Annotated in this window: 39 protein-coding genes and 2 pseudogenes; 18 read left to right on the top strand and 23 right to left on the bottom strand. The window is 64.0% G+C overall.

Features of this window, described 5'->3' with window-relative positions:
- A pseudogene (locus tag J7U37_RS20145) lies at nt 1-112 on the top strand (IS630 family transposase); the annotation flags it as partial.
- Nucleotides 113-595 carry a helix-turn-helix domain-containing protein gene (locus J7U37_RS20140; RefSeq protein WP_247636866.1) on the top strand — a complete coding sequence of 161 codons (483 nt, stop codon included), beginning with the start codon at nt 113-115 and terminating at the stop codon, nt 593-595.
- A 78-nt stretch (nt 596-673) separates the two neighbouring features.
- Here J7U37_RS20140 and J7U37_RS20135 read toward each other — a convergent pair whose 3' ends face one another.
- Entirely contained in the window at nt 674-1195 is a 522-nt protein-coding gene (locus J7U37_RS20135; protein ID WP_056480977.1) for a DUF1993 domain-containing protein, read from the bottom strand.
- Between the two features lie 306 nt (nt 1196-1501).
- Here J7U37_RS20135 and J7U37_RS20130 point away from each other — a divergent pair, with 306 nt between their 5' ends.
- The gene (locus J7U37_RS20130; protein WP_247636865.1) at nt 1502-1933 is read left to right on the top strand and encodes a sigma factor; all 432 of its coding nucleotides are present in this window, start codon (nt 1502-1504) and stop codon (nt 1931-1933) included.
- A gap of 69 nt (nt 1934-2002) precedes the next feature.
- Here J7U37_RS20130 and J7U37_RS20125 read toward each other — a convergent pair whose 3' ends face one another.
- From J7U37_RS20125 to J7U37_RS20115, 3 genes are read right to left on the bottom strand one after another with little or no spacing between them, the layout of a single operon-like run.
- Nucleotides 2003-5308, bottom strand: a complete 3306-nt coding sequence (locus J7U37_RS20125; protein ID WP_247636864.1) for a hypothetical protein — start codon at nt 5306-5308, stop codon at nt 2003-2005.
- A 39-nt stretch (nt 5309-5347) separates the two neighbouring features.
- Nucleotides 5348-6694 carry an HlyD family type I secretion periplasmic adaptor subunit gene (locus J7U37_RS20120; RefSeq protein WP_247636863.1) on the bottom strand — a complete coding sequence of 449 codons (1347 nt, stop codon included), beginning with the start codon at nt 6692-6694 and terminating at the stop codon, nt 5348-5350.
- Between the two features lie 18 nt (nt 6695-6712).
- Nucleotides 6713-8479, bottom strand: a complete 1767-nt coding sequence (locus J7U37_RS20115; RefSeq protein WP_056184438.1) for a type I secretion system permease/ATPase — start codon at nt 8477-8479, stop codon at nt 6713-6715.
- Nucleotides 8480-8939: 460 nt separating this feature from the next.
- Between J7U37_RS20115 and J7U37_RS20110 the strand changes: the two genes are divergently transcribed.
- Nucleotides 8940-9263: a helix-turn-helix transcriptional regulator gene (locus J7U37_RS20110; RefSeq protein WP_056184440.1), complete on the top strand. Its 324-nt coding sequence runs from the start codon at nt 8940-8942 to the stop codon at nt 9261-9263.
- Nucleotides 9264-9348: 85 nt separating this feature from the next.
- On the opposite strand, the gene J7U37_RS20105 is transcribed toward J7U37_RS20110, so the two are convergent.
- A complete protein-coding gene (locus tag J7U37_RS20105; protein ID WP_247636862.1) occupies nt 9349-9603 on the bottom strand; it encodes a hypothetical protein in 255 nt (84 codons plus the stop codon).
- Nucleotides 9604-9857: 254 nt separating this feature from the next.
- On the opposite strand from J7U37_RS20105, the gene J7U37_RS20100 reads away from it, so the two are divergent.
- The 4 genes from J7U37_RS20100 (at nt 9858) to J7U37_RS20085 (ending at nt 12355) form a co-directional block, all read left to right on the top strand.
- Nucleotides 9858-10517 carry a sigma-70 family RNA polymerase sigma factor gene (locus J7U37_RS20100; RefSeq protein WP_338011504.1) on the top strand — a complete coding sequence of 220 codons (660 nt, stop codon included), beginning with the start codon at nt 9858-9860 and terminating at the stop codon, nt 10515-10517.
- Between the two features lie 157 nt (nt 10518-10674).
- Nucleotides 10675-11337: a nitrile hydratase subunit alpha gene (gene nthA / locus J7U37_RS20095; protein ID WP_056184444.1), complete on the top strand. Its 663-nt coding sequence runs from the start codon at nt 10675-10677 to the stop codon at nt 11335-11337.
- Nucleotides 11334-12011 carry a nitrile hydratase subunit beta gene (nthB, locus tag J7U37_RS20090; protein WP_247636861.1) on the top strand — a complete coding sequence of 226 codons (678 nt, stop codon included), beginning with the start codon at nt 11334-11336 and terminating at the stop codon, nt 12009-12011. Before nthA ends, nthB begins: the two co-directional genes overlap by 4 nt.
- Nucleotides 12008-12355 carry a nitrile hydratase accessory protein gene (locus J7U37_RS20085; RefSeq protein WP_247636860.1) on the top strand — a complete coding sequence of 116 codons (348 nt, stop codon included), beginning with the start codon at nt 12008-12010 and terminating at the stop codon, nt 12353-12355. Before nthB ends, J7U37_RS20085 begins: the two co-directional genes overlap by 4 nt.
- A 403-nt stretch (nt 12356-12758) precedes the next feature.
- Here the strand turns inward: J7U37_RS20085 and J7U37_RS20080 are convergent, their stop codons facing one another.
- Genes J7U37_RS20080 through J7U37_RS20065 form a run of 4 tightly spaced genes read right to left on the bottom strand, consistent with a single transcriptional unit; the run spans nt 12759 to nt 18410 of the window.
- On the bottom strand, nt 12759-13604 hold the full coding sequence (locus J7U37_RS20080) for a hypothetical protein (protein ID WP_247636859.1): 846 nt from the start codon (nt 13602-13604) through the stop codon (nt 12759-12761).
- 26 nt (nt 13605-13630) lie between these two features.
- Nucleotides 13631-15808 (bottom strand): glycosyltransferase, encoded by a 2178-nt coding sequence (locus J7U37_RS20075; RefSeq protein ID WP_247636858.1) that lies wholly within the window; start codon nt 15806-15808, stop codon nt 13631-13633.
- Nucleotides 15805-17691 (bottom strand): glycosyltransferase, encoded by a 1887-nt coding sequence (locus J7U37_RS20070; RefSeq protein ID WP_247636857.1) that lies wholly within the window; start codon nt 17689-17691, stop codon nt 15805-15807. Before J7U37_RS20070 ends, J7U37_RS20075 begins: the two co-directional genes overlap by 4 nt.
- On the bottom strand, nt 17688-18410 hold the full coding sequence (locus J7U37_RS20065; protein ID WP_247636856.1) for a hypothetical protein: 723 nt from the start codon (nt 18408-18410) through the stop codon (nt 17688-17690). Before J7U37_RS20065 ends, J7U37_RS20070 begins: the two co-directional genes overlap by 4 nt.
- A 361-nt stretch (nt 18411-18771) precedes the next feature.
- Here J7U37_RS20065 and J7U37_RS20060 point away from each other — a divergent pair, with 361 nt between their 5' ends.
- The 4 genes from J7U37_RS20060 (at nt 18772) to J7U37_RS20045 (ending at nt 23804) form a co-directional block, all read left to right on the top strand.
- Nucleotides 18772-20454: a GspE/PulE family protein gene (locus J7U37_RS20060; RefSeq protein WP_244476833.1), complete on the top strand. Its 1683-nt coding sequence runs from the start codon at nt 18772-18774 to the stop codon at nt 20452-20454.
- Nucleotides 20451-21518, top strand: coding sequence for a PilN domain-containing protein (locus J7U37_RS20055; protein ID WP_056480963.1), 1068 nt, complete (start codon nt 20451-20453; stop codon nt 21516-21518). Before J7U37_RS20060 ends, J7U37_RS20055 begins: the two co-directional genes overlap by 4 nt.
- Nucleotides 21515-22081 carry a type II secretion system protein GspM gene (gene gspM / locus J7U37_RS20050; protein ID WP_056480961.1) on the top strand — a complete coding sequence of 189 codons (567 nt, stop codon included), beginning with the start codon at nt 21515-21517 and terminating at the stop codon, nt 22079-22081. The genes J7U37_RS20055 and gspM overlap by 4 nt, the downstream gene beginning before the upstream one ends.
- Nucleotides 22082-22707: 626 nt before the next feature.
- Nucleotides 22708-23804, top strand: a protein-coding gene (locus J7U37_RS20045; protein WP_247636855.1) for an IS630 family transposase whose coding sequence is annotated in 2 segments (ribosomal slippage) — nt 22708-23239 and nt 23239-23804 — 1098 coding nt in all. Because the reading frame shifts where the segments join, the coding sequence is not laid out codon by codon here.
- Nucleotides 23805-24501: 697 nt separating this feature from the next.
- Here the strand turns inward: J7U37_RS20045 and J7U37_RS20040 are convergent.
- A complete protein-coding gene (locus J7U37_RS20040; RefSeq protein ID WP_247636854.1) occupies nt 24502-25458 on the bottom strand; it encodes a ferritin-like domain-containing protein in 957 nt (318 codons plus the stop codon).
- A gap of 356 nt (nt 25459-25814) precedes the next feature.
- Here J7U37_RS20040 and gspD point away from each other — a divergent pair, with 356 nt between their 5' ends.
- From gspD to J7U37_RS20015, 5 genes are all read left to right on the top strand, one after another.
- Nucleotides 25815-28061 (top strand): type II secretion system secretin GspD, encoded by a 2247-nt coding sequence (gspD, locus tag J7U37_RS20035; RefSeq protein ID WP_247636853.1) that lies wholly within the window; start codon nt 25815-25817, stop codon nt 28059-28061.
- Between the two features lie 10 nt (nt 28062-28071).
- The gene (locus J7U37_RS20030; RefSeq protein ID WP_247636852.1) at nt 28072-28680 is read left to right on the top strand and encodes an A24 family peptidase; all 609 of its coding nucleotides are present in this window, start codon (nt 28072-28074) and stop codon (nt 28678-28680) included.
- Nucleotides 28681-29901, top strand: a complete 1221-nt coding sequence (locus J7U37_RS20025; protein ID WP_247636851.1) for a type II secretion system F family protein — start codon at nt 28681-28683, stop codon at nt 29899-29901. It begins immediately after the preceding gene.
- A gap of 12 nt (nt 29902-29913) precedes the next feature.
- On the top strand, nt 29914-30363 hold the full coding sequence (gene gspG, locus J7U37_RS20020) for a type II secretion system major pseudopilin GspG (RefSeq protein WP_247636850.1): 450 nt from the start codon (nt 29914-29916) through the stop codon (nt 30361-30363).
- A 779-nt stretch (nt 30364-31142) separates the two neighbouring features.
- Nucleotides 31143-32051, top strand: a complete 909-nt coding sequence (locus J7U37_RS20015; protein WP_247636849.1) for a class I SAM-dependent methyltransferase — start codon at nt 31143-31145, stop codon at nt 32049-32051.
- Nucleotides 32052-32073: 22 nt separating this feature from the next.
- On the opposite strand, the gene J7U37_RS20010 is transcribed toward J7U37_RS20015, so the two are convergent.
- From J7U37_RS20010 to J7U37_RS19955, 12 genes are all read right to left on the bottom strand, one after another.
- A complete protein-coding gene (locus J7U37_RS20010; protein ID WP_056480942.1) occupies nt 32074-32943 on the bottom strand; it encodes a type II secretion system protein GspK in 870 nt (289 codons plus the stop codon).
- A 1-nt stretch (nt 32944) separates the two neighbouring features.
- The gene (locus J7U37_RS20005) at nt 32945-33628 is read right to left on the bottom strand and encodes a prepilin-type cleavage/methylation domain-containing protein (RefSeq protein WP_247636848.1); all 684 of its coding nucleotides are present in this window, start codon (nt 33626-33628) and stop codon (nt 32945-32947) included.
- 97 nt (nt 33629-33725) lie between these two features.
- On the bottom strand, nt 33726-34193 hold the full coding sequence (locus J7U37_RS20000; protein WP_247636847.1) for a GspH/FimT family pseudopilin: 468 nt from the start codon (nt 34191-34193) through the stop codon (nt 33726-33728).
- A gap of 1172 nt (nt 34194-35365) precedes the next feature.
- Nucleotides 35366-36457 carry a TRAP transporter substrate-binding protein gene (locus J7U37_RS19995; RefSeq protein ID WP_247636846.1) on the bottom strand — a complete coding sequence of 364 codons (1092 nt, stop codon included), beginning with the start codon at nt 36455-36457 and terminating at the stop codon, nt 35366-35368.
- A 78-nt stretch (nt 36458-36535) separates the two neighbouring features.
- Nucleotides 36536-38419, bottom strand: a complete 1884-nt coding sequence (locus J7U37_RS19990) for a TRAP transporter large permease subunit (RefSeq protein WP_247636845.1) — start codon at nt 38417-38419, stop codon at nt 36536-36538.
- Nucleotides 38420-38464: 45 nt separating this feature from the next.
- Nucleotides 38465-39127, bottom strand: a complete 663-nt coding sequence (locus tag J7U37_RS19985; RefSeq protein WP_247636844.1) for a TRAP transporter small permease subunit — start codon at nt 39125-39127, stop codon at nt 38465-38467.
- Nucleotides 39128-39245: 118 nt separating this feature from the next.
- Nucleotides 39246-40487, bottom strand: a complete 1242-nt coding sequence (gene nhaA, locus J7U37_RS19980) for a Na+/H+ antiporter NhaA (RefSeq protein WP_056184454.1) — start codon at nt 40485-40487, stop codon at nt 39246-39248.
- 275 nt (nt 40488-40762) lie between these two features.
- On the bottom strand, nt 40763-41755 hold the full coding sequence (locus tag J7U37_RS19975) for a catalase family peroxidase (protein WP_247636843.1): 993 nt from the start codon (nt 41753-41755) through the stop codon (nt 40763-40765).
- Nucleotides 41756-41862: 107 nt separating this feature from the next.
- Nucleotides 41863-42726 carry a porin family protein gene (locus J7U37_RS19970; protein WP_247636842.1) on the bottom strand — a complete coding sequence of 288 codons (864 nt, stop codon included), beginning with the start codon at nt 42724-42726 and terminating at the stop codon, nt 41863-41865.
- A 504-nt stretch (nt 42727-43230) separates the two neighbouring features.
- A complete protein-coding gene (locus J7U37_RS19965) occupies nt 43231-43479 on the bottom strand; it encodes a hypothetical protein (protein ID WP_247636841.1) in 249 nt (82 codons plus the stop codon).
- A gap of 336 nt (nt 43480-43815) precedes the next feature.
- The gene (locus J7U37_RS19960; protein WP_247636840.1) at nt 43816-44682 is read right to left on the bottom strand and encodes a carbohydrate-binding domain-containing protein; all 867 of its coding nucleotides are present in this window, start codon (nt 44680-44682) and stop codon (nt 43816-43818) included.
- A gap of 443 nt (nt 44683-45125) precedes the next feature.
- Nucleotides 45126-46223: a hypothetical protein gene (locus tag J7U37_RS19955; RefSeq protein WP_247636839.1), complete on the bottom strand. Its 1098-nt coding sequence runs from the start codon at nt 46221-46223 to the stop codon at nt 45126-45128.
- 430 nt (nt 46224-46653) lie between these two features.
- On the opposite strand from J7U37_RS19955, the gene J7U37_RS19950 reads away from it, so the two are divergent.
- Nucleotides 46654-50094: a glycosyltransferase gene (locus J7U37_RS19950; protein ID WP_247636838.1), complete on the top strand. Its 3441-nt coding sequence runs from the start codon at nt 46654-46656 to the stop codon at nt 50092-50094.
- 207 nt (nt 50095-50301) lie between these two features.
- Here J7U37_RS19950 and J7U37_RS19945 read toward each other — a convergent pair.
- Nucleotides 50302-50752 (bottom strand): annotated as a pseudogene (locus J7U37_RS19945) (hypothetical protein); the annotation flags it as partial.

Here is a 50752-nt window from a genome sequence, read left to right as displayed (position 1 = left end):
GGCCGAGCGCACGGTCGATCGGCTCTGGACTGTCGTCGGCAATCTGCTCGACGCCTTCACCCCAACCGAGTGCGCAAACTACTTCGCTGCCGCCGGTTACGATCCGGAGTAGGTGGAAACCGCTCTAGCCAGCTACCTGCGATCGTTCGCCGGTTCGATCGAGCGGATGTCCGAAGCCGAGACGGCCCATGGTTTCGGCGCCGTGCTGCATCTCCTGAGGGGCGTCATGGATCGGGAGACCGGATCCCCCGGCGACGCGCTCTCGACGGTCGGTCTTCGCTCGCTGGCAGGCGCCTACATCGAACGCCGCCTCCACGATCCGGCGCTGACGCCCGATGGGATCCGGGTGGCGCTGAAGGTCTCCCGGACCCGTCTATACAAGGCCTTCGCCACCAATGGCGGCCTCGCCGCCGCGATCCGGGACGCACGGCTCAACCGGGCTCGCCGCCGGCTGTCCTTTCGAGGCGCCCTCGAGAAGACCATCACGAACATCATGCTGTCCTGCGGCTACCGCGATGCTTCGGCCTTCAGCCGCGCCTTCAAGAACCGGTTCGGCCTCGCACCACGGGACTACCGCGAGGCAGTTCGACTCTAGCTGGCGCCCATCCTCTTGGAAACCGAGGAGGGGCACCCATCCTCCCGGGGACCGAGGGAAGGGCGGGACCTGACGCGCCTACGGCGCGGCCTTGATGTTGGGCGGCCCGAGATGCTGCAGAAAATCGGGCTTGCCGAGGCTCACCCCGGCGCTGCGGAGGATTCCGTAGGCGGTGGTGACGTGGAAGAAGAAGTTCGGAAGCGCGAACCCTGTGAGATAGGCCTGCCCCGTGAAGCGGTATCCCGTGCCGTTCGGGAATGTCAGCTCGACCGTGCGGTCCGCGCTCGACGCCAGCGCCGCCGGGTCGATGCTCTCGACGAAGGCGATGGTCCTGGCGCAGCGTGCCTTGAGTTCGGCGAAACTGGCCTCGGTGTCCGGCATCGCGGGCGCCGAAATCCCGGCCAGCCGCGCCACGGCGTTCTTCGCGCTGTCGGAGGCCATCTGATACTGCGCCGGCAAGGCCCGCATGTCGGGCGCGAGGCGCCCGAGGAGTAGCTCGGCCTCCGGCTTTTCCGAGGCGGCCTTGTCGAGCCACGCGCTCATGCTGCGAAGCGCATTGACGAAGATCGGGACGCTGACGTCGTGGATGCTGATGCTCATCCGGGATGGCTACGGCATCCGCTCCAACGGACGCGGTGAGCGCGCGCACATGCCGTGAGCGGCCGCACATGCCGTGAGCGGCCGCGTCGACCGTTGGAGAACCCGGAAGCGCCCGCATCGCCCGTCGACGGCGCACCTGTCGACGAAGCTCGGGCCGCAGCCTGAACCGAGCGCCGCACCGGAGACTTCCTGCCGTTCGGATGCCCCCGGACCGCCCAAGGCCTCGGGCCTTGATAGCCATACAGCGAACATCTATTACAAACTTACTGTACGATGGATCGGGAACGATGGAGTACCGGGTCGGCCATGGCGTCCCAATCGGATCCTTTGCCCGAATCCCCCGGTGAAGCCTCCGCGGCGCGCCGCCAGGACGAGCCGAACCGCCGGCCGCCCCTCCGTGCGGGTCTGCGCCTGGGTCTGGGCGCCGGTTTACGCCGGCTCTATGCGACCGATTTCGGCGTCCGGATGCCGGACGATCTCCAGGACCGCGTATCCCGGCTGAAGACCGCCCTGGACGCGTACGACCGGCAGCAGCCGGACACCTTCCGCCACGACCTTCTCGCACTCCTTCCGGATCTCCGGCGCTTCGCCCATGCGCTGGCGAGAGGGACCGGTGGGGCGGAAGCCCTCGTGCAGGAGACGCTCCTGAAGGCTTGGCAGGACCAGGACCGTTTTCCGCCCGGCACCGACCTGAAAGCCTGGGCCTTCACCCTCATGCGCGACCAGCATCGCAGCTGACACGGCGCGGAGCACGGCACCACGCCCCCTGTCGGAAGCGGCCGAGGCGACGGTGTCCCACCGTTCCGGTCAGGTATGGAAATCCAGGTGGTGCGCCCCGCCGTGATCCTGAATGCCCACCAGCCCGATCTTGGCGTGTCCGAGATCGTCCGGTGGCTTGTGGCCCAAGGCCGGCGACGGCGCATCCGGACTCGGAGCGGAAAACACCAGGTTGCCGCCGTCATCGACGCTGGCGGCGAGCGGCTTCGGGGGATTCGCGTCCTTGAGGTGAGACGCCTGATCCTGGGCCGCCGCGTCGCCGGGGCTGTGGGCCGCCGTGTTGCCGGTGTCGTGCCCCGGTGCCTTGCCGGTCTCTTGCGCCGGCACCTTGCCAGTGTCTTGCGCCAGCACCTTGCCGGTGTCTTGGGTCGCCGTATCGCCGGCGTCTTGTGGGGGCGCCCTGCCGGTGTCGTGCCCCGGTGCCTTGCCGGTGTCTTCTTGTGCCGATGACCTGGGGCCTGCAGGTTCGGGCGCGGGGTCCGCGGCGGGCGGCACGTCCGGAGCCGCCCCCGATGCGCCCTGGCCGTGTCCGTCGATCGCCGAAGACCTCGCCACGGGGGGCGGAGCGCCCCGGTCGGCGGCCGTGTCGCCGGTTCCCGTGAGGGTGGCATCCTGCGCCGCGCCGGCGCCCGAGCCCGAATCGTCGAGGTGACCGGGTGCCTTGGCGCTGGCGCCCGGCGCCTGACCCGCCGGAGCCGGCGGTGTGGGTCCCGTCTCCGAAGCGAGTTCTGCCTCCGGGGCGGGTCCTGCCTCCGGAGCGAAATGCGCGGACGCGGCCTCCGACGGCATCGTCCTCGGTGTGGCCGCGTGGCTGTGGCCGTGCCCAGCAAGGTCGCCTTGGGTCGAAGACGCCCCCTCGTCGGCGCCGTGCCCGGCGGCGGGTGACGCCGTGGCGAACGCCGGATCGGCCTTCGGAGCCTCGGCGCCTCTCGCTGCAGCCTCCGAATGGCCGGACGGACCGGCGGGGGCCGGGTGGTCGCCATCCGAGGCACGCGACGATTCCGCCGATGCGTGCGAAGCGCCTGCCGAAGCGTGAGAAGACCCCGCCGATGATTGCAAAGATGCTGCGGATGCGTGCGAAGACCCCGCCGGGGCGTGCGATGATGCCGAGCCGTCCGCCATCGTCCCGGTATGCCGCTCCTCCGGGTCGCCGGTCGCGGAACCGGCCGATGACGAGTCCGACCCAGCCGATTTGACCTTGGCGTGCGACGACGCTTCGGCAGCCATCGGTGCGGCGTGGCTGCCAGAGGGGTGTGCATCCGCTCGCTCGCCCTTGGCAGAATCGGCGGTCGCGGCGTCGGCGGCCGTTCCGGTCTCGGCCTGCGCGTGGGCCGCCCCAGCCGAACCGGGTGCACCGCGCGATGGCGCCTCGGACTCGGTGCTGGCGTGCGCCTCCGACCCGCGCAGCGTCACGCCGTCCGGGTCGCCATCGCCGGCACTGCCAGCCTGGGCCCGGCCAGCCTCGGCCCGGCCATTGCCGGAAGCGCCACGCTCGGACGCTCCGCCGCCCGCGCTGCGGGCGGACCCGGCTTGGCCTTCGCTTTGGCCTTGGCCCGCCTCGGCGGATGTCCGATCACCCGTGTCGGGTTGGGCGTGCGATCCGGTCTCCGACTCGGCTGCCGAGGCGGCCTGCGTGTGGCTTGGGTCCTGGGCAATGTGCTTGTCGGAGGCGGCGTTCCGCTCGGCGCTCGAACCCGCTTCGGCGGTCTTCGACAATGCGGCGTCGGGCGTATCTCGGTCGCCGGAGGATGAGGATGAGGACGAGGAGGGTGCCTTGGAACCCGCCTGCTGCGACGACCCGGACGAGCCGTTATCGCGGTCCGGCGAATGAGGGCTGTCGGCGGTCGGGGCGGACCGACCCGTGTCCGCGTTTTTCTGTCCCCGCCCCGCGGCGGCCGGGTCGGTCGCGTTGTCCGTCTCGGACGCGGCGCCCCGCTTGTCCGAGGCTTCGCCGCGATGCTCCGAGGCCGCGCCACGGCTGTCCGAGCCTTCGCCACGGCTGTCCGAGTCTTTGCCTCGGCTGTCCGAGCCGGAGCTTCGCTTCTCCGATGACCCATCGGAGCGGCCCGACTCGCCCCGTTCGGTCTGCGCGGCCACGGACTGGGAAGATACGGACTGGGAAGAAGCGGTCTCGGAGCGATCCGGGCCTCTGCCCGTCGCGGCCTTAGGCGCCGACGCGGCTTTGGCCGGAGCGTAGCCCTCGTGCGTCGCCGCCTCCAACGAGAAAACCGGCCCGGTTCCTGGTTCCGCTCCGGCGGCCGCCGCCGGGGCGCCGGCGGCCCCCTCCGAGGCCGGTCCCGGCGCGCCCGACGTCGCGGTGCGGTGCGCCGCATCCGCCTCGGTCGCACCGGAAGACGCCTTGGTCTCGGCCTGTAGCGACGTCCGCGACGCGTCGCCGGCCGGCGCGGCCTGTCGTCGGGCCAGGCCATCCGCCTCGCGGCCCAGATCCTGGCCAAGGTCCCGGCCGAACTGGGGGCCCGGGGCTTTCGCCAGCTCCGGCAGATCCTGGTGGCGCCCGGGGGCGCCGCCGGCCTCGACGGCCGCCACAGGGGAGCCGCTGCCCGAGGGTCCGCCCGCGCGCGCGGGAAGCGGTCCGCCCGAGGTCGCGGCCCGTCCGGCTTCGTCGGCCACGGGACCCTGAAGCGACTCGCCACGGCTTCCGAACCCGGGATCGCCGTCCGCCGACGCTCCGGAGAGGAGATCCGGGCCGGTGCGGGCCTCGGCGGAATCCGGAGTGAACGCGTTGGCGGCGAAGATCATGGCCGAGAGCAGGATGGCGTCGGCGTGCTTGCGATGGCCGTCCCGCTCCGCGGAAGTCCCGGTTCGCGTCACGTCCGGCGAGCCGAGATGCGCGTCGGGTCCCGCGCTCCCGGCCGGTGCGAGGCCCGGGAGGCGGGCTGGCCCCTCGCTCGCGAAGGCGTCGTCCGGCGACAGGCTCAAGGCCGCGGCCGCGACCAGCGCGGCGAGCAGGGCGGCCGGATGGACGGCGAGGCGGGTGCCATCGCCGGCCCTCGGGATCGGCAGAAGCTCGGGATGACGCTGGGCGACGTGATTGATGAGGGCGCGGAAATCCCGCCCGCGCGCGAGACCGTCGAGGGCCTCCGAGGCAATCAGGTAGCTGCCGTCGATCCGGGCGAAATGCATGATCTCGTCGCCGTCCGGGCGGCAGAAGACGAACCAGGGATCGCCCTCGTCGCTCAGGCCCTGCTCGCTGGCGATGGACAGGCCGGCCCGCAGGAGCGCCGCCTCGACCCGGTAGAATTCCGCGAGTTCCTGCTGCGACCAGCCGCCCCGGCGCGTCGAAGCCGGCGGGAACAACGAGATGATCGCACTCATCGGGACCTCACCTGCGCGCACGTCACCATCAACCCGATCCTATCGTTCATGGAAGGCGCGTCCCACTGCGTCGAAGAAGGGCGCGAGAAGGTAGTCGAGCGCGGTGCGCTCGCCCGCCGAGACGACGATCTCGGCGGGAAGGCCCGCGATCAGGCGCGGGCGCACGTCGTCCGGCAGCGCCCGGTCGTCGATCTCGATGGTGCCGGCGAAATAGGCCTGCTTCGTCCGGTCGTCGATCAGACGGTCGCGGGAGACGGTGGTCAGGCTTCCGAAGATCGCCGGCATCCGGCGGCTCTGGAAAGCCGGGAACTTGATCTCCGCCCGCATCCCCGCATGGACGGATTCGAGGTCGTTCGGCGCGAACTGGACGCTGACCACCAGTCGGTCGCTCGTGGGCACGATCTCCATCAGGGGCTCGCCCGAACGGATCACCTGCCCGATCGTATAGACCTTCAGGTCCTGGATCACACCGGGGGAGGGCGCGCGAACCTCGTGCCGGCGCAGGACATCCTGCGCCACGACCAGCTTCTCGCGCAGCTCGACGATCTTCTGGCGCGTCTCGAGCAGCTGGGCGGTCAGGTTCTCCTGGCGCTTCTGCCGAAGCTGCGCGGCCTGCATCCCGGCCTCGTTGATGCCGTTCCGGGCTTTCGCCGTCTCCGCGACCGAGCGCCCGATCACGCCTTCGAGACGCGTCCGCTCACGCTCCATCATCAGGACGCGCGAGAGCGGGATCAGGTCCTTCTCGCGCAGGCTGCGCAGGCCTTCCAATTCCTGCCGGATCAGGGCGACCTGCTGCTCGACAGCGGATTTCTCGACGGCGAGGCCTGAAATCTCCGTGTTCAGCTGCGTGACCTTGGCCTCGGTGAGCGAGAGCTGGAGCTGGAACGAGGCCTGCCGCTCCGCGAGCTGGCTGGCCTGGTCGGCGATCATGTGGGCGATGGGACCGTCCGTCCGCCGCTCCAGGATCTCGGGCGGCAGCGCCGGCTCGGCGGCCTGGTCCTGCTCGGCCCGAAGCCGGGCCTCCAGGATCAGGGCGGCATCGAGCTGGCTGCGGAACAGGTCCGCGCTGGCACGGGATTGCAGCGGGTCGACGCGCAGGAGGACATCGCCGGCCCGGACCGCCTGCCCGTCCTTCGCCAGAACCGCCTGGACGATCCCACCCTCGAAATGCTGGACGCTCTTACGGCTGCCCTCGGCGACGATCACCCCGGGGCTGATGACGGCACGGTCGAGCCGCACGAAGGCCGCCCAGGTCCCGACGACGCCGAAGGTCAGGAGGATGAGTGCGTAACCGGCCGCCGCGTACCAGCGCCAGTCGGTCATCCCGGCCGGATTGCGGGCGCGGGCCGGGGACACGAGCACGGGGTCTGCGAGCGGGGTCGTCATCCGGGCCTCGGCCATCGCTCACCCCGCATTCCGCTGCGCGTCGAGGGCGCGACACGGTTCGGGCAGCGCGGCACTGCCGGATGCCGGCACCCGGGTGGGCACCGCGCGCGGACCGGCGATCTGCCCGAGGACCTGTTCGGCCGGTCCGAAGGTCTGCACGGTGCCGCCATTCAGCACCAGCACCCGATCGGCGTTCGTCAGAAGGCTGAGCTTGTGGGTCACGATCACGATGGTGGTCCCGGCCGCCTTCAGGTCCGCCACGGCCCGCATCAGCGCGACCTCGCCCGACTGGTCGAGGCTCGCATTGGGCTCGTCGAGAACGATCAGGCTCGGGTCGCCGTACATCGCGCGGGCCAGGGCGATGCGCTGGCGCTGGCCGCCCGACAATCCGTGTCCCCCCTGTCCGATCACCGTGTTGTACCCGTCGGGAAGCGCCTGGATCAGCTCATGGCAACCGGCGCGCTGAGCCACCGCCAGGATCGCCGCATCGTCGCCGGCATCGAAGCGCGCGATGTTCTGCGCCACCGTTCCCTCGAACAACTCCACGTCCTGCGGCAGGTATCCGACGTGGCGGCCGAGTTCCTGCTGGTCCCAATGGCGCAGGTCCGAGCCGTCGATGCGCACGCTGCCGGCGAGGAGAGGCCAGAGGCCCGTGATCGCCCTGACGAGGGTGGATTTGCCCGCCGCGCTGGGGCCGATGATGCCGACGACGCTGCCGGCCTCGAAGGTGAAGGCCACCTCGCTCAGGATCGGCCGGGAGGCGCCCGGTGCCGCCACGGACAGGGCGGTGGCCTCGATGAATCCGCGCGGGCGCGGCAGGGCGAGGCGGCGCGGCTCGGGGCCGGCCACGGCGAGCAGGGCGGCGAGGCGGCGGTAGCTGGCCCGGGCGCCCGTGAAGCTCTTCCAGTTGCCGACCACCCCCTCGATCGGCGTGAGGGCGCGGCCGATGATGATTGAGGCGGCGATCATCGATCCCGCCGTGATCTCCCGGTGAATGGCGAGGTAGGCGCCGGCGCCGAGGACCAGCATCTGCAGAAGCAGGCGGATGAACTTCGTCGCCGCGATGATGATGCCGGCCCGGTCGCTCGCCCGCGCCTGGAGCCTCAGCACCTCGTCGTGGCGGGAGCGCCAGAGGGTGCGCATGGCGGCGAGCATGCCCATCGCCTGAAGCACCTCCCCGTTCCGGAAGGTCGCCCCGGCCTGCTGACCGGCGACGCGGGACACCTGGTTGGCGGATTGGAGGGGGCGTCGCGTGGCGACCTCGTTGAGCAGCGTCAGCGCCAGGATGGTGCCGCCGCCGACGAAGGCCATCCAGCCGAACCAGGGATGCAGGGCGAAGCAGGCGACGAGGAAGATCGGCGTCCAGGGCAGGTCGCAGAAGGCCAGGATGCCGCTCCCGGTCAGGAATTCGCGCAGGATGTCGACGTCCCGCAAGGCGGTCTCGTGCTGGGCGCCCGGCCTCAGCAAGGTCCCGCGATGGGCCGCATCGAAGATCTGGTTCGCGATCTGCTGATCGAAGATCATGCCGCCCCGCACGAGCAGGCGCGACCGCAGCATCTCCAACGCCGCGTAGACGGCCAGGCCGAAGGCGGCGATCAGCGTGATGCCGGCGAGCGTCGTCTCGTTGCGGCTGGGCAGCACGCGGTCGTAGATCTGAAGCATGTAGAGCGGGCTGACGAAGAGCAGCAGGTTGATGAAGAAGCCGAACAGCACGGCCGTCGCCAGCACCGGCCGCATCGCCCGGAGGCCGTTGCCCAGAATCGATCGCACCGCGTCATCGCTCATCGCGCGCGCTCACCGGGCGGGAAGCGACGACGGGAGCGGGCCGCCGAGAAATTTGGCGAAGACGTTTCGCAACGACAGCGACGGTGAACACTTCCGAGCCCGAGTTCTGCACAGGACGCTCCACACTCGGCCGACGTATCCCGCTCAGCAAAGCCGGCTCCTTCGTCAGCGCACCCTGGGACTGCATCCGGTGCATCGACTCCGTCTCTACGCCAGGTCCGAGTGCGAACGCTTGAGCGGACCATAGCGCAGACTGGAATCTTTCCAAGCACCTTGCCTGGAAACCGGTATTTTGCCCAGGAACCCGTTGCGCGTCCACGAACCCGCCCGGCGTACGGGCGGCGGCGGTTTTCGGCCAACAGCGTTAACGTCTGGACTTCGCGGCCGGTGTTCACCTATATGAACTTCACTGTACAAGCTGAGCGTCGCTCAGCCGTCGCATCCGGGAAGGCCGCCTCTCGTGTACGCTCATCACCAACGCCTGGATTCCGAGGGCGTGCTGGAACTGCGCCGGGAGGGTGGGCGCTATCTCAAGGAGCTGCGCGAGGCGCGCGGCCTGTCGCAGCGGCAGCTCGCGAACCTCGTCGGCGCCGAGTACTACACCTTCATCTCCCAGCTCGAGACGGGGCGTGGACGGATTCCGCCCGATCGCTACCGCGCCTGGGCCGAAGCGCTCGACGTCGATCCCAAGGACCTCGTCCAGAGCCTGATGCGGTTCTATGATCCGATTACCTACGGGATCCTGTTCCAGAGCGACGAGACGGCCGGGCCAGCGGACGCCTGAGGCATCCCGGCCTGCGGCCCTCCGGGGCGCACCGGACCTCGCGCCAGTTCGGCGCTTAAGACAGGGCCTCGCTTGAGCCAGCCCCTCAGCTGTCTCTATCGTTCGCCGGGTGGACGGCGTTCGAAACCACCCCGGGGGTCTCGATCGATGCGGTGTCGGCCGGTGAGACCGGGGCACCGATTGCCGCCATCAGCGCCCGGAGATCTTCGATCCATTGATCGATCTCGGCGCGTGAGGCACTGCCGGCACGCCGGAAGACCTTGCCCGAGTCGAGCGTGACGACGACATCGAACAGGCCGTCCAACCTGTCCTCGATCCGGTAGGACACACCGCGTGGCATGCGCGAGCCATAAGCCACGCGCCCTGAGGTGGAAAGGGGCGCATCGGCACAGGGGCAGCGGGACCGACCCAGGGCGCAGGCGGTTCCTCCTGGTCGATTCCGGACCAAGTCCGATCTTGAGAGTTGCCTGAGAGTGCCATATTGTATTCACTGTACACCCCGGGAGGGTGTCGCGGGCGGCAGAGGAGAAGGCCATGGTGCCAGGTGGTGAGAGGCCCTCGGGTCGGAAGGTCGTAGCGTGCCGGATGGATGCCGTGTCCGACACCCGGCCCGGCCTGCCCCCGGCCTTGCGCGACCACCTGAGCCGCGAGTTGCAGACCTTCTACGCTGCCAGCCTGGACGACGCGCCGCCCCAGCGCCTCCTCGACCTCATCGACCAGCTCCAGGCGACTCTGTCTCGGCAGAGTCCGGCCGCGACCTCCACCTTCCGCGACGACCTGATCGCCGCGCTTCCGGGCCTGCGCGCCTTCGCCAAGTCGCTGGCGGTGCAGCCATCCAGGGCCGACGATCTCGTGCAGGAGACGGTGCTGAAGGCGTGGACGCACCAGCACCGCTTTCAGCCCGGCACCAATTTCACGGCGTGGCTGTTCACCATCCTGCGCAACCAGTTCTACACCGAATGCCGCAAGGCCCGGCGCGAGGTCGAGGATGCCGATGGGGCCGCGGCCGCCCAGATGATCGCGCTGCCCTCCCAGGAGCACGGCATCGAGTTGCAGAAGGTCTGGTCCGTCCTCACCAAGCTGCCGCCCGTGCAGCGCGAGGCCCTGCTGCTCGTGGCAGGCCAGGGCCTGACCTACGAGGCGGCGGCCACCCTCGTGGGCACACAGACCGGAACCATGAAGAGCCGGGTCAGCCGCGCGCGCGCCTTCCTGGCCGGTTCGCTCGGCCTGTCGGAGGAGCGGCTCTCGGCCTGAGCGCCTCGGCGATCGTTGCCGGGCTCGCCACGGGCGGGACAGCGCGCGAACCCGGGAGGCGCCGATCGTGGAGTGCGCATGACGGGCGTGGATCATGACGGGCGCGGATCATGACGGTCGCGGATTCTGCCCGTAAGGTGCAACCCGGAGATTTGGCATGGCGCAAACCCACGATCACGATGCCCACCCGCATTCGGACCACTCTCAGGGAGACCACCCGCATGCGGCCCATCACGGAAGCGCGCTTTCGCCGATGGAACTGCGGGTGCGCGCTCTCGAATCCGTCCTCGTGGAAAAGGGCTACGTCGACCCGGCCGCCCTCGACGCGCTGATCGAGACCTACGAGACCCAGGTCGGCCCGCATAACGGCGCCCGCGTGGTGGCGCGGGCCTGGGTCGATCCCGACTTCCGGGCGCGCCTGCTCGCGGATGCCACCCCGGCGATGCGCGAACTCGGTGTCGGCGGGCGCGGCGGCGAGCACATGGTGGTGGTTGCCAACACGCCCGAGACGCACAACCTCGTCGTCTGCACCCTGTGCTCCTGCTATCCCTGGCCGGTGCTCGGCCTGCCGCCGGTCTGGTACAAGTCGCCGCCCTACCGCGCGCGGGCCGTGATCGAGCCTCGTGCGGTGCTCGCCGAGTTCGGCCTGACCCTGCCCGCCGGCCAGCGCATCCGGGTCTGGGATTCCACCGCCGAGCTTCGCTACATGGTGCTGCCGATGCGCCCTGCCGGGACGGAAGCCCTCGACGAGGCGGCGCTCGCGGCCCTCGTCACCCGGGATGCGATGATCGGCACCGGTCTGCCGGAGGTGGGCGCATGAACGGGGGCCAGGATCTCGGCGGCCTGCACGGGTTCGGTCCCGTGGCGCCGGAAGCGGACGAGCCGCGCTTCCATGCCCCCTGGGAGAAGCGGGTCTTCGGCCTCGCGATGGCCATGGGCTTCTGCCGCGCCTGGACCCTCGATGCGAGCCGGTCCGCCCGCGAGGCGCTGCCGCCGGGCGAATATCTCACCTCCAGCTATTACGCGATCTGGCTCAAGGCCCTGGAGCGCCAGGTCCAGGCCCACGGCCTCGCCACGGCGAAGGAACTGTCCACCGGCGCGGTCTCGACGCCGGCCGCCCCGGTCGAGCGCGTGCTTCGGGGGCCCGAGGTGGCGCCGCTCTTCGGGCGCGGCTTCCCGAGCGACCGGCTGGTTCCCGACCCCGCGCGCTTCTCGGTGGGCGACCGCGTCCGCGCCCGGAACATCCATCCGGTCGGACATACGCGCCTGCCACGCTACGTGCGGGGCCGACTCGGGACCGTCGAAACGGTGCATGGCAGCTTCGTCTTTCCCGACACGAACGCGCGGCTCGCTGGCGAGGCGCCGCAATGGCTCTACACCGTCCGGTTCTCCGGCCGCGAGCTGTGGGGAGAACAAGCCGAAGCCGGCCATGCTGTCTCGGTGAACGCGTTCGAGAGCTACCTGGAACCCGTCGCTCCGGAGCTGACCGCATGAAGGATGCCGACCGGATACCCCTGGACGACGCGGTCGCCCCGGTCTTCGCCGAGCCCTGGGAGGCTCAGGCCTTCGCCCTCGTGGTGGCGCTTCACGATGGCGGGCTGTTCGACTGGAAAGAATGGGCCGAAGCCTTGGGGGCAGAGACGCGGCGGACCGGGCAGGGGGCGGATTATGCCGCCTGGCTCGCTACACTCGAGGGCCTGCTCGCGGCGCGCGGGATCGCCGAACCCGAACGCCTCTCGGAGCGCCGGGCCGCTTTCGCGCGGGCCGCCGCCGCAACCCCACACGGCGAGCCGATCCGTCTAGCGAACGATCCCCGCGCCGTCGCGGCGCAAGAATAAGCGTCTCGGACACCCACCTTCAAACATCACAATTGTAGAAGCGCCGCACTAGCGACTACAAACTTCAGATTTTGTAATTATGAGTGATACTTTATCAGATTATAAAGAATTAATAGCCTTACACTGCACATTTGATCAAATCGGACGAGTTACGCTCACCAATCATCGCGCCGCGTGCAGCGACGCATGGGCTACCCTCGTCCAAACGGTCGAGGATACCCTTACACCCTTGCAGAAGCAGAGTGTAGAACCGTCCAGTAGCGTCGGCCTATCTCGAGTTGGCACAACCGCAATCGCGTGATCTTCTCAGACATTAGCCTACGAAGCTCCGACAGATCGCAGAGCTTCTGCGCTACAGTCTCAATATAATTTACTTCCTAAACCGGCAGCATCCTTAGGCTAATCAAATACGGATAATGCCGTCTGGCAAGATTGTGATTACGCGCGGCGGAGTTGGCCTAATATCCCAAATTATACCTTGTGCGTATTGGATAGTACGCGTTCCATCTACTGCGATGGCCTGAACGTAGCAGTGTTCGAGAGCCAGGATTAAGCTTGCTACCCCGCCACCGCGTACGCCGCTTGCCGGTAAAGCAAGATGCATAACGTCCTGGACGCCTCTTGGGAACTGGGTCAGCACATCAACAACCCGATCTACTACATCAAAATCTAGGCCGACGGAGAGCCGTAACTGCTCTATCACCTCAATGGCAGCTTTTTCAGGAGCCTCCCGAAGTAGGGTGATATCTATCGTGTTTTTTCCGTGCCTCGGAAGTACCCAGTGATCGGATGAAGGAATACCAACTAAGGCAATGATCGACCGCGGCAAACGCGTCGAGGGATCAGCGATGCGGCCTTCCGGTCGACCATTTTCACGGAAATGCAATAAAGGATTGACTTTGCTTTCGCCGACATCTGGATAACGCCGGAGATATCCAAACGTACTGAAGTGCGGATGTGGGTCGAAACCCTCGGCTGCGCCGACGTTTATATAGTGCTTTAAAGGGTTATGGCCGGGCTTCACCTGCGTCCGATAAAAAGTCGTATCGAAATCGCTATTTGGATCGTCCCCTCGGCGACCGCCGATCAGGACGTAGTGCAGGTAAGGGTCAAGAGCCGAAACTGTCCAATACGAAGAATTACGCGTGTAATAGGTAGTGTCAAATAGTTTTGGAACTCGACCGAATAAAATACGGCGCAGCTTGCCGGTGAGCCAACGGCTGAAGCGAGAAGCGGAAGTATCGGTCATTTTGGCATCGACCCTGCGCAGGCTTCTCATGAGAAGGTCGAAGCTTCACAAATCCGGCGAAGGCGTTCCCGATAGGCCTCCGGCGCGCATTCAGAACTAATGCGCATCAACCCAGCGGCCTGGACACTATTCCAGAGGCTGGCAGTCTCATGAAGGCGGACAAGCCCTTCCGCGAAAGCGTCCGGCTCAAGCCAGTCGCAGCTCACGTATCCAACGCCTTCCTCCCAGCCGATCTGCTCCGCAAGGATTGGTGTAACAAAACAAGGTATTCCATGCCGCACTGCTTCGTGAACTTTGTGCGGGATGCCGGCGGCAAAGCGTGTCGGGGCTATGCAAACACGAGCAGCATCGAAGAATGGTTCAGCCTCAGTCACACGGCCCATCACCGAAACGCCAGGCCGTGTGTAGCGGGCGCGGATAGCCGGACCAATAGTACCAACGATATGGAGTGTCGCATCGGGCATTAACAGTCGCAGGCGGGGCCATACAGCATCGAAGAACCAGTCCAGCGAATCTACGTTCGGCTGGCCGTCCTGCGAGAGCGCACCTATAAACAGAAAGCCGCTTCGCTCGGAGAAAGGCGGTGCCGCAACCTCAGGCAATGCCATAGCGTGACCGAGGACCGTCGCGTTGACGTGGGAGTAGCTAGCAAGCAGTCGCGCTTCGGCATCTGAGACGCAGACGACCTGATCTGCAACTGCATAATGTTGTATTTCTGAGATTGCGTGCCGGGCAAGATCAGCAGCAATGCCGGAACCTCCCAATACCATGTCGGTAACAAAGGCACGAGAGGCAAAAAGAGCCTCAGAGTCGAAAATGATACGAGATTTGACAAAATCACGCAAGCTCAGTCCGGAATCACGAAAAATCTGAATGACAAGTCCAATATTATGGGGCCGACTGACCCACAGAACGTCAAAATAATCGGACCGCTCGCCAATTATCTTGGCGATCCCTTCACGCTCCTCTGAAGCTAAGATCTCAACTCTTTGATCAATATCGCGGTAACGCTGGGCCTGCTCGGCGTCCGCTCGATAGACAGGGTATAGCGTAACTCGGTAGCCGAGTTGTGCCATGGTATTGACGATGTGATTGGCGCGCGGATAGCCTGCGCCCATGTCGAGATGTGGTACGGTATCGTCGACAAACAGAACACGTAATCCCCACGGTTCATGATCGCGGATAGCAAAGCCGATGGGCCGCGGTCCCTGTTCGAACAGCCAGTTGCGATGTCGGTCGAGGAACAGCGCTCGATTACGATCGAGTAGAACCTCCACATCGGCGCGCTTGACGCTTGTGGCATTTTCAAAATGTATCGCAGTGGCACGAGCTTGGTAGATAACTCGGCGCCCGGCCTGATGACAGCGTACGCACAGATCTGTATCCTCGAAATAGGCTGGTGCGTATGCATTGTCGAAGCCACCGAGCGCCTTGAACAATGCTCCCTCGATCATTAGCACGGCGCCAGAGACGTAGCCTACCTCACGGGTGAAACTCGCCTCCGGGGTGAATGGGTCGGGTACACCTCTTAGATAAGGGTGAGTGACCTGTGCATCCGCTTGGAAGTTCGCGCCAGCCTCTTGGAGGATGCCGCCAGGAAACACGAGACGTGCGCCAACAATTCCGACATGGTCTTGGTCAGTGAAGGTTTGTGCCATCGCTCGCATCGCGCCTGGCATTAGATCAACGTCTGGGTTGAGGAAAAGTATAAAACGGCCACGTGCTTGTGCTGCGCCTTCGTTGCAGGCCGGTCCAAACCCGACGTTGGTCGATTGACGGATGATCGTCGAGCCATCGATGTAGTCGAGCAATGCATGCGTCTCAGCAGCCGACGCATTGTCAACAATGATGACTTCGAACGATACGCCAGCGAGACGCTGCTGAGCCGCCAAGCGCCATAGAGTAAGAGCCAAAATATATCGCGCATTTAGAGAAACAATGACAATTGATACTAGGGGCGTGTCCTCTATCAGAAATTCGATCCGCATTTCGTTGAGAAATATGGCGTCATAAATTAACTGCGCCTCGGCGATTACTACTCGGCGTCCAATACTAGCATCAACAGCGTCGAAGGGCTCCACCGGAAGGGCGTCGCTGCGGACCGCGCCCTTCATGGTCACCTCGCTCGATGACACGTCACCTTTGATGGCACCATTTTTTATAGCACTATGCTGCTTTATATCATTTTTTTGCATGGCGTTCATGGCCGAATATTTTCACGGATAGGCGGAGGCACGATTGTGATACGGCCGATAAGGTCATCGGTAAGGAACAAGACCGTGCCATTTGCGACGACAGAAGCTGGTCCCATGCAGGATATCTTAACAATTGCAGGCACTGGAGTAAGGTCCAGGCGCGATGCTTTGAAGGCGTAACCAGGCGACAACGAGAGCGGAGCTATCCCGTCGATTGCTAGTTCGTGCGCGTGCGCGCCATCGGCCGCGATTAGGAAGGCAGCAATTGCGGGGGTACCGGTGAGCAGGTGGCTTGGCATCGGGACTGCAAGGACGAAACCTTTGGAGCTTACGCCGACGCATCGGCACTGAGTGGTCCAGTCAGCTAAGATATCCCGAAACGCATAGGCAGCACTCTCACGAATCTCTCTTGTCAGACGCTTCCCGCGAACCCATTCAGGTGACAATGCCACGCTGACCGGACCGATCGACGATTGCTTCTCCAGCGGCGGCGTAGATCCGGCAAACCAGCGTCGGCGCTCCGGCGAGTACTGGGTCGCCAGCGCGGCGTCCTCCCCGAAGCGCTCGGTCGCCAGCAACTGCCCATGAGCCGGATCGTCTGAGAGTAAGGAGTTCGCCGAGCGCACGCAGATTGGCCATGACTGCCCTACCGATTCGACGGACGCAGCCGAAGACGCGAACGCTGCCGCGGGCACAACGGAAGCGGAGCGCCCACGTATTGAGGCTTTGATCACGCTAGCGAGCTCAGCTTCGGCTTGCTGCGACATCGCGTTAAAGCGCTCTAGAAGCTCGGCACAAGCCTCCGTTAAGGCCTTGAGTGCCACGGGGTTCGATTGCAGCTTCAGGATCGTCGCTTTAACTGCAGCTACTCCTGCGCATTTATGGGCGGGCGCTTCGGCGTCAAACCCTTCGAACCCGATCTCAGTTCCAACCACCGGTACGCCATACGATAACGCCTCGGCGACCTTCATTTTCAGGCCGCTACCCATTAGCATTGGGGCGACGATCAGGTCGGTATCTGCATAGAAAGCCGCGAGATCGTCGACGTAGCCGAGCAGACTCACCCCTGGCAGGTTGAGGCTACCTAGCGCGTTGCAGATCTCGCCCGCAATCCTCAGTTCAGGTCTGTCCGGCGTCCAGCCAGCTGCCCATTCGTGAGCGAACTTGCCGATTGAAAATAAGTTAGGGTCATTTCCGTGTCCGACAAAACCGATTTTTCGGATCCCGTACGGCGCCGAGAACTGTGAGCGGACAGGAAACATTGGCGGCAGCAGCAACACCTGGCGGTCGGTTAGTGCAGCGAAATGAGCTGCCTCCTCCGACTGGATCGCCAGCACAACATCGGCTCTATCGAGCGCCGCTGCCTCGCTGGCGCTGTCGGTGTAGTAGAAGTTTGGTTCGGCGCGGAATGGACGGTACTGCAACTGTCGGTCAGCAAAACGGTCGTGCGTATCGATGATCTTGAGCATGTTTGGCGCGTGATCAAGGCAGCGCGACAAGAATACGTAGTTGACGAGGATTGCTACGGTATCGGAGTATTCCTCCGCGTACCAAGACACGAACCTATCAAGCGCCGTTGAACCCCATTCGTCGATCCCAAACGCAGGTGAGCGGGTTTTTAACGGAATTATATCTTGAGTCTCAATCAGGAAGGTGCGTTGAAAAGTCGTCGACATCTTTGCGAGATCGGTCGGTGGGTGCTGACCGAAACGACGATAAACCTGATCTTCATGAGCGAAATAGGCAAAATCAACAGCAAAGCCCGCTCGTTGCAGTGCGGAACAAATCAGCGACAGACGTTTACGATTACCTGCACTGGCCGGCGCGGCGGGCATTGGCGCAACGACGAGGACTGTCGATGTCGGAGAACCAAGGGTATGTTCGATGCTCATGCTGTGCCCGTACGAAGGCGCGCCGTTGTGAAACGCCCGTGCCCAACAAGGAACGTGCGCTGCGGCAGCTCAATTTTTGCCCCCCAGAGTGGTTCGAGATCGAGATCCATTCGCGGGATCGGTGAGAAAATTAGCCGCGCAGTCGCAACGCGTGTAAGGCGCAGGCCGGCGTCGGCATCAAAGAGAATGTAGTTAGGTACATCCGTGCCCGACACAGTGCAGGCTTCGGTTGGCTCAGGCCCTAGCATAATTTCGGGTGCACTTTTCGGCAGGGGCACAGCACGGAGAGTTGGAGCTAACAGAGCGATTGGATCGGCCAGCGCCCTAGCATTCCGAGGCGTCACAGCTGACAGAACGGCCTCGGCCATTACTTTTTGATCGTTCAAGTCTATGCCGTCCGCTGGCTCGGTCGGTGTAGTCGCAACGGTGATTAGGTGAAAATGCGTGGCAACGACGAGCCGCATCTCACGAGCCAACGATGCTCTCGCTTCAGCGTCCTCCACCCGCAACAACATCAAACAAATCGGCCGATTTGCCCTCGACGTCATGCCGGTGAATGCCCAGGTCTCGAGCGAGATATTGGAAGGCGCAACCACCGCGAGCGGTATCGGCATCGAGGTTGGAAGACGGAAGCTACATAAGACCCAATCGGAACCAAAGTCGAAGAGACGTCCTTCGCAAGTATTGGAGGATCTTTTAGGCTTGACTGACGCCGTCATCCGTTGTCTCTCCGAACAATCCCATCGAAGCAACCGGTGTTGATCGGCAAATCCCGACCCTCTCGTCGCATTCAGACTTTTTCCCATGGGACATAGCGCGTTCGATTGCGCGCCGCCGAGCGGGGGTTTGGTATGGCAGGCCTCCTTCGCGTGCAACCCTTATCGAAATCGTTTTTTCAGCCGCGAAGTCACCTGGTCTACGATGACTGCCAAAATCGCACAGACCATATTATCTTCAGTGTCGCTAATCTGGCACAGTATATAGTATTGCTGGTAACCTTCAATTTTATTCGTTTCTTGCGTGAGCGAATCTCCTAGAATGATGCAGGTCTGAGTCGGCTGTGGGAGTGAAAGGCGACGTATGCAGACGAACGCCAACGTGGTTGCCATCCAAGGCGAGACGCTCGCGGAGTTCCTTCGGCGGCGTCGCGGTCTGACGACGGTGCCGACGCTGATGCGAGTGAATGGTGGAACAGCCGAGGCGATCTGGCGGGGCGGTACCGTGTCGGCGATTGATCTTGCTGATGCAGTCGCCACCTTCAACGGAATACCGCGGGCTGACCGTGACACAATCGCACTTCTTCCCCACGCTTTAAACAAATTTTCCCGCGACTTCCTGCGCGAAGCCTTTCTCTATCCGGTTATACGAGAAGGGCAAATTCTGCTGGTGACCGCAGACCCCGGACATCTCGAACCGATTCGCGCTGTTGCGCTTGCGCTCGGTGGACCAGTGCCACTCGAGGTGCTGTCGTTCGAGGAAATTGAGGACCTCTTCGAGCGTAGTCGCCCCATAGATGCGCCGCGCGAAGTGGCTGAAACTGAGACTCAGTCCGACTATGCCCTCTCCGACGACATCGAAACGCTGCAGGATCTCGCCCGCGGCGCACCGATTGTGCGCGTTATTGATGGGCTCCTGGAACGTGCGATTCAAGCAGGCGCCACCGACATCCACATTGAAACTGGCCGCGAGGAGCTGAAGGTACGTTTTCGGGTTGATGGTCACTTGCGGGCGCAGCAGACGATGCCACGCCACATGGCAGCCGCGGTGATCTCGCGAATGAAAATCCTTGCCGGCCTCGATATAGCCGAACGCCGCCTGCCGCAGGATGGGCGCACTAACATAAAAGTCGGCAACACCGAGGCGGATCTGCGCGTCGCGATCATGCCAACGCTCTACGGCGAGACGGCGGTGCTGCGCATTCTGCTGAAGGACACGCGGCTACTCGACTTCAAGCGCGTCGGCCTGTCCGATCGCGACCTCGACGTGGTAGTCAAGCTGCTCGCTGAGCCTCACGGCATCATCATCGTCACCGGCCCCACCGGCAGCGGCAAGACCACGACGCTCGCCACCGCAATCTCGCTGCTGAACGATCCGGCGCGCAAGATCGTCACAGTTGAGGACCCTGTAGAGTACCAGCTCCCCGGCATCCACCAGACCCAGATCAAGCCGGCGATCGGCTTGACCTTCGCCGCGGCGTTGCGCTCGTTCCTGCGCCACGACCCTGACGTGATAATGGTCGGCGAGATGCGCGACCGCGAGACTGCGGCGATCGGTATCCAGGCCGCGCTCACCGGCCACCTCGTGCTGACAACGCTGCACACCAATAGCGCAGTTGACGCAGTGGTACGCCTCGTCGACATGGGCGTTGAGCCGTACCTCATTGCTTCGAGCCTGCGAGGGGTGATCGGCCAGCGGCTGGTGCGTCGCCTATGTGAGCGCTGCCGGGTTCCCGATCCGAAGGGCTCCACCGTCGCGCGCGACTTACGCGCCCGGCGCGGCGGCCCCGAGGCGACGGGCCGCAACTTTCACACTGCGACCGGGTGCGCTTACTGCAACGACAGCGGCTATCGCGGGCGCATCGGAGTGTTCGAAGCGCTGGCCGTCGGCGACGATCTGCGCGACCTAATCCGCGGCCAGCCCGATCCCCGCATCCTGCTTCAGGCGGCGCGCGCGATCGGGATGACCACGATGCTCGACGATGGGATCGAGAAGGCCAGCCTCGGGCTCACCTCACTCGACGAGGTCATGCGGATTTCGGGATGACGTTTTCCAAGGGAACGATGCCGGCCCCGCTCCATCGCGCCGCGAACATTGTGCAAGCGATCGGCGCAGCTTTACTCGACGCCCTAGTCGCGACCATCCGGCCGCTTCTGGGCCGCTTCTCTACAGGCCTGAGCCACGTCGTAACGATTGCGCCGAACGGGCTCGTGCTCCACACCTCGCAGAAGGATCGCCTAGGCCCGCCGCAGCACTTAGACAGCAACGTGCGCGCGCCGGAAACTTTCCACAAGGGCGCGGTGGAGTTGCGACTGCCACCGGAGGTGTTCCTGACGCGCGCGCTGCGCCTCCCCGATGCCGGGCGGAGCTATCTCCAGCCGATCATCACACATCGCCTAGAACGCCTGACGCCATGGCGAGCAGATCAAGTCCTCTACGCTTACAGTGTCGTTGACGGCGTTTCCGAAGACGGTACAATCGGCGTCGATCTTCTCGCAACTTCCGTCGATCTCGTAGCGCCGTTCCTGGCACGCCTCGCCAATGCAGGGCTTACAGCGACGGCTCTAGGCAGTGCGGCCGAACCGCTCGACGCGCCACTGCGTTTCGACCTCTACAAGGGGCGTACGCAACCAGCTGACGACCGGCTCCGAGGCCGTATCGGCCGCGGCTTAGCGATCCTGCTCAGCGGGCTGACGGTCGCCTGCCTGCTTTCGGCGGTCGTCGCGGCTTCGGCCGCATCTAACGCGGAGGAAGTCCGGCAGCGGCTGACCGCACTGCGCACGAAGCTCACGCTACGCGGCGGCGTCGGCACGTCGCGCGAACGGATCCTAATCGAGGGCAAGCGCACTGAAAACGCGACAATCGTGCTCATCGACAAGCTGAGCCGTGCGTTGCCGGACGGCACGGTGCTGCGCGAACTTGATATCGGCCCAGCCCGGATCCGCCTCGTCGGCCGCTCCATTGATGCGCCAGCGCTGATCGCCCGCCTCGAAGCTGAGGCAGGCCTTAAAAACCCGCGTTTCGCCGCGCCGGTGATCCGCGATGCCGAGAAGCGCGACGCCTTCGATTTGGTGGCGACCCGTGGCGACGTGATGGACGTGGGGCAATGACGCTTGCAGAAGCTCGGGAGGCCCGCTGGTTCGGACCGCTGGCCGTCGCATTGTTTGTTGGGACACCGCTGCTGCTGCTCCTCGTAATGCTGACCAACCTTGCGCGCTGGTCGGAGGCTGGTGACGAGGCGACTGCCTCGGCCGGCTATCTTGCACAAGTCGAGTCGCGCATCCGGGCGGAAGCCGTTCGTTCAGTCCCGACCGAGGGCGACTTCTCGGCCCTTTATCTGACAGCAAGGACCGGGAGCCTCGCACGCGCCGAATTACAGCAGCGCCTCGCTAGTCTCGTCGAACGCGCCGGTGGCCGCCTTATCGAGGTTCGCAGCGACGACACGCCCGACCTAACGGTACAGCGCAGCATTCAGCTCCGCCTCAGCCTCGACATCGGTAACGATGGGTTGTTCGATCTGCTTAGAGCGGTGGAGACCGGACTGCCGCTACTGACAGTCGAGGCCGCGAACATCCGCCCAGTGTCTGGGCGACTCCCAGGGAGCGACGAAGCAAATCCGACCTTGCGCGTCGCTCTCGCGATCCGCGGCTACTGCCGTGAGAACACGCAATGATCCGCCCGCATCGTCATGCCGGATGGTCTGCTGCTGCCGGTTTGGTACTTGCCCTGCTCGTGTCAAAGATCGCGACCGCCTCAGCACAGGTTGCGGACATGCGCCCTCCATTGGGCCCAGCGCAAAACCTCAATCCTTTAAGTACGCTCGATCCGGCTGCTTTGGATGCCTTCCGCGGACGACCACTCTTCGCACCATCGCGGCGCCCGCCGCCGCCGCCGCCTCAGGCTTTCGTCGCTCCACCAGCGTCCACCGAGGTGGACACTCCACCGCCGGATCTGCGCCTCGTTGGAGTCGTCGCAGGGGTAGATAAGGCCGTCGCGATCCTACGCCGTCCGGCAGGCGGATCCTCGCTCAGCCTTAAGATCGGCGACGTCGTGGGAACGTGGCGCGTCCATGCTATCGGCCCCGATCGTGCGACGCTTCGAGAAGGGACACGCGAGGTCACCTACCGGTTGTTCACCGTCGGCCCATCAAGCCCGCAAGGTCTACGCGGCGGCGTTCCCCCACCCATCGGCATTCCAACAGCGCGATGAGCCCAAACGCTGTCGCCATGCACGTTGTGGGGTACTTATACCAAACCTCGCTGAGCAGGACTCACGCGGGGTAGCGTCGGCATCTCGGTCGTGATTTTTTCTTCGGATTTGAAGCCTGAGGAGGATGCGATGGCTGCTCCGGTGCCGCTGCGATCGGACTTCGATGCCGAGGCCTTGCGCGGTCTGGCTAAGGGTTCGCGAGACCCGGCGCAGACCCGCCGCCTGTTGGCGCTGTCGGTGATCGCCGCGGGTGGCTCGCGTTCGGAGGCGGCCGAGATCGGCGGGGTCGGGCTGCAAACGGTGCGCGACTGGGTCGTGGCCTTCAACGCCGATGGACCGGACGGACTGATCGACGGCAAAGCCCCCGGAGCCCGTCCGCGCCTGAACGCCGACCAGCGCGAGGTCCTCAAGGCGCTGGTCGACCAGGGACCGACGCCGGCCGCACACGGTTTGGTGCGGTGGCGCTTGTGCGATCTGGCCCAGATCCTATGCGAGGATCACGGCGTGTCGGTCTCCGAGCAGACCTTGAGCCGAGTCTTGCGGGCCATGGGCTACCGCAAGCTCTCAGCCCGCCCGCGCCATCACGCCCAGGATCCGGACGCCGCGGCTGTTTTCAAAAAGACTTCCCCGACCGTCTGGCGGACATCGCGCAGGCTGTCGGCGGCAAGCCGGTAGAAGTCTGGTTCTGCGACGAGGCTCGTGTCGGCCAGAAGAACACCCTGACCCGGCGCTGGGCCAAGCGCGGAACGCGACCCTCGGCCCCCAAGGACCAACGCACGGCCTCGGCCTACATCTTCGGGGCGATCTGCCCGGCCCGGGGCGTCGGTGCAGGCTTGGTCATGCCCCGCTGCACCACGTCAGCGATGGCCCATCATCTCGAAGAGATTTCGGCGACCGTGGCTCCTGGCGCCCACGCCGTCCTCCTGCTCGATCAAGCCCGCTGGCACACCACCAGGAAGCTGCCGGTTCCCAGCAACATCACTCTGTTGCCCCTGCCGGCGCGCTCACCCGAACTCAATCCGGTCGAGAACCTCTGGCAGTTCCTTCGCGACAACTGGCTCGGAAACCGGATCTTCCAATCCTACGACGACATCCTCCATCACTGCTGCGACGCCTGGAAAAAGCTCATCGCCCAGCCCTGGCGCATCATGTCCATCGGACTGCGCCGATGGGCCCAGGGGTTCTGATCAGTGAGGGTTGGTATTACAACCAAAAGCCGCAGAAAAATTCAGCAATAGGCAAAGCACTGGTCCGCCGGTCCTGCAACGACGTATTTAAGTGGATGTTCGATCAGCATTTATCTGAATGCGCAATGCTACAATCGTCCAGTGCGATCGCGCTGACGGGGCGACTTGTGGCCTGCCCACTATTCTTCGACAATGAATCAATCCCGTCGAGCTTGTTTGAGGCTGCTGCTTCCGCAAACATCTTGGCGAGATGTAGGATCTGGTCGTGTGCATCGCCTTCAATTTCGGAACCGGTTTTGCCCGTCGTCACTACGATGACTGACCCCGTGAGCCGCCCCCCTTCACTCATAAGTGTAAAGTTGAACCTGCCCGATCGGCTGCGCCGCACGACGTAGTGAACCTGTGACATCGCCTGCCTGCAACAAAAGTTTTCTGAAGGCGACTACGCTGCGAGACACGGGTTAGTTTCAGCGCGGAATCTCAAATCAGTCCAGCGACGCGAACGGTCGATCACGCTTTTTTGCAGAGGTCCGCGCGGCAGGCCGATCTAAGACGCAACACACGCATAGGCGGGGCTGCAGAGGCATTTGGATAGGCGTTTCGCCAGTCCTCCTTGTGATTGAATTTATAAATCGACTGTAATTCGTGTCGTCGGAGAGCGATGTCTCGCTCTCCGACGACGATCACTGCGTCGAGACTAGCGCAGGGTGCCGTTGAGACCGCCCGGGAAGAAGCCGCCCGGGCTCTGGGTGGTGTTGAGGTAGACGATGTTCAGTACCTGGCCGGGGGTACGGGCGAACACGAGGCCCTGAGCGTTGGTCGGGACTAAGTTGGCATCTGAGAACTGGAAGCCTGGGGTCGCCGACTGAGTTCCACTGATGCCCTGATCAAGATCCGCACTACCATCGAGTGAGTCGCGGGCATTGGAAATGGCATCAGCCTGATTGATCAGGCCCTTGGAGTAAAGCACTGCGCGGATGATGCCAGCGTGATAGGCCTCAACCGCGAGGATGCTCGCGGCGGCGCCGAGGAAAGTCTTATTCTGGATCGCACCGGCGGCGCCGTTATAGGCGGTGACGCCGACATCCTCGAAGATGAACGAGGCGAGCAAAAAGTTCGTGTCGTTGGCGTAGGCGTCAAAGCGGTCATTTGGGCCGATGAGGCCGGCTGCGCGGGCGGCGGCGGTGAAGGCGAAGTCGATATCAAGACGCGGCCGGCTGACGGCGGCGCTGCCCAGCGCTGCGCGCAGAAAGCGGACGTGAGCCTCCTCGTCGGCGGCGATCTCAAAAGCGTACTTGCGGACGTTCGGATCGGTGAACGGCACGGCACGGCCACCGCCATTGACAGCACCAATGGCGCCGACGCCCTGCAGATCCGCAGCCTTCAGACCGGAGCCGTTCACGGCGTTAAGATAAAACTCAGCCTCGAGATACTCGAGGTTCAGCGCGAAATTCAGGATGTCTGCATCGGTGATATCCGTCGGCAGCCCCTGGGCCTGGGACGGGGTTGTGGAGTTGCCGAGGATGGCGGCACCGGCAATGCCAAGGCCGAGCGTTTGGAGGAACGCACGGCGGCCTTTTTCGAGGTTGACGACGCAAGTGCCGGGCTCAAGGCCAGACATCTCACTCTCAGTGCTGATCAGTTTCTCAGTCATGGTGTGTTTTCTCCCGGCAAGTCGCACGCTGCTACTCTAGCGTCGAGGTCAACTTAGCTGCAGATGGATTCACGACAATGACGGAGATGCTAAAACATCTTTAATTGAAAAGAATTTGCAAAGCATGTGTCTAATCAGGCACAGCGAGTTGAGAAAGCCTATTTATAGTGATTGTCCCCGTGGGCACGGGCAGGAATGAAGGGTACGTTAACGTAACGCCTGGATTGGAAAATCTTCTCATGCTCTTGATGCGACTCTGCCTCGCCTCGGTCTGTTGCGTGGGACTTCTCGGCGCCGTAGCCTTCGCCCGTGATGCCACTCCCCCACGCGCAAGCTTGACGGGCCCAGAAACCCAGATGGACCTATCGGCGCGTCCGCTCCGCCGGATGGTCGCGGGCAAGCCGTCACGGGATGCGGTCGTCGCACCGGATCGTGGCGAGGGGCGGACGTATAATTTTAGTCCCGAGGATGTTGAGGCAACAGCGAGCCTCGGCTCCGAAGCCGTGGAGATTGGGACACAGCCCGGCGAAGCTGGCAGCTACCGTCTCAATTTTGAGCGGGCTGAAGTGAAGGACGTGGTACATGCCATTTTGAACGATACGCTCGGCCTTAACTACACGATGGCTTCCGACGTCGCCGGTCAGATTACGATCTCTTCGCCCCGGCCAATGACCCGCGCCGAATTACTCTCGGCGCTAGAGACGGTTCTGTCGGGCCAGGGCTACACCATGACCCGCAACACCGGCGGCTACCGCATAACATCAGCCGCCACCAGCATCGGCAACGTCAGTTTTGGAAACGCGCAAGCGCCGGGCTATGGAGTCTCGGTAGTTCCGCTCCGTTACGTCTCAGCCGCGGTGATGTCGAAGCTGGTGTCGGGTTTTGTCACAGAGGCCGATGGCCTTCGCTTCGATACCGGCCGCAACACGATCATCGTGAAAGGTCCCGGGCCACGTCGCCAGGAGGCTGTAAGCGCGATCCTAGCCTTCGATGCAGATTGGATGCGGGGGCAATCGGTGAGCCTGTTCGAGCTGCGCCGCGCCCGGCCGGAGGCAATCGTCGCCGACCTCACGCAGTTGTTCGACACCGGCGAAAACGGGGCGAGTTCGGGCCTGATCCAGTTCAAGCCGATCGCTCGGCTGCGCGCCGTGATGGCGATGTCAAAGAACCCGTCCTTAATCCGGCGCGCGGAAACCTTTGTGCGCAAGCTCGACAGTACTGTCGAGGCAGCCGAGGAAACGGTGTTCATCTACAAGGCTCGCTATCGAGACGCGAAGGAGCTGGCTCGCGTCATCAACGGCCTATTCGGAACGGGCAACTCCAACACCAACACCCCGACGCAGGGCGCTGGGCTCGGCGGTTTTAACAGCGGTGGACAAGGACAGGGCCGCAATTTTTCCGGGGGTACCCAGAGCGGCGGTCTGTACGGAGGCAATTCCAGCTCCGGTTATGGCGGGCTTGGACAGGGCGCTTCCGGCAATCAAGGCGGTGGCCAGCAGAACACCGGCGCCGACCTCCTCCGAGCGCGGTTCGCGTCGGCCTTTGGCGATACCGTGCCGAACAATGGCATGGCCGACGGCGGCGGTTCATTTGCGACCGGTGGTGGTAGCGACAGCCTCGATCTAACCCGACGGGGCAACGGGGCGCGGCGCGTTTCAATCAGCGCGGACCCGTCGAACAACTCGGTTATCACCTATGCCGACGGCGAGACCTACAGGAAGATCAACGCAGCATTACGCCAACTCGACGCAACCCCAGCGCAGGTGGCGGTCAACGTGACCATCGCCGAGGTAACGCTCACCGATCAGCTCAAGTACGGGGTGCAATACTTCCTCGACTCAAAGAATATTGGGCTGGGCAAGGGCAGGGGATCGATCGGTCTGCTGAGCGCAGCAGCAGCAACGGCAGGCGGCGCCACCAACGCGCTGACGGCAAGCGCCGGTGGGGGCTTCAACTTCCTCGTCGGTGGCTATTCCGGCCCTGACGTGGTGCTCTCGGCGCTTGATGGCTTCACCGACGTGAAGATCCTGTCCTCGCCCTCCCTCGTGGTGCTGGAGAACCAGCCCGCCTCACTCCAGGTCGGCGATTCTGTGCCGATCACCACCACGCAGGCACAGGGCATCACCGTACCCGGCGCGCCGCTTGTCAGCCAAGTAGAGTTCCGCGACACCGGTATCATCCTCAACGTGGTCCCGCGTATCGGCCAGAACGATGCCGTGACCATGCAGATCGAGCAGGAGATCTCGGCGGTGGTCAGCGCCTCGAACACCCTGACCCCGACGATCTCGAAGCGGCGCGTCGCGAGCACGATCTCGGTGGCCAACGGACAGACGGTTCTGCTCGCCGGCTTGATCAGTGAGAAGCGGCAGGTGTCCCGCGACGGGATCCCGTTCCTCGATCGGCTTCCCAGCGTGGGGGACTTGTTCAGCTCCGTAGACAATGGCGCACAGCGGACCGAACTGGTGGTATTCATCCGTCCCGTTGTTGTCCGCTCGGGACGGGACGCGCAGCGGGTGGCTGAGGATTACCGGGGTAAACTGCTCGATGCAGGCGCCCGACGCGGTGCCGCACTGCCCGCTCGCCGCCCGGTCTACAAGCCTTGATCGACCGCGCATGTTGGTCAGACGCATCGAGACGAACGATTTCGCCGGGCTCGTGATTGCCGTTGCAGTCTCCAGCGCGGCATTAGCAGCGTGGGCTGGTCCGGGTCCGATGGCTACCGGCATCGTCGCCATCGCTTTGGCCATCATCGGCTTGCGGATTGTCTGGCAGGATCTGGCGGATTTTACGATTCCTGACGCTGCGACCCTTGCTCTCGGATTGATCGGCCTTGCAGGTAGGATCGGCGACGGCGCCTTTCTGGGCACCCACCCGGTCACGACCATCGGTTTCGCAGCCGTTGACGCCGCGATTTGCGGCGGTGTTCTGCTTGCACTACGGGAGACCTATTACCGCCTCCGCGGGCATGACGGCATCGGCCTTGGCGACGTAAAGCTCGCGGCCGCCGGTGGCGTCCTGCTCGGGACCGTTGGGCTCTCCTTAGCGATCCTTAGCGCGAGTCTGACCGGCCTCGCGATCGTCGGCGCGGGCCGGATGCTGCCCGTCCTGGCGCGTGCAGTTCCGGTGACCGACCGGATCGCTTTTGGCGCTGTCCTCGCCCCCGCGCTCTGGGCGACGTGGCTCGTGGGGCAGATCCTGCCCAGCGCACTGGGGCATCCGTAGATGTCGACCTTCGCCTACATGGCCCTGGATGCTTCGGGCAAAATCCTTGAGGGGACGATGGAGGCCGGAGCGAGCGGCGAGGTCTTCGCCCATCTCGACCGTGTCGGGTGCACCCCGATCTCGGTGAAGGCGGAAACAAAAGGGACGCGGTCGACAGGGCGCTCGCTGCGGGACTGGCTGACGCCGGACCCGCGGCCCGAGGACATTACCAGTCTGACTTTAGATCTGGCGATGTTGCTCAAGGGCGGCGTCGCGCTCACCGAGGCGCTGCAAATCCTCTCTCAGATGGAGAGCCGTAGCTGGCTCGTGCGGGTGCTGCGCGACCTTCACGCGGCGCTCAGCCACGGCAAGAGCCTGTCTGAGGCGATCTCCACGCACCCGAAGCTGTTTCCACCCATCTATGTGAAAATGGTCGAGGTCGCTGAGACCTCCGGGCGGCTGGAGGAGGCGTTGAGCGGCCTTGCCGCCGAGCGCCAGCGCGGTGAGCGCCTGCGTAAGCGCTTCATCTCTGCGATCTCCTACCCTTGCTTCCTCGTGGTCGCGGCGGTGGGGGTGCTGTTCTTCATCCTGATCTACTTGATTCCAAAATTCGAGGTCGCGCTGCAGGGCTTCCGCGACAAGATTGACCCTTCTGCCCTTGTAGTGTTCGAGATGTCGGGATTTCTTAACCGCAACTTCGACGTCGTGGTGTTATCAATGGCCGGCCTTCTCGGAAGCGCCGTGGTGCTCAACCGGATCGGCAGCGAGCGCGGCCTTTGGCTCGCCCTGCTCGCGCGCCTACCATTCAGTCGCGCGGTTCTAGCCAACGAACTCACCGTTACCTTCTGCCGAACGCTAGCGATCCTGGTGCGCAACCGCGTCGACATCTCCACGGCGCTCCGCTTAATTCGCGGCGTCGTGCGCCTTCCCAGTGCGGGCCTCGAGATCGACCGGGTCGTAGCCGACGTACGCCAGGGCCAGCGCCTTTCCGAGACCCTGTCGCGCGGAAAGCTTTTTCCCCGCCACGTGGTCCAGATGCTGCGCGTCGGTGAGGAATCCGGCGATCTTGCCGACAGTGCGAGCCGCGTTGCAGTGTTTTACGAGGCCAAGCTCGACTCAGCCTTGGGTCGCGTCATCGCAGTCGTGGGGCCGACGGTCATGGTTGTGGTAAGCCTCCTGATCGCGTGGCTCATCATCTCGGTGATGACCGCGCTTATGAGCATCAACGACCTTCTGGTCTGAGGTTTCACACCGATGATGGTTTCCGTGCGTTCCCGCTTTGACCGATCCGGACGTCCCCAGCGCGATGCGCAGGGAGGATTCACCCTGGTCGAGTTGCTCGTCGTGTTGGTGATCCTTGGCCTCGTCATGGGCCTCGCAGGTCCACGCGTTCTTGGCTACCTATCGAGCTCGCGCGACAAGGCGGCCAAGCTACAGATTGAGTCCTTCGCGTCGGCGCTTGACTTGTTCTACCTCGACAACGGTCGCTATCCGTCAACGAGCGAGGGCCTGCAATCTCTGGTTCAACGCCCAGCGGCAGCCGATAACTGGAGCGGCCCCTACCTCAAGCAGGGCAACGTGCCGGCGGACCCCTGGGGACGTCCCTACGAGTATCGGACGCCGGGCAAGACCGCCCCATACGCCATTCTCTCGCTCGGCGCCGACGGCGTGAAGGGCGGCAACGGCGTAATTGGCAAGGAATGATGTCCAGGGTTCGAAGGCATCCTCGCGATCGCGGGGCATCGGCGGGCTTCACGCTAGTCGAGGCGCTCGCGGCCTTCGCCATCGTGGCGGTCCTGAGCCTCGTGGTGCAGCGGGGTGTAGTACAGTCGCGCGCTGGACTATTGGCGGTGGAGGACAGACTCGCCGCCGAACGCGTCGCCCGCTCGCTTCTCGCTGAACCGCTGCACGTAACGGATATCAACAGGGGCGGACGCACCGGTACCCTGAACGGCTACCACTACACCATTCGTCTAGGGGCTCTGGAGCTTCCCTTGCCTGAGCCCGAGCGAGACGCGGAGGACGTTTGCCAGCTAGCAGTCAGCGCCTGTGATCCGGCAGACCTCGCGAGACATATTCGCTGGATGCCAATGCGCCAGGACATTGAGGTTTTGACCCGCCGCGGAACGGCCATTACGGTTGAGACGATCCGGCTGGGGCAAACGGCATCGGGCGATGCCGCGGGGCGGTAACATGATCGCGACTGAGACAGAGCCAAAGCCATCGCGACCCGGCCGAAACTGGCTCACTTCAAAACCTCCAGTCTTGCGACGCGGCGCAGGCGGAAAGCAATCCGTGTGATGGCTCTCGCAACTTTCCTAAAACGCTTCAAGAAAGATGCGCGCCAGTTTCCAGATCCGATTCCTCCTAAGCCGGAGGCAGCCTCTACTCGGTCTGCGCCAGCCCCAACGGAACCAGCATCTGCTGCGGACGAAACGCTCTCGAGCGAGGCGGTCGCACCGGACGAGACCACGTGGCGGCAGGTGCTCGACCCCGACTGGGAGGCACGGCGCCAAGTGCTCGACTGGAAGGGCCTGCCGAAGATCCACGACTACGTCGCTCGGCTTATGACCGGCCGCTCCACCGCCGAGCGTGGATTGTGGCTCGACTGGACTCTCGACCGCCACCTCGCACCCCTACGCGAGCGCCTCGGTCGCGATCTCAGCCTCGCTTCCTTCGGCTGCGGTCCGGGCGGGATCGAAGAGGCAATCTTGCGCCAGGGAAACTGGCCGCTTTCGAAGATCACGCTTTACGAGTACGACGCGGCCCTGCTCGCGGACGCCCGGCGTAAGATCGAACCGTTTCCGATCGAATCTGAGTTCCTGGCCTTCGATTTCAACCACCCGCCCCCGATCGATCGCAGCTTCGACGTGGTGTTCTTCTGCCACTCGCTCCACCATTGTGCCGACCTCGAACGGTTCCTGCCTTTTCTCAACCGGATCGTTTCGCTGGACGGCCTGATCCTCGGACTCGATTATTTTGGACCGCCGCGCCTTCAGATGGACCGGGATGCCCGCCGGCTCGCCGACGAAATTTTTGCCTACCTGCCTGAGCACCTGCGGCGGAACCTGAAGGCAGAGCAAGACGATCGGATCGACGTGCGCTTGACGCTGCCAACGATCCCGGCGGTGGCCAGCTACGATCCGAGCGAAGCACCCCGCAGCGCCGACCTTCGCTCGATGCTGTTTGCGGCTTTCGACGTGGTCGAGGTGCTGCCAATGGGCGGCACCCTACTGCGAAATCTGCTGGCCGACCGCGCCGGAAACTTCCGCAGTGAGAGCGACATGGCGATCCTCGACCTCACGATGATGATAGAGCGGATCGCGATCGAAACCCGGCTTGTCGCCTCGGACGACCTCTATTTTGTGGTGAAGCCGAGCAATCGGATATGATCGCAACACCCGCTAAGACCGATCAGCGCTCCCAAGCAGTGACGTAGTACGGCGCGTCGCGGGCAGGAGCACGGGCTAAGATCACAGCAACGCTGCGGTTAGCCCCTGACGCTGTGGCGACCGTGACCCGAACGCGGAACGCTGTGCCCCGCGCCGTGGTGATAAGCGGTTGCTGTTTTGGCATTATAACCTTGAGTTGATCGGCCATCGTCGTACGCGGCGCGGAACGAAGGGCCACGACTTGCGCGACGAGGCTTGAAGTCATCTCAGGGAGTGCCATCAGAACCGTTTCCGAGGCTTCCAGCACGTTCACACGGCCCTGTGCGTTGTCGACGGTGAGCAGGGGCGCGAGAGCTGCCACGTCGTCATCCGAAACGTCGGCCACCCAGCGGAGTTCTGACACGGTTCGGAAGCCGTCCTTGCCGCGGCCAACGGGCTTGGCGGCGAGATTGATCTTGGCCGGATCAATGTTTTCAGGCTGCTTGTCCTCGTAGCGGTCGCGCCATTGAACCACGCGGGCAGCGAAGGCCTCCGGCTTCAGCCCGGTCAACCCAGCGGTGCGATAGGCGCCTGCCAGCAGAACGGGATCGGACCAGTTCAAGTCGATCCGGCCGGATTCATCGACCGCGTACAGGGTGATCGTGCCGCCGTCGAGAACGATGCGCTGGTCGCGGATCCGCGCCGTGGAGAGCTTCAATGCGAACAATTCGTGGGCTGCGAGATCGATGCCAGAGCGGACCATCGCTTCCAGTTTCAGGTCGTCGGTGCTGCCGCGGACGCCGTTGATCGCGGAGCGGACCATCAGCGCCGTCCCGCCGGCGAGGCTCAGGAGTAGGGCCATGATGCCGAGCACTGCCACCAGGATAAAGCCGGCCTGCCGGCCACTACGCATCTCAGCGCCCCCCCGTCGCGCCCATGTTGCGCGTCGGCGCACCACTCTTTCCCTGTTCTTCGACCGAGCGCGGATCAAAGCGGCTGCAAAATGATTTTTGCGGCGCAGCGCAGCCCGCCTCTGCCTCAATTCGGAGCGGGACGCGAAGGCTCGACAGGATCTCGCCGCTCGCGGGATCAGTAAATGAAACGCGCACGGCGATCGGCAGCGCCTCGCCCCCTGGCCAGGCATCGAGCACGAGTTCAGGACCGCCAGCACTGGGCGCTACGACATAGGCGAAGCGGACTGGGGCAGGGCCGATGTAGATCGTGTGCGCGGGGGCAAAATCGAGGGCAGCCTCGTCGCGGTCGAGGGGCGAGAGCGACGCCTCGGCGCGAAGGATGGCGCTGCCGTCCTTTGTTTCTGTTCCCTGCAGTCGGATTGCGAAGCTGCTGGGAGGGTGATCCGCGTCGGAGCGGTCTAGAGAAAACAGCATTCGATCTGGCAGCCCTGCGAACACGAAATTCCGTGGGCCGGGACCCGCCCAGCGCGCTCGCGCGATCGATCCTATATCGCGGGCGAGCGCGGAGAGAGCGTGGCTGGCGACATCCATGCGTTCGGTGCGCTCCGCCGTCTGGTCGGCTTGCCGAGACATCAATCCCAGCAGCGACCCGACCGCGACGAGGATTATTGCGCCGATCGCCATCGTCGCTAGAGCCTCAACCAGCAGGAAGCCGGCCGAAGACGGCCGTGCTGGCGCGGCGCGGAAACGCTGTGCTATGCGTGCCGCACGGGCACTCCGGTCACTCCTCAAAGCGAGCGCCCCGGTCGATTACGATCGCGGCGGTCTGCGGATCGACTCGGACCGACAGGATGCCGGCCCGGTCAGCCCGCATCAGGAAGATCTCCCCACCCGACGCCCGCCCGTCCGGTAGGAAGCGGATGCCGTCAAGCGCGGCGCCGGAAACGCGCAGCAGAAGGTTGGCCGGAATAGCGACCACGCCATTCTCGCCGCTGGACAGCACGCGGCCACCGGCTAAATCGACTATGCTCGTCACTGGACGCCCGCTCCTGACTGCCTGGTCGCGGTCGGCTCGGAGGATGGCTATAATTTCGAAACCCTTGACCCGCAGGCTGGTCGCGCTCCCGGAGAACGATACCCGCGGCAGGGAGAGCGCCGCGATCAGACTGATGATCGCCAGGACCAACGTCATCTCGATCAAACTGAAGCCCGCATCTTTCTCGCGGGAGGAGGCGACGACTGGTGTCATGCGCTTATTCGAGAATCCTGACCCTGCGGCGGAAATTCGGCCGCGGGAAATCCGATTAAGAAAGAAGCACTCTCATCCAAGCGCGTCGAATTCGAGGCGTCGCGGGAGACACTCAGATGTAGTGTTCGAAAAAAATACGGTTTAGGTCGAGAGCGATGGCGTCCGCTGGGACAGACAGAGGATCTGTGCCGGGCATGAGCACCACCTTAAAGTGCCCAATTGCTAGCTTTCTGCGTGGGACGCGATCAGTCCACACAAGCCTGGCAGGTCCGAGGCGGTCTAGAGCATCGGTACAATGAGCCACGGTGTACGATACAATCATCGGCTGCCCGATAAACAGAACGTGCTCGAAGCCGCACTCGACGCCCTGCCGGCGTTACGGTTTCAGGTAGAGGTCGCTAGCCGTCAGTGGTTCGAGTAGGTCGGCGTCGCTCAGTGCTGCGAACGTCGAGAGGGCGACAGGTTAAGTTTGACGGGACGGGGGACGGAGCCGCGGCCTGCCGCGAGGAAGAGTGACCGGGCTCCAAGCGCCAGATCGGTGAACGAATATTCGATGGCGAGCGCGATGAAGTCATCGATGCTGTCGTCCAGACATCGGCCGCGTCAAAGCTTAAACAGTAGATCACGACGAAGCGACCGGTGAACTCAGATTTTTCCCGCAAGGCCGAGCGTCGCTGCCCCCAGTTCTTGGATCCCGCACTACCTCGCGGGCGGTTGTGGGTAAGCAGCTCCGCCTCCTGCTCGAACAGGGCATTCCCTGCTGTCGTCAAGGTCGAGAAAACTTAGCACGCCTGGGATGCGTGATAGCAGTTTCGAGTTTCGCGTCCGCACGCCCGTCGCGATCCAGGCCTCAATCTCAACGGGGCATCGCTGTGATCGACGCAGTAGACGACAGAACGTCGCCCGACAGGGTGCAGCACTGCAAAGAACGGCGTTATATCAGCGATATCGGCATTCGCAGGCGTAAGGGAGTCCCATGTAACTCGGAGCTAAGCCTGGCCAGGGCGAGAACCGGGCGGGCACGTACGACTTTGTTGCCGCACCGAAACGCGCCGCCGCGGCGCAGGATCGTCGATTCGGAGAAACGATGCGTCCCGGGTCCTAACCTGCGGATCAGGCCCCGGGACATCTTGACCGCTACGTCACAAGCAACGCTTCAGCCCGATCCCGCATCAGTTCTTGGTTCGGTTCCGGATCATAAACCCGTCATAGGTATACTCGGCGACCTGGAACCAGAGATATTCCTCGCCGCGGAAGGCGCGCAGGCTGTCGATGCCTTTCTTGAAGTCCGGGTTCTTCGCGGAGATCTCGGCGTAGACCTCGTTGGTTGCCTTCAGGGCGGCTTCCATGATCTCGTTCGAATAGGGCCGCAATTGCGCCCCCGTGCCGATGAGGCGGCGCAGAGCGGCCGGGTTCCTGGCGTCGTACTTGGCCAGCATGTCGACATTGGCCGCCATGGCGGCGGCCTGAAGAATGGCCTGGTAGTTCTTCGGCAGGCTCTCCCACTTGGCCTTGTTGATGTAGAAGTGGAGCGTCAGGCCACCTTCCCACCAACCCGGATAGTAGTAGAACGGCGCCACCTTGTTGAAGCCGAGCTTCTCGTCGTCGTAGGGGCCGATCCACTCGGCGGCATCGATGGTTCCACGCTCCAGTGCCGGGTAGATGTCGCCGCCCGCGACCTGCTGCGGAACCGCGCCGAGCTTGGCCATTACCTGTCCGGCGATACCGGCGATGCGCATCTTCAGTCCCTGCAGGTCGGCGACCGTCTTGACCTCCTTACGGAACCAGCCGCCCATCTGCGTGCCGGTGTTGCCGCCGGGCAGCGCGTAGATGTTCTGCTTGGCCATGAACTCGTTGACGATCTCATTGCCGCCGCCGTGGTAGAGCCAGGCGTTCTGCTGGCGGCTGTTCAGGCCGAACGGGACGGCGGCGCCGATGGCGAAGGTCGGGTCCTTGCCGACATAGTAATACCCGGCGGTATGGACCATCTCGACGGTGCCGTTGCTGACCGCATCCGCCGCCTGGAAGGTCCCGACGATCTCGCCCGCGGCGAAGGGCTGGATCACGAACTTGCCGTCGGTGGCATCCGAGACGAACTTCGCGAGCACGTCGGCCGCGCCGTAGATCGTGTCGAGGGATTTCGGAAAGCCGGAACTCAGGCGCCAGCGCACCTCCGGCGCCGACTGGGCGATGGCGGGTGCGGCGACCGTACCCACGGCGACCGAACCGAGCCCGGCATTCTTCAGGAATTCGCGTCTCTTCATGGTTTCCTCCGTGTGTTTCCAGGTCGCACTCTGTGAACGCGGGTGCGGTTCTCCGAACCGATCAGCCTGCGGGCCTGCTCACTCGATCTTCGGGGGACCCAGATCGATCGGCGGCGCATCGTCGCCGGAGCCGGCGCCCAGTCCCTGCAGGTTGTCGAGCTGCTGCTGAACCGCAGCGGGATCCACCTTGGTGCCGCTCGACTTGTAGTGTGTCACCATGCCGGGGAAGAGGATGACCAGGGCGACCATGATGCACTGGATGATCACGAACGGGATCGCCCCGTAATAGATCTGCCCGGTGGTGATCGGCTCCATGCGCTTGCCAGTGACGCGGTCGATGTAGGGCACCTTGGCGGCGACCGAGCGCAGGTAGAACAGGGCGAAGCCGAAGGGGGGATGCATGAAGCTGGTCTGCATGTTCACCCCGAGCATCACCCCGAGCCAAATCAGGTCAATGCCGAGCTTGTCCGCCGCCGGCCCGATCAGCGGGATGATGATGAAGGCCAGCTCGAAGAAGTCGAGAAAGAAGGCCAGCAGGAAGATCAGGATGTTGACGAAGATCAGGAACCCGACCTGGCCGCCGGGCAGGCTGGTCAGCAGGTGCTCGACCCAGACGTGTCCGTTGACGCCGTAGAAGGTCAGCGAGAACACGCGCGCGCCGATCAAGATGAACAGCACGAAGGTCGAGAGCTTGGCCGTGGATTCCGTTGCCTGCTTGACGAGACTAAAGTTCAGGCGAGCCGGGTTGCGGTCAAGGATCCGCTTGATGCCGGCCAGGACCAGGGAGCCGAGCGCCCCCATGGCGCCGCCCTCGGTCGGCGTCGCGATGCCGATAAAGATCGTCCCCAGCACGAGGAAGATCAGCAGCAGGGGCGGCACCATCACGAAGGTGACCTGCTGGGCCATGCGCGAGATCAGGCGTAGGCCAGTCAGGCGCTCAACCAGCCCGACGACCAGGGCATAGAGCGCGCCCGCCGCGGCCAGTTCGGCAAGCAGGCCCCAGGTGCCACCATCGGTGGCCCGGAGGTAGAGGCTGAGCGCGACGAGGGCCGCGGCCAGAATGCCGGAGGCGACAATGCGCTGCGCACCAAGGAAGCGGTTCATCACCGCGCAGACCAGCGCGACCACGGTGGCGATGCAGATCGTCAGGATGACGTAGTCGGCTCCGCCCTTGGTGCCGGTCTGAGTCATCACCGTCATGCCGATCCCGGCGGAGAACAGGACCAAGACCCCCAGCTGCCAGACGCCGCGGGCGCCGTTCTCCTCCCGGAAGCCAATCGCGTCCTTAGGCAGGCCGGGGGCGGCCTTGGGCCAGATCAGGGTGACCAGGAGGACGTAACCGGCATACATGGCCGAAAGGATGAGGCCGGGGACGAAGGCGCCCTCGTACATGTCGCCCACCGAGCGGCCGAGCTGGTCGGCCATGACGATTAGCACCAGGGAGGGCGGGATGATCTGTGCCAACGTGCCCGAGGCCGCGATCACGCCGGTAGCGAGGCGCCGGTCGTAGCCGTAGCGCAGCATGATCGGCAGCGAGATCAGCCCCATGGAGATCACCGAGGCCGCGACTACGCCGGTGGTGGCGGCCAGCAGCGCGCCGACGAAGATTACCGCGTAGGCAAGACCGCCGCGGATGGTCCCGAACAATTGCCCGATGGTGTCGAGAAGGTCCTCGGCCATGCCGGAGCGTTCCAGCACCAGCCCCATGAAGGTGAAGAACGGGACCGCGAGCAGCACCTCGTTCGACATGACCCCGAACACGCGTTCCGGCAGGGCCTGCAGCAGCGGCCAGGACAGGCTGATCGTGTCCGGTGCGTAGGGCGCGAGTTCGACGGCGACCACGAAGAACAGCAGGCCGTTGGCGGCGAGCGCGAAAGCGACCGGGTAGCCGAGGAGCAGGAACACGACGAGCGTCGCGAACATGATCGGCGCGAGATTGTGGGCGATCAACTCGGCGAGCATCGGACCTTGGTGGGTGCGAGGACTGGGGCGGGGGGTGTTGGTCGGTCAGGCCTTCGGCGCAGACTTGAGCGCAGGGTTCGGTGCAGGCTTCGGACCCGCCTTCGGATCGACCGCGAAAGCGGCCTTCGCCGGTTCGCCAGCGAGTTCCGCCACGAGGCGCTCAGCCTCGGATTCTGCGGCGGCGTGGTGGCCGCCCGCGTTCGTCCGATCCTCGATCCGCCCGGATAGGATCAGCAGGCGCTTGATCAGCTCCGAGAGCCACTGCAGCCCGAGCAGGACGAAGCCCAAGAGTATCAAGCCCTTGGCCGGCCAGATCAGCAGGCCACCGGCATTGGTCGAGACCTCGGCGGAGTTGAAGGAGTTCAGGAAGAACGGCGTCGTCAGCCAGATCATCACCGCCAGGAACGGCAGCAGGAAGAACAGGTGCCCGAACACGTCAACGAGGTCGCGCCCGCGCTTCGACAGACGGCTTGAGACGATGTCGATGCGAATGTGTTCGTTGTCCTTGAGCGTCCAGGCGGCGCACAGCATGAACACGGCGCCGAACAGGTACCACTGCAATTCGAGCCAGGCGTTGGAGGAGGTGCCGAACAGCTTGCGCACGATCGCGTTCAGAGTGGACACGATCACCGCAGCCACGATCGCCCATGCGGCGAGCTTGCCGATGCGCTCGTTCAGCGCGTCGATCCAGTGGCTCAAGCGGAGCATGGGCGTCCTCCTCGTGGGGTCATTGTTCGACGCCCTTACGTCTGCTTCCTAGCGCGAAGCTGGGCCGAGTTCAGCACGCGATGAGAGATTTTACAGTCTTTGTTACATGCGCCCGCGTCTAAACCGCGGCCTCGCGCGTCCCGGCATCCGAATCGCGACGGGCATGGGCCGCGAGGATAAGGACGAGGGCCCCGGTGAGCATGCAGGCGCCCGAGCCGAGCAGGACGCCGATCTTCGTCTCGGCCTCCAGTTCGGGTCGGCCGGCAAACGCCAGCAGGCCGACGAACAGGCTCATGGTGAAGCCGACGCCGCACAGGAGCGACAACCCGTAGATCTGCCACCAGCCGGCATGGGCCGGGCGCTGCGCCAGACCGAGCTTGACCGCGGCGAGGATCGCCCCGAACACGCCGGCCTGCTTGCCGACGAACAGGCCCAGGGCCACGCCGAGCGTCACCGGATCGAGCAGCATCCCGGCCGACATGCCCGCGAACGAGACGCCCGCATTGGCGAAGCCGAACAGCGGCAGCACGAGGTAGGCGGACCACGGGTGGATGGCGTGTTCCAGCGTGTGCAGGGGCGAGGTCGGATCGTCCGGCTCGCCGAGGCTGAGGCGCAGCGGAATCGTCAGGGCCAGCAGCACCCCCGCGATGGTGGCGTGGATGCCGGACTTCAGCACCAGGAACCACAGCACGGCGCCGAGGACGAGATAGGGCGTCAGGCGGCTCACCCCGGCCTTGTTCATCCCGAACAGCACGGCGAACACGAGTGCCGCGCCGCCCAGCATCGGCAGCGACAGGTCGGCGGTGTAGAACGCCGCGATGATGAGGACCGCCCCGAGGTCGTCGATGATGGCGAGCGCGGTCAGGAAGATCTTGAGCGAGACGGGCACGCGCGATCCCAGCAGGGCGAGCACGCCGAGCGCGAAGGCGATGTCGGTGGCGGTCGGGATCGCCCAGCCGCGCAGGGTCTCGGGCGAGTGCCGGTTGACCGCGACGTAGACCAGGGCCGGGGCGACCATGCCGCCCAGCGCGGCAATGCCGGGCAGGATGCGGTCCGGCCAGGTCCGCAGGCGCCCGTCGAGAACCTCACGCTTGATCTCCAGGCCGACCAGCAGGAAGAACAGCGCCATCAGGCCGTCATTGACCCAGTGCAGCACGCTGAGGCCGCCGACATAGGTCTTGAGGACGGCGAAGTACGCGTCGGACCAGCCGGAATTCGCGATGGCGAGGGCCAGGGCCGCGCTCGCCATCAGGATCATCCCGCCGCTGGCTTCACTGGTCAGGAAGCTGCGCAGGACCGAGGCGGGGCGAAAGCGACGCGGCGCCGGCAGAGGCGTGGGTAGGGGCGCGGGCAGGGACATGGGCGCAGGTCTCCGTCGCTGGCGGCCCGACCAGCGCTGAAGCCTGCGGGTCCGACCCTCCGGACCCTGCACCCGAAGGGTTCTATGGCATCGGCAGACCGTATCCCGCAACCCGTCGCGCCCATCGACCAGGCGGATGCGCAGGCCCGGCATCCCGGGCGCCCGAAAAGAGCGGGCGACCCGACGCTGCGGTGAAGGCGACTTTCGGCTGCCGAGGCCTGGAGGGCCATTCGCGGCGGGCGCGTCTCTGGATACCGGTCTCGCGAGGCCGGATCTCAGTTCGTGCGCCGCGACAGCGAGATCGCGTAGGCCGGCGAGCGGATGGCGAACATCGGGTCGTCGGCGGGGCCGGCCACGCCCGCGGGCAGATCGACCACCGGATCGAAGGTGGCCCCGTCGCAGGTCGCCGCCGGCTCCAGGGCGGCGATCGACAGGGTGCCGAGCTTGACCGACTTCCGATCCGCCTCCGGCCATTGTGCCGTCGGGTCGGCGGTCGGGTCGCCGGCCTCGCCGAGGACGGCCACAAGGTCGAAGCTGGCCGGCCCCTGTGCGAGACGCTCCTTCAGTTCGTCGGCGTAGAAGGCGTCGGGCTTGGCCTTGGCCTCGTCGTCGGAGAGGCCGAGCTGGCCGGCCGCCGCCACGGTCTTGAGCTTGGCCACGGTCGCCGTCCCCTTGGCGTCGGTGAGCGTGTAGGCGTGGACGCCCCAGTAATCGACCCCGGCATAGCTCGCCGGCACCGGGCGCGCGTTCAACCAGGCAGCCTGGCGGGTCGTCTCGGGGTTGGCCGCCGCGAACGCCTTGATCTTGTCGGCATCGGGTTTGCCATCCGGCCCGGGCGCCCGCACGGTGGCGAAATCGAGCAGTTGCTGCGGGGTCTTCGTGCCGAAGACCGGCGCCGAGATGAACACGAACACCATGTCGCCCGACGGGTCGCCGATCCGCATGGAGAAGCCGCGCGTCACCGGCTTGGCCTTGTCCGACACCTTCGGGTTGCTACCCCCCATAGAGAAGCGGGCCGTCACCGGCAGGGGCTTCCCGGTGCCGTCCTTGCTGAAGTGCGGGGCCTTGGACAGGCCCGACGCCTCCGCCGAGGGCGTGAAGCTGCCTCGGACGCACACGCCCTTGGCTCCGCTTCCGCGCACGTTCGGCTGGTTGCCGCCGGCCTTGAAGAGGGCATCCACGATGGCCTGCGTCTCGGGTTCGGCGACCGCAGTCGTTGCCCAGGCGAGACCGGCGACGCAGCCGAGACGGAACAGGTTCGATGTCATCGTATCGCCAGCCTCGCAGGAACGATTGGTCTCGGGGAGAGCCGAAGCGGGCCTCCAAGGGCCAACCCTGGAAGGATCAGCTCTCGGCGGCCCACTCGGATGAGGGCCTAGAAGCCGCTGAACTTGTAGTTCAGACCGGCGCGGACGATGTTGCCCTCCGTCGTGAAGCGGCTGGTGTAGGAGCCGTTGACGGGCGCTGCGCCGGTGAAATTGACCAGCACGTTCCGTGAGCCGAGATCGTAGCGCAGGTACTCGACCTTCATCGTCACAGCGCTCGACCGGAAGACATTGAACATGCTGTCGGTCGCGAGCGCGTACTCGATGCCGCCGCCATAGGTGTAGCCGGTCTCGATGTCGCTGAAGGTGCCGGCATAGGCCAGGGGACGGGCCGCGGCGTTGCCGAAGAACTGCGCGTCGTAGCTCACGTTGCCGTAGGCGAAGCCGCCGGTTCCATAGATCATGAACCGGTCGAAGGCGTAGCCGACGCGACCGCGCACGGTGCCGAGGAAATCGAGGCTCTGACGGAAGGTCGAGGGATCGTTGAGGGCGCTCAGGTACGAGCGGGTGCGGGACAGGTCGGTATAGGCCGCATCCGCCTCGAGACCGATGACGAAGCCAGAGCCGGGCGTCAGCTGGACATTATAGCCAACCTGTCCGCCGCCCGTGAAACCCTCCTGCTCCGAGCGGATCGCCGGCGTCCGGCGCAGGGAGGCCACGTTGCCGACCGTGCTGGTGTTGAAGGGGGCCGCGACGGGCGCAGCGCCGGGACCATTGTTGCCGATCGTCCGGACGGTCTGATCCTCGGAGAAGGCGTAGCCGGCATTGATGCCGAAATAGGCGCCGGTCCAGGTGAACACCGGAATGGGCGTGAACACCGGCGGGGGTGCCTCCCGGCGAGGAAGATCGGCGGCCGCGGCAGCGCTGGTGAGAAGCGCAGCGGCACTGCCGGCAAGGAGCAGCGTCTTGAGCATCGCGAGGGCTTTCCTATTCAGGACGTCCGGGCTGGCAGGACGGCGCCCGACCAAACCCGGCATACCTTTCACTCGAAGAGCCTGCATAGATCTGACGACGCCTATCGCGGCGACTTACCAGTCAATCGCACGCTTTCGCTAGTGATCGTGGTTTAGGCGCAACATAAAACCGTGCTTACGATCCGGCATGACATTTTCGTGAAGCGGGATTAAATCCAAAAGTCCATCCGCTCACGGACCGAATAGGGTTTGCGTCCCCTCGTCGCTCTCCCAAATGCTTCTCAAACCTGTCCGGGCAAGATCAGACCAAGTGCAGCGGGAGGTTGATCAGGATGGATCGACCCGCGTCGGCTCTACCCTGCGACGGCGGCCGGGCGTGCCCTGTAGGGATTCGCTCGACTGCTCTGCCCCTTCGAACGTCGCGGGCCCGAAGGTCGCTCACGCGAAGACTGGCAGGACCATCACGCGGGGTCCTGGACGATCGCCCAGGGCCCCGGCGCCGCCTCAGCCCTTCTTCTTGTAGGCCTGGATTGCGTTCTGGCATCCCGGCGACAGCTTCGACATGTTCTTCTGGAAACAGGCCTGTGTCTCGGGACCATCCTCGGGCGGCAGCCCGGCACAGAAAGTGGTGAAGTCGCCGGCGCATTGCTGCTGCAGCACGGCCTTATCCTCGGCGCCCATCGGTGCAGCCATTGCGGTACCGGTAGCAGTGGCCACCAGGACCAAGCTCAACCCGAAACGTCCCATCGTCATCTGCTCCCACGACCTCGACCGATGCAGGTCGGAGGCGAGAACGCCGGCGCGGCGATAACCGTTGCACGTTCGGGCAGGAAGGGGAGGGGATGGAGCAAAAACCCGTACGTTCCCGAGGGTGAAGTAACGGACGGACCGGTCAGGCAAAGGTTGCCCGCACCGCCGAACCCTGGATTTCAAACCCAATCGGCCGGACTGACGTCCGGCCGATTGCGGAAGCGGCACAGGCTCGCATCATCGAGTCCGCCCGTCGCCGGGAAGCCGCGGCAGCGTGACAATCGCGCGCCATCGCGGCCGTCACGCCCGCCGGCCCGTCAGAGGTATCGCGTCCCCGGCTTAGACGACGAACGTGCCCGCATGGTCCGGAGCGTAGAACGCGATCCCCTCGAACCTGTAGTCCTGGTTGGTGGCGATCACCTGATCGCGTTCACCTTCCGAGGCGGTGAAGAAGTGCCCGCCGGTCTTCGTGTTGAAGAAGCGGTAGACCTCCTCCGTCGCCGCGCCCTTGTCCACCACGAAATCGTAGAAGCCCACGCCTTCCAACCTGTAGTCCTGGTTGGTGGCGATCACTTGGTCACGCTCGCCTTCCGACGTGGTGAAGAAGTGCCCGCCGGTCTTCGTATTGAAGAAGCGGTAGACCTCTTCCGTCGCCGCACCCTGGTCCGTGGCAAAGCCGCCAAAGCCGATGCCTTCGGGCCGCAGATCAGGACGGGTGGACAGCACCTGTGCGTTTTCCCCGGCCGAGATCGTGAAGAAGTGCCCGCCGGTCTGCATGTTGAAAAACCGGTTCACGCCTTCGGCCGTAAACGTAGCGACTTCGGTGTTGCCCCCAAACCCGTTGACATTGAACGCTGCCGTATCGAAGGTCTTGTAAAGACCCGTACTCCCGCCAGACTGGCCACCATTGGTATAGGAAGCGCTTGCGCCGCTCACCGTGGCGCCATTGTACGTGAAACTATCAACATACAGGTTCCGGTCGCCGCCCGTGGTGTTAGCAATGTCATTCAGAAACGTGACGGAAATCTGCTGAGCATTGCTGAAATCGCCGGCAAAGCTGAAATCCTGAAAGCGGCCTGCAATATGTGACGCCGTGGCGGTCAGCACATCCCCATAAATCACGCCGTTTATTTTAATCACGAATTCTGCATCGGCCTGGAACTGAAACTTATCTTCCGAAACACGGAAAGTAAACGTATCTGCCATGGCAGTATACAACCTTTGATTTGCGAGCCCGATTACGCTTGGGGCTCAAGTTGATCATCGTGAGTACGGTATTCCTTAATATTAATTTTTTGCAAGCTTGAAACGAGGTTTTGGATCGGTTCGACACCAAATGGTGATGACGGCGACCAGGGAGATCGCTGCGGCGTATTTGCGGATAGGCGTGCCGTCGCACGTGGCACGTCAACGGAAGTCCGGGGCGGCTGGCGATCACCTCGCCGTACGCTCACAGTGCCTGTCAGATTCGATTCAGCGCTTGCGGCCACGCTTGCTGGAGATCAGCGGCGTGATGCCAACCTCTCGCAGGCCGATGCGTCGCCGGCCGGCGTGATCGCTCTTCATCGGCGGCCGGGCACCGTATCCGGACGAACGGCCGCGCCAGCGCGGACCCAGCACCGAACACGCCATGTGCAGGCCGCAACGGATCAAGCGGCGGGTTGGTGTTCGCCCAGGATGCGGCCGCACAAGGCCGCGTCGAAGTCGAAGGCCTGGGCCCGAAACCGAAGCGCGAGGTCGCGGTCCTGCGCGGCGACGAGATGACTCGCGGCCGCGTAAGCGATGGCCGAAACCTGCCGCAACCGCGCGGTGTCGCTCCGATCGACGAACGCCAGGATTTCTTCGATGCTCGCCTCGAGGTCCCAGGCCGTGTTCGTGAGGCGGGCTCCGCTGACGGCGGCGGCACAATGCGAGAAGAAGCTGACGGCCGGCGCGAAGATCTGCCGAGCCTTCGAGAGAAGCAGCAGGTCCGTCGCCGCACGCTGGTTCTCGGTCAGGTCGAGTCCGACGCTCGAGGCGACGCGGGTCCTTCCGTAACGATCGCTGAATCGACGCACCACATCCTCGTCTTCCGTACAGACCAGGATGTCGCCCGAGAAACTCGACGTGTCGATCTGCCGGAAGAACGCCTTCAAGGGCGTGTAGCGCTGCAGGATCTGAACCATCCCGTCATGGACGAGATGCTCCAGGTCGCCGCGATTGACCACGTCGAGAATATCACCTCGGCGGACATGAACCGCGGTGCAGGTCGGAAGGTCGATACGCCTCCCGACGAGGCCGACGGCGTCACGGACCGGCGCGCTCCAGTTCACCGCCGACCACGCGGCGGCCAGGGCGCTCCCCAGGTCGACCTCTGTGGACAGGAAGTCGATGAGCGGACCTGGAAAATCGTAGAGCAGCTCCTCGGACTCCTCCAGGGCAGCAAGCAGCTCCTCACGGCTCAGACCGGCGAGCGCATCTCTAGAATAATACAGGCTTCGAAGCCTGATGTGCGCGGCCTCTTCGCTGGTCAGGATCTCTCCGCGAAGACCTGGATCGAGATCGGTGAACATGGCTCGATCAGCAAAGATCTCGAGCAGATATCTGGGATGCATCAGCACGTAATCGGCATAGATACTCGCGCCGCCCAGCGGCGACCAGATCACCTTGAGCGGCAGGTCGACCTGTTGCGCCAGGATGCGGGCATAGAGCGCCGAGAGCATCCGGGTGCCAAGGCCATCGCCGCGGGCCGTGTAGATTGCTTTCATTCGACGTCCATGAACTCAAGATTTAAGACCGGTGATGATGACATGTCGCGGCGGCTCCGCTCGCTAATGCCAGCGCAGGGCGCCCAACATCGAGCAGCCTGCTCGGCGGCGAAAGCAGGCCACGTCCTGTAGCGTGATCTTGGATCGGTAGCCCTTTCCGAAGCGGAGACACGCCGTCATGACCCGGAATCTCAAAACTACAAGGCCTCCCAAACTGCGCCCGCTTTGGGCCAGTCTTCAAACCCTCCGGACGTTATGGCAAGAGCGGGCGACGGCCGCCCGAACCGCGCACCGTGGACAATCCTCATACGAGGGAAATCGGCGCCCCCCCAACGTCACCGAGTTGACCAGATCCTCTGAGAAACTGATGTCGAACCGTGCACTAAAGAGGCATCGCGGCGCCTACGCCTCAGAATGACCGATACGAGGGATGCAGATCGACTGGGGTTGCCGAAGGGGATGTGGCCGATGCACATCTCAGCCACGTCTCGCGCGGCCAAACAACGAGCCGAATAATGCCGATGATCGAGTCATCAGAACTGATTGTGAATTGCAAGGTGCGTTTCTGATGTTTTTTGGCAGAAAAAAACGTGCGTCGAAGCCACCCGTTGACCCGGCGCTGGTTGCGGCAGTCGAAAATTCCAACCTGTTTGATCCGGAATGGTACGTCCAAACCTATCCTGAAGTTTCGAAGTTCGCGTCTGGTCCGTTGGGTCACTTCTGTGAATATGGCATCTTCGAACATCGAGATCCCGGACCAAATTTTGATACAGCCCGGTATTTGGCAGCGCATCCGGATAACGAGGCGGTACGCCGCGCACCCTTCCTCCATGCTTTGTCGACGCCACACATCGATCACGAGCGTCCATCTTGGCTCTCTGACAACATCACGACATTCACGTATCTACTGAAACGAAGTAAACTTTTCAATGAGACCTTCTATCTTACTGAGAACCAAGACGTAGTAAAGATCGGGATGGCCCCTCTCGACCATTTCGTTGATTACGGAGCTGATGAAGGTCGCGACCCCGGCCCTGATTTCGAGAGCGATTTCTATGCCGAGACCTATCCTGAATTTTCGACGTACACCCGAAGTCCAATCGAGCATTACCTTCGAATCGGTCAACGACAGGGGAACGCCGCCAAAGGACTGCCGAAATATCAGCGGTGGGTGGATGCCTTTGATACTCTGTCACGGCCCGATCTTGACAGGGTCGCAGCGGACGCCAAGGCCATCGTCGCGTCGCACATAACCTGTCTCCACCGTCTCGACGCCGAAGGCTACACGCACATCGGGGCGATCATCGCCGGATATCAGAACCAGATCACGCTGGAGGTCCAGGTCCGTTTCCTGCGCGGCCCAGGCATCGGCGACGCAGCCTGGAACGCTTGCAAGGCCGAGCATGCCAAGCAGGGAGAGATCGACTTCGTTGCCGACGTTGCCTCCGTCCTGGAGGCCCTGTCCGAGGGCGACCTGCTCCTGCTCTGCAGCGGCGCCTCGACCCTGCGGCCGCACGCCAGCACCGTCTTCGCGCTAGCACTGGAATCCGACGGTGTAACCGGTGCCTATGCCGACCACGATCACTGCGACCGAGCCGGCACGCGATGCCATCCGGTTTTCAAGCCGGCGATGTCTCCGGAATTCATGCGCCGAACTCCCTACGCCGGGTCGGTGATCGGCCTGCCAGTCACCTCGAAGACGCCTGAGCTTTTGCTGCGAAGCCTTCTCCGGACAGGTTCCCTCGAGCAGACCGGTGCCGACCTGCTCCTGGACGCGGATGCGCGACAGGTCGTCCACATCCCTCTAATTCTCTCACACGTTCTCACGGCTCCAGCGCGCAGCCCCGAGCTCTTCTACGAACCGATCCGGCAGGGCGCTCCGGTGCAATCCGACGCTCCGTCGGCGAACCTCGAGCCGGCCGGTGTGCCCCGCGTCGGAATCGTCATTCCTACGAGAGACCAGGTCGACCTGCTTAAGGAGTGCATCGACAGTATTCTGACCAAAACAGACTATCCTGCGGCAGCGTTCGACATCGTGATCGTCGACAATGGCTCGGTCGAGGCGGAGACGATCTCCTACCTGACGAAGCTCTCGGCAGAACGGACAGCCACGATCGTTCCGGCTCCCGGTCCGTTCAACTTTGCCACAATCTGCAATGCCGGCGCCGCTGCCATTGCGTGTGACATCGTTATCTTCCTGAATAACGACATGAGCGTCATCCGGGGCGATTGGATTCGGCACCTGGTGTCGCTCGCGGTGCTTCCAGACGTCGGAGTTGTGGGCGCAAAACTCTTATACCCGGACGGCACAATTCAGCACGGCGGTGTCGTTCTCGGCATTCAGGGTGTCGGCGCTCACCGGCTAGTCGGGATCGACCACAAGGAAGCGGATGCCTTCGACGTGACGCGCGAGATGTCGGCCATCACGGGAGCCTGTTTGGCGATTCGCCGAGAGCTTTTCGAAGCGTTCGGCGGGTTCGATCCCGCTCTCAAGGTGGCTTTCAACGATGTGAAGCTGTGCATCGAAGCACGTCAAGCCGGCTATCGGAACCTCTACGTGAGTGACGCGCTGCTGTTTCATCATGAGTCGAAGTCGCGCGGCTTCGATCAGTCGGCGATCAAGCAGGCAAGAAACAACCGCGAGGCGATCTACGTCCGCGACCGGTATCCGGGTCTCTTCCAAGACGACCCTTACTATAACCCGAACCTGTCCCTCCAGCAGATCGGCAAGCTCGCGACCCCGCCGCGCTCAATCCAACCCTGGCGGAGAAGCGCACCGGGGCAGCCGCGCGTCCTACTTCTCAGTCGTGTCCACGGTCTCGGCCACGGCGTGGCCATGGTGGTGGCGGAACAAGCGGCCTTTCTGCGTCACCGCGGATGGCACGTCTTCGTAGGCGGCCCGAAGACCAGCCACGACATCAAGTATCCCGGCTGTGAGCGCGTCGACTGCCTGAACGAACGGGACGCCGCCGCTTTCGCGATCACCGCGGGCATCGATTGCGTCATCGCGCACACGCCGCCGTTCTTTTCCATCACGCGGTATCTCGGGCGCCGACCGTTCGTCTACTTCGTCGATCACGGCGAACCGCCGCCGCACCTTTTTCCTGACGCAGAGGGGCGGCTGTCCATTGATTGGGAAAAGCGGCTCTGCGCGCCGCTTGCGCGTCGGGTCTTCACGATTTCGCAGACCATCAAGGATCAACAATACCGGAAAGACGCGATCGTCATCCGAAACGGCAACAGTCATCTGTCGACTTGGTCCGATGACTGGTCACGCGAGCGTAGGGAACTGCGGAGAAAGTTCGGTTTCGAAGGACGCTTCGTCGTTTTCAACGTCGCGCGCTTTGGCGAAGCTGAGCGTCACTACAAAGGCATCGACAGCTATATGGAACTTGCCGCCGAAGCGCAGTTCCATGCTGACCCACAAGGCGCCTCACCACTCTTCGTCCTGGCCGGCCGTGGGAATACATCTGATGAAGCCTACGTAAGCGCGGCAGGAATCGTCGTCTTTACGAATGTGTCCGACGCGGAGATGGCCGAGCTCTATGCGGCGGCCGATCTGTTCGTCAGCCTCTCGCGATGGGAAGGATACAATCTGTGTATCGGCCAAGCCCGCGCGATGGGTTTGCCGGTCGTTGCCTCCGGCATCGAGGCACATCGTGAGTTTGAAGTTGAAACAGCAAACTCACTACCTTCGCTTGTTCAAAAAGTTTCCGAGCACGTGTCATGCTGGAGCGAGAATGAGCTGCACCGCAATGTGCTGGTCGAACCTTGGAATCGTCCTCTGACGTTAATGAGCGACACAATTGAAGCTGACTTGCATGATGCTGGTGCCGCGCGATGGTTTCGCTTTGCTGGCGACATTGGGTGATGGAGGTCTACAGCTGGTCCCGTGAGCGGTGCGGCGGTTGCGGCGCTGATCGTCAATCGGCGCGCAAGAGAGTTTCTGACTCACTTTCGGTGCAGGCGGGTTGATGGATCTCCGTTTCGGCCGTCGGAGTTCATGCTATGCCCCGCAGGGAACCAGAAGATTCAATCAGGAGACGCTTGCCTCACGCCCCCCAATCAGAGAGGGCGTCTAGGAGGCAGAGGTCACCTGGATGTGCGCTGGCGCCGCCGGACGACGATGTGGGTCTAGACGCCATTCGTCGCCGGCTACAGTGAATCCACATCGCGCCCAGAGGTCCCGACACAACAGATTCGACGGCGTTTCCACAAACGTGGCCTTTACGGCCTCGTCTTTGGGGATCGTGCTTAGGATCGTGGCGAGGGCAGCCATCTCGACGTCGAGGCCGTTCACCCGGCAGCTCATTACGAACTGGTCGATGTTCCGGTCCGATCGCAGGCATACCCCCACCAGGCCATAGCTGGTCAGGCGATCGCGAACCTCGAAGGCGTCCAGGGTCATGCCGGCGTCCATCGCCGCCTTGATCGCATCGGCCGACCACCGCCGCCCCGTCGTGTTGAACTGGTTGGTTTTATTGATGAGTTCGAAAGCCCTCGCGAACCGAGCCGAACCATAGGACACC

It is taken from the genome of Methylobacterium sp. 37f (assembly GCF_023093475.1).
Taxonomy (GTDB): Bacteria; Pseudomonadota; Alphaproteobacteria; order Rhizobiales; family Beijerinckiaceae; genus Methylobacterium.
Note: the sequence above shows the minus strand (reverse complement) of the source record. Positions and strands in the feature narration are given on the sequence as shown.

Excerpts from the sequence above, each read along its gene's own strand:
- J7U37_RS20010 (WP_056480942.1), bottom strand. The coding sequence starts at position 32,943 with ATGCGTAGTGGCCGGCAGGCCGGCTTTATCCTGGTGGCAGTGCTCGGC.
- nthA (WP_056184444.1), top strand. The coding sequence starts at position 10,675 with ATGGCGCAAACCCACGATCACGATGCCCACCCGCATTCGGACCACTCT.
- J7U37_RS20065 (WP_247636856.1), bottom strand. The coding sequence starts at position 18,410 with ATGACGGCGTCAGTCAAGCCTAAAAGATCCTCCAATACTTGCGAAGGA.
- J7U37_RS20070 (WP_247636857.1), bottom strand. The coding sequence starts at position 17,691 with ATGAGCATCGAACATACCCTTGGTTCTCCGACATCGACAGTCCTCGTC.
- J7U37_RS20075 (WP_247636858.1), bottom strand. The coding sequence starts at position 15,808 with ATGAACGCCATGCAAAAAAATGATATAAAGCAGCATAGTGCTATAAAA.
- J7U37_RS20030 (WP_247636852.1), top strand. The coding sequence starts at position 28,072 with ATGTTGGTCAGACGCATCGAGACGAACGATTTCGCCGGGCTCGTGATT.
- J7U37_RS20105 (WP_247636862.1), bottom strand. The coding sequence starts at position 9,603 with ATGCCACGCGGTGTGTCCTACCGGATCGAGGACAGGTTGGACGGCCTG.
- J7U37_RS19985 (WP_247636844.1), bottom strand. The coding sequence starts at position 39,127 with ATGCTCCGCTTGAGCCACTGGATCGACGCGCTGAACGAGCGCATCGGC.
- J7U37_RS20080 (WP_247636859.1), bottom strand. The coding sequence starts at position 13,604 with ATGACCGATACTTCCGCTTCTCGCTTCAGCCGTTGGCTCACCGGCAAG.
- J7U37_RS20135 (WP_056480977.1), bottom strand. The coding sequence starts at position 1,195 with ATGAGCATCAGCATCCACGACGTCAGCGTCCCGATCTTCGTCAATGCG.
- J7U37_RS20060 (WP_244476833.1), top strand. The coding sequence starts at position 18,772 with ATGCAGACGAACGCCAACGTGGTTGCCATCCAAGGCGAGACGCTCGCG.
- gspG (WP_247636850.1), top strand. The coding sequence starts at position 29,914 with ATGATGGTTTCCGTGCGTTCCCGCTTTGACCGATCCGGACGTCCCCAG.
- J7U37_RS19965 (WP_247636841.1), bottom strand. The coding sequence starts at position 43,479 with ATGACGATGGGACGTTTCGGGTTGAGCTTGGTCCTGGTGGCCACTGCT.
- gspM (WP_056480961.1), top strand. The coding sequence starts at position 21,515 with ATGACGCTTGCAGAAGCTCGGGAGGCCCGCTGGTTCGGACCGCTGGCC.
- J7U37_RS19970 (WP_247636842.1), bottom strand. The coding sequence starts at position 42,726 with ATGCTCAAGACGCTGCTCCTTGCCGGCAGTGCCGCTGCGCTTCTCACC.
- J7U37_RS20115 (WP_056184438.1), bottom strand. The coding sequence starts at position 8,479 with ATGAGCGATGACGCGGTGCGATCGATTCTGGGCAACGGCCTCCGGGCG.
- J7U37_RS20040 (WP_247636854.1), bottom strand. The coding sequence starts at position 25,458 with ATGACTGAGAAACTGATCAGCACTGAGAGTGAGATGTCTGGCCTTGAG.
- J7U37_RS20000 (WP_247636847.1), bottom strand. The coding sequence starts at position 34,193 with ATGACACCAGTCGTCGCCTCCTCCCGCGAGAAAGATGCGGGCTTCAGT.
- J7U37_RS20120 (WP_247636863.1), bottom strand. The coding sequence starts at position 6,694 with ATGACGACCCCGCTCGCAGACCCCGTGCTCGTGTCCCCGGCCCGCGCC.
- J7U37_RS19950 (WP_247636838.1), top strand. The coding sequence starts at position 46,654 with ATGCAGATCGACTGGGGTTGCCGAAGGGGATGTGGCCGATGCACATCT.
- J7U37_RS19975 (WP_247636843.1), bottom strand. The coding sequence starts at position 41,755 with ATGACATCGAACCTGTTCCGTCTCGGCTGCGTCGCCGGTCTCGCCTGG.
- J7U37_RS19960 (WP_247636840.1), bottom strand. The coding sequence starts at position 44,682 with ATGGCAGATACGTTTACTTTCCGTGTTTCGGAAGATAAGTTTCAGTTC.
- J7U37_RS20005 (WP_247636848.1), bottom strand. The coding sequence starts at position 33,628 with ATGGCGATCGGCGCAATAATCCTCGTCGCGGTCGGGTCGCTGCTGGGA.
- gspD (WP_247636853.1), top strand. The coding sequence starts at position 25,815 with ATGGACCTATCGGCGCGTCCGCTCCGCCGGATGGTCGCGGGCAAGCCG.
- nhaA (WP_056184454.1), bottom strand. The coding sequence starts at position 40,487 with ATGTCCCTGCCCGCGCCCCTACCCACGCCTCTGCCGGCGCCGCGTCGC.
- J7U37_RS20055 (WP_056480963.1), top strand. The coding sequence starts at position 20,451 with ATGACGTTTTCCAAGGGAACGATGCCGGCCCCGCTCCATCGCGCCGCG.
- J7U37_RS20130 (WP_247636865.1), top strand. The coding sequence starts at position 1,502 with ATGGCGTCCCAATCGGATCCTTTGCCCGAATCCCCCGGTGAAGCCTCC.
- J7U37_RS20085 (WP_247636860.1), top strand. The coding sequence starts at position 12,008 with ATGAAGGATGCCGACCGGATACCCCTGGACGACGCGGTCGCCCCGGTC.
- J7U37_RS19995 (WP_247636846.1), bottom strand. The coding sequence starts at position 36,457 with ATGAAGAGACGCGAATTCCTGAAGAATGCCGGGCTCGGTTCGGTCGCC.
- J7U37_RS20125 (WP_247636864.1), bottom strand. The coding sequence starts at position 5,308 with ATGAGTGCGATCATCTCGTTGTTCCCGCCGGCTTCGACGCGCCGGGGC.
- J7U37_RS19955 (WP_247636839.1), bottom strand. The coding sequence starts at position 46,223 with ATGAAAGCAATCTACACGGCCCGCGGCGATGGCCTTGGCACCCGGATG.
- nthB (WP_247636861.1), top strand. The coding sequence starts at position 11,334 with ATGAACGGGGGCCAGGATCTCGGCGGCCTGCACGGGTTCGGTCCCGTG.
- J7U37_RS19990 (WP_247636845.1), bottom strand. The coding sequence starts at position 38,419 with ATGCTCGCCGAGTTGATCGCCCACAATCTCGCGCCGATCATGTTCGCG.
- J7U37_RS20025 (WP_247636851.1), top strand. The coding sequence starts at position 28,681 with ATGTCGACCTTCGCCTACATGGCCCTGGATGCTTCGGGCAAAATCCTT.